Source organism: Marinobacter sp. ES-1 (assembly GCF_000475255.1).
In the GTDB taxonomy this organism is placed as follows: Bacteria; Pseudomonadota; Gammaproteobacteria; order Pseudomonadales; family Oleiphilaceae; genus Marinobacter; species Marinobacter vinifirmus.
The window spans coordinates 1-57,352 of record NZ_AXBV01000040.1 but is presented as its reverse complement, the minus strand read 5'-3'; the positions used below and the strand labels follow the sequence as shown (position 1 = coordinate 57,352).

Here is a 57,352-nt window from a genome sequence, read left to right as displayed (position 1 = left end):
GTTGCCATGGCCTTCACCAGCATTCCGTTTGTGGTGCGCACCGTTCAACCGGTTCTGGAAGAGCTGTCTCCGGCGGATGAAGAGGCCGCTGTCAGCCTTGGTGCCTCCGATGCCCGGGTTTTCCGGAAAGTGATTTTCCCGTCCCTGTGGCCAGCCCTGGTGACCGGCATTGCCTTGTCCTTCACCCGCAGCCTTGGTGAGTTCGGCGCCATTATCTTTATTGCCGGCAACACCCCCTATGTCAGCGAAGTGACCAGCCTGATGATCTTCGTGCGCCTGCAGGAATACGACTACGCCGCCGCCAGTGCCATCGCCTCTATGGTCTTGCTGGTCTCCCTGGTGCTGCTGTTTGCCATCAATCTGTGGCAAGGCCGGTATCTGCGCCGGCTGGAGGGTCGATAGATGTCGGCGGAACAGCACAGAGTCGGTGACCAGCCCTGGGTTCGCCGCAGCCTGATCGGCCTGGCGGTGAGCCTGACCGTGATCCTGCTGGTCATTCCGGTGGTGGTGATCTTTACCGAAGCGCTGAGTGCCGGCTGGAGCACCTTCAGCGATAACATTCTGGACGAATACAGCCTGCACGCCATCGGGCTGACGCTGCTGGTGGCCCTGCTGACGGTGCCGCTGAACCTGGTGTTCGGTACGGCACTGGCCTGGGCCGTTACCCGGTTCCGCTTTCCCGGCCGCAAACTGCTGATCACCCTGATTGATATTCCGTTTGCCGTGTCTCCGGTGGTGGCCGGTTTGCTTTACCTGCTGCTGTATGGACGCAATGGCTGGCTGGGTGGCTGGCTGAGCAGCCACGATGTTCAGCTGATGTTTGCCTGGCCCGGCATTGTCATGGTTACGGTGTTTGTAACCTGCCCCTTCGTGGCCCGGGAACTGATTCCTCTGATGCAGCAACAAGGCAGTGAAGAGGAAGAAGCCGGCGTGGTTCTGGGCGCATCCGGCTGGCGGATTTTCCGCAAGATCACCCTGCCCAACATCAAATGGGCACTGATTTACGGCGTGGTGCTCACCAACGCCCGGGCCGTGGGCGAGTTCGGTGCGGTGTCTGTGGTGTCCGGCAATGTTCGCGGACAAACCAATACCTTACCGCTGCATGTTGAACTGCTTTATCAGGATTACAACGTGGCCGGCGCGTTTGCCGCGGCCTCGCTGCTGGCGGCTATCGCCATACTGACACTGATCGCCAAGGCCATTGTGGAATGGCGACAGTCCCGACTTGAACACCCGGCGCCGAAAACAGGAGGTGCATGATATGAGCATCACAATCGACCGCATCAAGAAATCTTTCGGCAAGTTCCAGGCCCTGAACGATGTCTCTCTGGATATACCGGAAGGCAAGCTGACCGCCCTGCTCGGGCCATCCGGTTCCGGCAAGACCACGTTGCTGCGGATTATTGCCGGGCTGGAATCGTCGGATTCCGGCCGGGTGCTGTTTGGTGGCGACGATGTCAGTAACCTGCACGTTCGGGACAGAAACATCGGTTTCGTTTTCCAGCACTACGCCCTGTTCAAGCACCTTACGGTCGCCCAGAACATCGCCTTCGGCCTGGAATCCCTGCCCCGCAGGAGCCGGCCCTCGAAGCAGGAAATCAACGAACGGGTAGCGAAACTGCTGGAAATGATTCAGCTGCCACAGCTGGCAGACCGCTATCCGGCCCAGTTGTCCGGTGGCCAGAAGCAGCGTGTCGCGCTGGCGCGGGCCCTAGCTACCAAGCCACGCATCCTGCTGCTGGACGAACCGTTCGGCGCACTGGACGCCAAGGTGCGTAAGGATCTACGCCGCTGGCTGCGTGCCTTGCACGATGAATTCCACTTCACCAGTATCTTTGTAACCCACGATCAGGAAGAAGCACTGGAACTGTCTGACCAGGTGGTCGTAATGAGCCAGGGCAAGGTTGAGCAGGTGAATAGCCCGACTGGTCTGTATGCCCGCCCGGAAAGCCGCTTTGTGTTCGACTTCCTGGGCCATGTAAACGTGCTGTCCGGTGTGGTGAAGGGCCAGAGCCTGGTGCAGGGCAACGCGCGGGTAGCCCTGCCCGGTGTGATGAATAACCAGGAAGCCCAGTTGTACCTTCGCCCCCACGAAGTGCAGCTGGCCAAGGCTCCGGCCGCCCACGCCCGCCTGCCGCTGCGGATCGAAGCCATCAGCCTGATTGGTTCGGAGGTGCGCATCGAGCTGGCTCCTGAAGGCTGGGAAAGCAATGAAATCTGGGAAGTGGGCATGAGCCATGGCGAGTTTGCCCGCCATAACCCCACCCGGGGCGAATTATGGTACGCCATCCCTGCGGTGGGTCACCTGTTTGCCGGAGACAGCGCCCAGCCGGAAACCGTCGACTGGCACAATACTGCCCACGCCAGCGCTGCCAATATGTGAGCGTCCCGGCCATCGGATCTGATTGAAACAGTCTTTTGGTTCCGGCGTCAGCCGGTTATAGTCGTGTCATATAAAAACAAACGTCCAGGAAGCAGTCTCCATGACACGACGCCGGAAACAGCAGCACAAATCCCCTTCGGTTATTATCATCGGCACCGGTTTTGGTGGCATTGGCATGGCCATCCAGCTGCAGAAAGCGGGTATCCGCGACATTACCCTGCTGGAAAAAGCGGGGGCCGTGGGCGGAACCTGGCGGGACAACACCTACCCCGGTGCCGCCTGCGACGTGCAATCGCACCTGTATTCCTACTCGTTTGAGCCCAAGCACGACTGGACCCGGAAATTCGGCACCCAGCCGGAGATTCTGGATTACATCGAATCCTGCGTTCGCAAACACAACCTTGAGCCTTTGATCCGATTCAACCAAGCAGTGGAATCCGCCGAGTTTGATGAACAGACCAACCAATGGCAGATAACCACTGGCGCCGGCGACACCTTCCGGGCCGATGTACTGATTACCGCAACCGGTCAGCTTAATCGCCCTGCCATGCCGGATATTCCCGGCCTGGAGGATTTCGGCGGTGAGAGTTTCCATTCTGCCCGCTGGAACCACGACATCAACCTGGAGGGCAAACGGGTTGCCGTCATCGGCACCGGCGCCAGTGCCATCCAGTTTGTGCCGGAAATTACTGCGAAGGCGGCCCACCTGGACCTTTACCAGCGCTCTGCCGCATGGGTGCTGCCCAAACCGGACAAAACCTTCACCCCGCTGGAACAAACACTGTTCGCAAAGCTGCCCCTGTGGGACCGGCTGTATCGCGGGATGATTTACCTGAAGAACGAAGTGCGCGCCCTGGCGTTCACCCGTTTCTCGGGATTACTCGAGTTCTTTGCCAATCGCGCCCGCAACGAAGCGCGCCGCTGGGTAACCGACCCGGACAAGCTCGCCGAATTGATTCCGGAATACCGGATTGGCTGCAAGCGCATCCTGATTTCCAACGACTGGTACCGCGCTGTAAACGAGCCCCACGTGAACCTGACTACCGGTGGCATCACCCGGTTTGACGAAACGGGCGTGGTGTCGGAAACCGGTGAACACCGGCCTGCGGATGTGATCATTCTCGGCACCGGCTTCCGGGCCACCGAATTCCTGTCGCCCATCCACATTACCGGCCGCAACGGCGTGTCCCTGAACGAGGCCTGGGCCAATGGCAGCAAGGCATTCAAAGGCATCACCGTAAGCGGATTTCCGAACCTGTTCATGTTGTATGGCCCCAATACTAACCTGGCCCATAACTCTATTCTGTACATGCTGGAATCCCAGTTCCGCTACGTGCTGAGCGCGCTCAGGGCACTGTCCCGCTATCCGGGGCAGGTAATGGATGTGCGGGAAGACCGCCAGAGCCGTTACAGCCAGGTAGTACAAAGGGGGCTGGATGGCAGCGTGTGGGAGGCCGGCTGTACCTCATGGTATCTGGACGAGCACGGTCGCAACACTGTGAACTGGCCAGGCTTTACCTTCAGTTACCGCTTTGCCACACGGTTTGTCGATACAGCCGACTATCAGTTCCTGAAACCCCACTCCGAAAACGCCTGACTCCCGTTCAAGCCGCTGCCCTGCACGGCTTGAACTTATCGCTAATTCATAGGATGATTGGTTCATCATATCGAGGGATGATCCACAATGCTCAAACCGATCCGAAAAGGCTCCCTGGTGGAAACGGCCATTGAAAGCCTTCGTCAGAATATTGAAAGCGGTGAATGGCCAGTAGGTACTCGCTTACCTGTAGAAGCAGAGCTTTCGGAGGCTCTGGGTATCAGCCGTAACACCATCCGGGAAGCGGTCCGGGTACTTGTTCACGTTGGCATGCTGGAAACCCGTCAGGGCGACGGTACCTACGTAAGGGCCAATCGGGATGCCGGAGAGACTCTCCGGCGCATTGCCCGCAGCAAACTGGCGGAGCAGATAGAGGTTAGGATCATGCTGGAAACCGAAGCGGCCAGGCTCGCCGCCGGGCGGAGAACCGAGCAGGATCTGAAGGCCATGACCAGTGCCCTGGATGCACGGGCTGCCGCCGGAGAGCGGGTTTCCGAGCGCATACAGCACGACGAGCACTTTCACCACGCGCTGGTACGGGCGTCCGGCAATTCGGCACTGATCGAGCTCTACGACTACTTTTCCCACGCAGTCAGTCAGACTATTGAACAGACAGAAACCGACTCTGACCTTCCGGAACCCTCCCAGGAAGACCATGAACTGCTGCTGGCGGCTATCCGACGTAAAGATGCAGCCAAGGCCGAAGCGCTGTCCCGCGCCCTGCTCACTCCAAGCCTGAAAGCCCTGACCGGGGAGGGTTAAGCGGTGAAGTTCCGGATAGACACCTTCACATTGTTGTTGCTGGGCGCCATTGTCCTGGCATCTTTCCTGCCGGTAACGGGAAGTGCGGCCGATGCCCTGGCCACCACTGGCACCATGGCGGTTGCGCTGCTGTTCTTTTTTCACGGTGCGGCACTCTCACGGCAACAGATTATTGATGGCGCCACCCACTGGCGGCTGCACATCCTGATCACTTCCCTCACCTTCGTGTTCTTTCCGCTGGCAGTACTTCCGGTCAACGCACTTAGCGGCATAGCACCGGACTGGATGCCGAAAGACCTGGGGCTGGGATTCCTCTATCTGGGGGTACTGCCTTCAGCGGTGTCCTCTTCCATTGCCTACACCGCCATGGCCCGGGGCAATGTGCCGGCAGCCATCTGCAGTGCGGCCGCCTCCAATGTGTTTGGCATGATGCTGACACCGTTTCTGTTGCTGTTGCTGGTTTCCACGTCTGGCACCGGCGAATTTGCGGTGCTTGAAGCACTCAAGGACATTATCCTTCAGTTGCTCTTGCCGTTTGCGGTGGGCCACGCCCTGCGGCCATGGCTGGGCGGGTTCCTGGGCAGGAACGAGAAGCTGATGGCACGCTACGATCAGTGCGTTATCTGGATTATCGTCTATTCCGCCTTCTCCCACTCTGTGGTCAGCGGGCTCTGGCAGAACCTGCCGGTTCAGGCCATTGTGCTGGCGATTGTCCTCTGCTTCGGGTTGCTGGCGCTGTTTATGCTGATTGCACGGCTGATGGTGAGAAAACTGGGCTTCAGCCTGGAAGACGAAGCCGCGGTGGTGTTCTGTGGCTCCAAGAAGAGCCTGGCGTCAGGACTGCCGATGGCCAAGGTGCTGTTCTCCGGCCACCCCGGGTTTGGCATGATCGTGCTGCCCATTATGTGCTACAACCAGATTCAGGTGATTGTAGGGGCCATCCTGGCCCAGAGGTACCGGGTAAAGATCGAGCAGGCCTCAGCTGCCGCCCATACCACCGAATAATGCTGCCAGAATAGCCAGCCCGACAATCCAGCCGATCACCGCCGGCCAGAAATTCATCATCTGCGGCGGCTGTTCGGCCTGGTTATCAAAACCCTGGTCATCGGCCATTCCGGATTCCGGATAGTTTCTCTCATCCGGTTCCGGATTGGCCTCCTGCACGCTGAACCATTCAAACCAGTCCCCCAGAAAGCGGGCAACCGGTGCCGGGAAACTGCCGTTCTCGGCCATGGGCCGCACCTGGTGCTCCAGCTGGCTGGCAATCTCCCGCCGTAACGGCATCTGATCTGCTGGCGGTTCACACAGAATCGCCTTCCAGATATTTACATCCTGCTGTCGATAGTTGTCGTTCAGCAGTGCACGAACCTGGATAATCACCTCACGGACGATCTGGGCGTCGTTGCCATCCATTGGGGCCGTCGATTCCGGGGCATCTGCGGCAGCAACCCGAGGCTCAGGCCGTGGTTCAGGCCGTGATTCAGGCTCAGACGGTGCCTTTGCCGCCGACGGGGCATGGCCCGTTGCTTCCTGGTAGGCCTGCCTGAGGGCTTCGGCTTCGTGGTCAGAGGCGAACTTCATCTGTTGTTCGTAAGCCTGCCGTATCCGCTCCCGGTTATCGGTTGGCTCGATACCCAGAATGTCCCAACAATTCATAAATTCGCAACTCCGGTCATGGAAGATTTGTAATGTTTCTCGAGACAAATCGCCCGATCTACCCTACGATTAGGCAATAAACGCAACTAATCTGCCTGCTCGGCAAATTATAGAACGACACCCATGCCCATTACGAATTACCTGGCAGCAACCCTGCCCCGAAAACCGGCACTTTCAGCCCGATTTAAGCTCGGCTTGTTAGCTGTTTCCATAACCGCTGCTGTTGCGCCAAAGGCCCTTGCCCAAAGCGAGCAGGAATTCAGCAATGGTTTCTATGCCGGTTTCAATGAAGACATCCCGGAAGTGCTTACCACTACCCGGTTGCGCCAGCCCAAAACCCGGGTTCCCGGCAGCACCACCGTGATCGATGGCGACCTGATTCGCAACCTGGGCATTGTTAACCTGTACGAAGTGTTCCGCCTGGTGCCCGGCATGGTGGTCAATTTTGTTGGCAGCCACACACCGGTAACCACCTACCACGGTACCGTTCACTACGAGCAGCGCCGTATGCAGGTTCTGGTGGATGGCCGCACGGCGCACCGGGCCACCCTGTCGGATATGGACTGGGAAACCATGCCGGTGCCGCTGGAGATGATTGAGCGTATCGAAGTAGCCAGGGGCCCAAACTCGGCAGCCTACGGCATTAATGCGTTTCTCGGCACCATCAACATCATTACCCGGGACCCGGCTGACACCGGTGGCGCCGAGTTCAAGGTTACCAGGGGCTCGCGGGGGCACCTGAGAACCTTCGGGTCTGTCGGTCATACGGGGTCTGACTATGACTGGCGCCTGACTTACGAAAAGCGCAAGTTTGACGGCTTCGACTATCAGATCGAAGGGGGCGAAAAGGAACCGTTTGACGACGGCCACGACATCAACTCGTTTACCTACGACTCCCGCCTGCAATTGAACAGCCAGGCAAACCTGGAGCTTCGCGGTGGTGTGGTCGATGGCACCAATTACCAGGATCGCTTCAAAAGCGGCGATCTGGAGCCGCTGGAAAACCCGGATATCGAGGTCAGCGATTTCTACCTGCAAACCCGGTTTAACTATGCCACGTCAGACCGGCACTTTTTCCACATCCAGGCAGCCGTCGAGAATTTTGATCGCCGGCAGGCCTACGCCGTTTCCTTCCCCGACAATACTGCCCAGTGCCTGCGCGACGGAACTCCGCTTTACCAATATACCTACTTCGACAATGGAGATGACCGTGAACGACTGTGCTTTACCAGCAGCGGCGAAGAAATGGCCTTCGCTACGGTAAACGCCAACTCCGAAGACACCCGCCTGGAATTTGAGTTTCAGGACACCCTGCTGTTCAGCGACAACCTGAAGCTTGTTTCTGGCGCTGGCTTCCGCAAAGACACCTATCGCTCGGAAACCTACTTCAACGGCCGTGGCAACAGCTATCAGTCCCGCTACTTCGGTAACCTGGAATACACGCCGATCTCCTTTATGACCCTGAACGCCGGCGGCAACTGGGAACACACCAGCACCACCGACGAAGGTTATTTCTCACCTCGCGTTGCCGCCAACTTCACGCTGAGCAACCGCCATGCGCTGCGACTGGTCTATTCCGAAGCCGTGCGTACACCGGATGAATTCGAACAGAACCCCGACTGGGGTTACACGCTCTCGAATGTGCGGCCGGCGATCTATTCAGACCTCGAGGGTTTTCGGGTTGATACCTATGCAGCTGCGGAAGACGTAGATGTTTTAACTCTTGACAAAGACTTGCAGGAAGAGCGCATAACCTCCCGTGAAATAAGTTATTTTGGCCAGTTCCCGATGGATTCCGCATTGTTTTCACTTGAGGTCCGCGGCTTTAAGGACGAGCTCAGGGATATGATCAGCGGAGTCATTCAGCTCAAAGAATGGACCATCGACAACAACGTGGCGGTCGACCAAAAGGGCTTCGAGGTAGAGGCGTCCCTGGACTTCCCGGGCACCACCCTCCGGGCCAGCTACGGCTACCTGGACCAGGACACATGGTACTCGGGCACTCCGATCATCGGGGCGGACGGCAATGTCGACACCGATACCCAGGACAAGGCAGCCGCCCTGCTCACCCGCATGTCTGTGCGCCATTCAGGCAGCCTTGCCGCCATCCAGGATTTGCCACTGGGGTTCCGGTTTGCCTCGGCGTTTTACTGGGCAGACGAGTTCAATACCCAGTTTGAACGTATAGACACCCGGGTCAGCAAGAGCTTTTTCGGCCCGCGATACAGCGCCGAACTGGCATTCACCGTGCAGCACTACCTGAACCGGGATCCGGAGCTAAGCTCCGACAATAATATCGAAGACCATAACCAGTTCTTTGTCGAAGCCGGTCTCCGGTTCTGATGGAAACAGAACGCACCCATGATGTATGTCGACACCAGCCAGGAAGGTATGACAATAACCGTGCATAAATCTTTGCGACATTCACTTGGCATGGCCTTCTGGCTATTGCTTTGTTTTTTATGGATGGCCTCGAAAGTTCAGGCGGCCGCAATCACACACCCGGTGGCCTACATTGAAGGCTCAGGCAATGCCGCGCTGGATCAGCATATGACCAACCTGGTCAGCAAGGAGCTGGATGGCCGGGTTGACCTGGTGCCCCTTGAAGCAAAGCATTTGCCCGTAGCCTCGGGCAGACCGGTTATAGCCATAGGGCCCGCAGCCTTTTCGGGGCTCCTGGATAAGGAAATCACGGCACCGATTATCGCCTTACTGGTGGAAAAGCGGGCGATATCGAATTACCTGGACAAGACCGGGGAGCAGCTGACCGCGGTGTTCTACGACGTCCCGCTACTGCGCCAGGCGCTGACAGGCAAGGCGATCCTGCCCCAGGCTACCCGCGTCAGTGTTCTGGCCACGCTTGATTCAGCAGACATGTATGAGCCTTTGATCGAACAGTTGCCGGCTTACGGGCTGGAAGGCCGAATGTTTATCGTCAGCAGCGACGACCAGCTGATTCCAAGCCTTAACCGCGCCCTGACCTACGGTGATTTTGTACTGGCGGGGCTGGATGACAAGATCTACAACCCCCGTAACATCAAACATATCCTGCTGACCGCCTACCGCCGTAGTCGAATCCTGATCGGCCCCAGCCAGGCCTACGTCAAGGCCGGCGCCCTGGCATCCAGCTACGCACCTTTTACAACCATGGCAAAACAGACCGCGGATTATTTGCTGGCATTCTTTGAAACCGGAAAGCTGCCGGCACCCGCCTATCCGGATGAATATCGCGTAGAGGTCAACCAGCAGGTCGCACGCTCTCTGAACATTCCCCTGCCCGACCGGGAATGGATTGCACAGGCGGTTGACCGATTCATCCAGGAACAGCAGGAGGCCGGAGAATGAGCCGCCCGGAGCAAAAGTCCGGCATGTCGCTGTCCCGCCGGTTATTGATCGGAGTGTTGCCCGCAGCCGTGATGTTTGTGGTGCTGATGGCGTTCTTTACCTCGGCCCGGCTGGAAGATTCACGCCGTGACCTGGCTGAAAGCAGCCAGCTGTTCGCGGACAGCCTGGCACCGGCCCTGGAATACGCCGTGGTTTCCGGTAACCGCGGGGCCCTGGAACAGGTTCTGCGGCAGTCGCTCAGGCGCAGCAAGGCGGAATGGCTCCGGGTAACGGATGTGGTTGGCGAAGAAATCGGATTTGTTGGCAATAGCACCGAATCTGGTGATCGCACTGCGGGCTCCCCGATGATCTATTCCGCAGAGATACTGCAGGAACCGGTCGAGCTTTCCTCAGGAACGGACTGGCTGGCGGGCCAGTGGAACTTCAGCACCGGCTCACTGCGTGTGGGCACCCTTGAGGTGGCTGTCAGCCCCCGGATCCTGGAAGAAAGACAGCAGGAAGTGCTGTGGTCATCGTTGTCGGTGGGCATTGCCATGCTGTTATTCACCATGCTGTTGGTGAATCATTTTCTCAGCGCTATTTTCCGTGCCATCAACCAGTTATCCGGCCGGGTAAACCTGTTGATGCAGGGGGATTACGAAGAACAGCCCATCGAAACTCACGGCGGAGGCCGCGAAATTGCCAGTATTCAGCAGCAGCTGAACCAACTGGCCCTGCATCTGGGGCAAGCCCGGGAATCCCGGGAATCCCGGGAAAAGACCCTCGCCCTCTCGGAAACCGCCAGGGAAAAGGCCGAACACGCCAGCCAGGCCAAGTCGGAGTTCCTGGCCGGCATGAGCCAGGAATTGCGAACACCCCTGAAAGGTGTGCTGGGTATGATTGACCTGGTGCACGAGGAACCGTTGAGCAAACAGCAGATGGATTATCTGGAAACTGCCCGCAAGTCTACCCAGGATTTGATGACGGTTATTTCCGACATGCTGGACTTCGCGCAGATGGAAAACGGTCACTTTGAACTGGCGCACCAGGAGTTCGACCTGCGCAACCTGATCAGTAACTGTGCGGCTTCGTACCGCCTTGCGGCCGAGCAACAAGGGCTGATGCTGGAGCTGCACTTTCAGGGAAGCTGGCCGGAAAAGGCCCTGGTTCTTGGGGATTCTGCCCGGGTTCGTCAGGTTCTGGCGGGCTTGCTTGGGAACTCACTCAAATACACCACAGACGGCTATATCAGCGTCCGGGCCAGCTGGTCATCCGCTGATGCCAAGCAAGCGGTGCTCAACTGCACAGTCAGTGATTCCGGCTCGAACAATGCGGGCCAGAGGCTCGACAACCTGTTGCCGCACTATGAACAGTCGCTGGCAGGAACCGCAACCCGCATGCAGGCCAGCAGCGGGCTGGGTTTATCCATGGTGCAGCGGCTGGTAGAGCTGATGGGAGGCCACGTCCAGGTCGATACCGACCTTGGACAGGGAGCCTATTTCCGCTTTGACCTGCCCTTCCAGCTATCCGGTGAGGATTAAGCCACCGGCTCCCGCATGGTGACAAACTCCTCCGCCGAGGTGGGGTGAATGCCGATGGTGGAATCGAACTGGGCCTTGGTGGCTCCGGCCTTGATGGCCACCGCCAGGCCCTGGGTGATTTCACCGGCATCCGGGCCGACCATGTGGGCGCCCAGCACCTTGTCGGTCTCTTTGTCGACCACGAGCTTCATCAGGCAGCGTTCTTCACGGCCACTCAGGGTGTATTTCATAGGCCGGAATTCTGACCGGAAAACACTCACCTGATGGCCCGCTTCCCTCGCCTCTTCTTCAGTCAGGCCCACGGTACCAATATTCGGCTGGCAGAACACTGCCGTCGGAATAGCGCTGTAATCCATGTCGCCCTGACCATCGCCAAACAAACGGCGTGACAGCACCATGGCCTGTGCCAGGGCTACCGGGGTCAGCTGCGGCGTTCCGATCACATCACCCAGCGCATACACGGACGGTACAGCAGTCTGGAAGTGGTCATCGACCTTCACATGGCCCGACGCCGTCAGCTCCACACCGAGATCGGTCAGACCAAGCCCGTCCACCAGCGCACGACGGCCCGTTGCCGCCATAACCAGTCCGGTTTCAAGGGTGTCGCCATTACTGAGGTTGACCTGGTAGTGGTCGTCCCTGGATTCCACCGAGTTGATGGTTACGCCAAAGCGCAGATCCACGCCTTTCTTGCGCATTTCCGTTTCGGTAAAGCGGCGAACGTCACCATCGAAACCGCGCAGGAACAGGTCACCCCGGTACAGCAAGGTGGTTTCCACACCCAGCCCCGCCAGAATGCCGGCGAATTCAACGGCAATATAGCCGCCACCCCAGATCACCGCGTGACGTGGCAACTGAGGCAGGTAGAACATGTCATTGGAGGTGAGCAGGCATTCCTTGCCGGGGATATCCGGCACTACCGGCCAGCTACCAGTGGCTACGGTAATGTGTTTTGCGCTGTAGGTCTTGTCACCGACGGCAACGGTGTTGGGGCCCTGAAGGCTGGCCGTGCCGTTGATAATTTCAACACCGGCGTTTTCCAGCAGCCGGCCATAAATGCCGTTCAAGCGCTCGATTTCGGCATTCTTGTTGGCCACCAGGGTGGGCCAGTCGAAGCTTACGTCGTCTGTGGGGATGTTCCAGCCATAGCCGGCGGCGTCTTCCAGCTCTTCCCTGACGTGCGCCCCGTAAACAAACAGTTTTTTCGGAACACAACCAATATTCACACAGGTACCGCCCAGCTGGCGGGATTCCACAACCGCTACCCGCGCGCCCCGCTGAGCAGACATTCTTGCCAGCCGCACTCCACCGGAGCCGGCGCCAATCACTATCAGGTCAAAATCGTGGCTGTCAGACACTGTATCTCCCGTTCTACATGATGAATCTGTATCGGATACTATCAGTTACCAGCCAATCATATCGCAAGAGTCAGTCGTACGGACACCGTTCCCGGTTCATTACCACGGTCCATGGAAGCCTGGTCAATAATCACACCATGATTTCCGTTCATTCTCTCGAGCCAGGCAGCGACTTCGGCAAACGGTACGCCTTCCAGCCACACTCGGATTGCACTATCGCCACTGGGCTCAAAGCGCTGAAGCGCCAGCCCTGCCTCACCGGCAGACCGGGTAACCAGGGCCATCAGCTCACGGCCGCTTTCAGGCTTGTCTGCGTTAGCCGAGCCACTCGCCGGTGCCCCGCTGGAGCCCAGCCGTTTGATTGTGGCTTCATTCGCCTGCATCCAGGCCAACAATTCGCCGGCATTCTCACGGCTTGCCTGGGCTTTTTCGTTGAACGCAGACGCCGGAGCCCAAACTGCGAAATACAGCACGGCCAGCAGCAAAGCCACCACTAGCACGACCAGTGCCTGGCGGTCCCGGGAAGGCAGCTGGTCGTACTTTGCAATCAGTTTGCCGACCGCCGGCTGATCCTTGATTCTTGCCCTCATGTTCTTAACCTCCGGAAACAGTCAGCCGGCCACGGGCGCCTGTTGCTTCATTCACCACCGAGCCAATCTGGGCCTGCAGCCCCTGATTGGCCAGGCCGTTACGCAAACGGCTCAGGCGGTCGTAGTTGTCGGCCCGCACATCCACCACCAACTCGCCACGGGTTCGGCTGTAGTTGATGGAGTTAAAGGTGATGGCGCTGGCATTCGGTACACGGCTGTACTGGTCACCGGTAAATTTCATCAGCGTGATGAAATCAACATCCTGGCTACCCGACCCCGCAACCCGCAACTGGCCTTCAATCACCCGGCGCACATTGCCGGCATGGGTTCGACGGTCGCCAGGAAAGGCTTCCCGGTAGACAGCCATGGCCTGGCCCTGCAGCTCCTCAGCCTTTTGCTGGTGATAGAAGCCCATACCCACCTCCAGCGCTACCTGAACCACAAACCAGACGGCGGCAACCGCAATCAGCGGCTTCCAGGGCTTGAGCGGGCTGGCACCGGAAGTCTTTACAGAAAACGCACCCTGGCAAAGGTTGACCGGCTGGGACAGGTGTTGATGGTGAGCCCAGGCCAGCAGTTCCAGCACCGAGAATTCCAATGGCTTGGTTTGTACCTGCAACCGGCCACTGCTGCCGGAAAATTCACTGATTGCGCCCTGCCAGCTGTCCAGGTCGGCTTCAGTGCCAAACACCTGTACCGGAATTTCCGCCACTACCTCGTCTTCCGACGGCGTCGCCATGGTCATGGCAAACAGTGGAAGGTTGTCGGCCTGCATGCGCAGCCATTCGCCACGCTGGCTCAGCAGCATCACAGACTCGCCATCCAGGCACAGGCTCCAGCCTCCCTCGGTGGCTGGCAGCAGTGCCGCATCCGGATAGATGGCATCCAGGCGGACGTGTTGCCAACCGCTGAACAGTTGCTGCCAGCGCGCCATTTGCAGATTGTCGATAGCCGCTACCTGGTAGCCGTCCGGCGTGTGGCGGCCGAGGGCCAGGTGCACCGTTTCGATGTCCTGCGCCACCTGTTCTTCTACCGCAAACGGCAGAGCCTGCTGTATAAAACGGCTCTGCCTGGCGGGGATATCCGCCACACAGAAGGTGGTCTCATCACCGGGAATCAGCCCGATGAGAATGACTTTTTCCAGCGCGTTCTGCGCCAGGGTCTGCTCGATGTGTGCGCGGGTGCTGGCCTCGCCATGGGCCTGGGTATCACCACTGGCATCCTGCAGAACCCAGTCAAACAGCTGGGCGTCCGGATTCTGCTCCGGATCCGCAAACGGCGGCAACGGCCGTGCATACAGGCGGTAAGACATGGTTATCCTTCTGAGAACGTAAAGGGTTCTTTTGTGATCCGGTTTTTCTGTCCGGTATCCCTGTGAACTGTCCGGACTTCACCCTCGGGATTGCGAAACACCGTACTGACCATATTAACGACACGATTATCGTAGGTAATCCGTGATACAACTTCAAAAAACCGCGTTTGCAGCGTAAGGCCAGCGGGCTTCAGGCCGAGGCCGGAAAACTCGGACAGTGCGAGAAAATCCTGGAGATCCTCGAATCGCTCCTCTTCGCGCTGGGCCACGATAGACTGCGCCTGGGCCTCGTTCAGCTCATTATGCAGCGACATCAGCACCGGCACCGTAGCCGAGTTTACATTGATACCAATTCCACTGACCGGAACCGCTGTCACATGGGGCCTTAATGCCACATAGATTTCTTCGGTCATGCCCTCGATCAGCCGCAATTCGGTGATAGAGACAAAGGGCTGGTTTGCGGTTCGGAACGGTTGATCGGCCATCAGGTACTGGCCATCTTCGGCACCGTAGGCGCTCACGGTCTGGTCGTCCGAATCAATCCAGTCAATCAGCGCATCAACGTTCAGCCCGGTAATCCCCAGGGCTACGAACAGCCGGGTCAGGCGGTCTTTGGTGAGTGTATCCACCTGCCCGTTGGTGGTCACCAGGTCGTTCAGGTTTATCCGCCCACCCAGGTCGTCAATCTGTACTTCGGCCACACCGTTTTCATCCAGCGGCAGTATGGCAGCGTTCATGGCCCAGAACTCGTCGGGGCTGTCGACCATCAGGCTGTTTTCCCGGTCTTCCTCGAAATCCCTCACCAGGATCCGGCGGGCGAATTCCTCGGCGCCGAGGGCAATGTTGTAACCTTGCTGCTGGGCCAGGTAGTGGCCGGCCTTGAAGACCCGAAGGCTTTGCTGACGGGTCATACCGGAGGCCAGCATGACCACCAGGGCCATGGCCAGCAGCACCATGATCAGCGCCACGCCTTTCTGGTTCCGGAAAAGCATCAGCTACCCCCTCCGTCTTGGGTAGCGGCCTGTTCTTCCGCTTCTTCTTCATCCGTGTCGGACTCTGCGGCTTCAAGTTGCTGGTTGATCACGCCCTGGGCTTGCTGGGGATCAAAATCCGGCAGGGTAAAAGTTCTCACCAGTTCACCAAAGCGCTCGTGCTCCAGGGTAACTTCCATGCCCCGGGGCAAGGCGATATCGGGCCGGGCACCCGGAGACAAACCCGCCAGGGCTTCGTCATCGGGCCATTGTTCATGGCGGTTACCATTGGCATCGATAAAACGGATTTCGAATTCAGTCACGTTCTCAAGCAGCAGCAGGTCCCGGCTGGAATCCTCCTGGCCTTCATCCACCACCGGCCAGTAACGCCGGCGCAGTTCGCTACCGGTAAACTCCCAGGCCGACCGCTGCAGACCACTGCGCCGCAGCCCCAGGGGATTGCGCCAGCCTTGCCGGGTAATCATCAGGGCAAAGGCGTCGTCCCGGGTGGTCAGTGCGGGTGAAAAGTCGCCGTACACATCCCGTACCGGCCGGTTAACAACCTGGGTGATATCCCGTTCCAGCAGCAACATGGCCTTCTGCAAGCCATCGAACTGCTCGGCAAGCTCGTTCACCCGGTCCCGGGAATTGACTACGCCGTTCACCACCTGCCACACGCCAAGGCCAATGACCGCCGTAATGGTGACGGCAATCAGCACTTCCATCAGGGTGAAGCCCTGCTGGTGCGGCAGCAGCGGTTCTTTAAGCGGCGTCATTTCTCCCCCAGAAAGGCAGAGAGTGTATGCACGGAAAATGGATTGCTCTGGCCATCCGGGTACTTGGCCACGGTCACTTCCACCCGGCGCATGGTCGGCTCGGCGGTACCCAGCACCACGGTAGTTACCCGCCAGCGGTAGTTGCCGTAGTCGGTATCCTCAGAGTTATCCGAGATATCCGGTAGCTGTTCCTGCAGGCGCAGTTCATTCACGCGGTTCTCGGCCAGCCAGCCGGCCAGGGTTTTGTCCCGCACCCGCTCGAAGCTGGAAATATAATTGCTGCCCACCTCCGCTGCGGCCGTGGCAATCAGGCCGAACACCAGCAGTGCCACAAGAACTTCCAGCAAGGTAAAGCCACGATTCCGGTTTACCATTCGTCTTCCCCGGCACCCGGCTGTCGCCATTCCATAGGCGAAATGCCGTCTGAGGCAAGCACGTGCATGCTCTCGGTCTCACGGCCCATGGTAAATTCGATTTCGAACGGCGTGGTTTCGCCACTGGAGAAGAACACAAGGTCTGGCCGGAGTTCATCTTCGGCACTGGTCAGGCGCGGGGCGTCGTTCTCGACGTATTGGGTAACCGTCAGCCATTCCGGCAGGGTTCGTTTGCGGTACATGCGCTCGGCAGGTGGTTTCCATTCCCCGGATTCGTCCTGGAAGGCGACAAAGCGGTAGCCGTCTTCCTCAAACAACATACCCAGCTCCAGGTTGTTCAGAACCGCCTGCTCCGAGGCGGTCTGCATCAACAGGTAAAGGTCCCTTACCTGGCTTTCCAGTTCGCGCTGCTGGGAGCTGCCGGCCATATTGAACACGGCAAGGGCTGCCAGCAGCCCGACAATAATCAGGACAACCAGTATTTCGATCAGCGTAAAGCCGGCTTGGTTCGCCCTGTTGCGCACAATCGCTTACTTCCCGGTGTTCCAGGCGCTGATATCGGCTGCATCGCCCTCACCGCCTTCGTTGCCGTCAGAACCGTAGGAGTACAGATCATAGGGGCCTTCCCGGCCCGGGCTCACGTACTGGTACTGGTTGCCCCAGGGATCTTCCGGCACGCCCTTCAGGTAACCGTCGGCATTCCAGTTTTTCGGTTCCGGGCTGCCACTGGGCTTGCTCACCAGTGCTTCCAGGCCCTGCTGGGTAGACGGGTAATGGCTGTTATCCAGGCGGTACAGGTCGAGTGCGTTGGCAATGTTGCTCAACTGGGTTTCGGCAACGGTTACCTTGGCCTGGTCACTGCGGCCCATGATGTTCGGCGCCACGATGGCCACCAGCAAGCCCAGGATGACCATAACCACCATGATTTCAATCAGGGTGAAGCCCCGGCTGTGTGCAATGTTGGCGTTGTCGATGTTTTTCATAGTTTCACTCATGTCAGACCTGTGTTTTCCCTGTTTTACTTCTGTGCGGTGGGGCTGTCAGCCCACCAGGTTACTCATGTTCAGAATCGGCAGCATGATGGCCAGTACGATAATCAGCACCACCACGCCCATCACCAGCAGCATCAGTGGCTCGAATAAGCCGACAATCGCGGCAATCTTGGACTGCAGCGTGTTCTCCTGCATCCGCGCGGTGCGCTCAAGCATGCTGTCGAGCTCACCACTGGCCTCGCCACTGGCAATCATGTGCAACATCATGGGCGGGAAATAGCCGGTCTGGTCCAGCGAGCGGTGTAACGAGCCACCTTCGCTGACCTTTCGTGCCGCTTCCCGCAGTTCCCGGCGCAGGTAATCGTTGGATAACACCTCGCCGGCGATTTTCATGGCTTCGACCAGGGGCACGCCACTGGTCGTCAGAATGCTGAGTGTGCTGGCATAGCGCGCGGTGTTAACGCCCCGAACCATGCCGGCAAACAGCGGCAAGTGCAGCAGCTGCTTGTGGAATTTCATCCGGAATGCCGGTTTGGTGAGCGCCACCCGGAAACCGATGATGGCAATCACCAGCAGTATCAGAAGATAGACACCGTAAGAGCCCAGAAATTCCGAAACCGACAGCATCGCTACCGTCAGCCCCGGCAGGTCCTGGCCCTGCTTGAGGAATACTTCGATGATATCCGGCACCACGTAGGTGAGCAGAAACACCACAATGGCGATGGCCACCACACTCAGAATGATCGGATAGATGGCTGCCAGCTGGATTTTCTGTCGCGCTTCCTGGCGGCTTTCGGTGTAGTCCGCAAGCCGGTTCAGTACCAGGTCCAGGTGCCCGGCATGTTCACCGGCAGCTACTGTTGAACGGTACAAACGGGGAAAGGCTTTGGGGAACTCCCCGAAACTGTCCGCCAGTGTGTAACCTTCCATGACCTTGGCCCGGATGGCGATGAGCATACTGCGAATGCGAGGCTTGTTGGACTGCTGGGCGGCAGCACTCAAGGCCTGTTCGATGGGGATACCCGACTGAATCAGCGTTGCCAGCTGCCGGGTTACCAGGGCAAGGTCTGCCGCGCTCAGGGAACCACGACTGCTCAGCGGGTTGTTGCGGGCCTGTTTTTCGACCGCCGGCGTTACCGCCAGTGGCGTAAAGCCTTTTTCGCGAAGTTGCTGGCGTACCGCCCGGGGCGCGTCCGCTTCCAATACCCCTTGCTTCTGCTTGCCCCTGGGGTCCAGTGCCTTGTATTCGTACGCTGGCATGGATTACTGGCTCCGGTGGGTTACGCGCAGAACTTCTTCCACGGTGGTTACGCCATTCAGGATTTTCTGAACGCCGTCGGAATGAATGCTGGGGCTGTGCAGCCGGGCTTCCCGCTCCAGGTCGAGCTCCCCTGCCCGTTTGTGGATCAGGCTGCTGATCTCTTCCGTTATTTCCACCACTTCATAGATACCGATACGCCCCCGGTAGCCCAGTTGGTTGCAATGCTCGCAACCCTTGGCGCGGAAAATCGTTGGCGGATTGGCGGGGTCCTGCTGCAGGAACTGGCAATGCTCTTCAGTCGGGATATAGGGCTCCCGGCAGTGGGTACACAGCACTCGCACCAGCCGCTGGGCGACAATGCCCACCAGGCTGGAGGAAATCAGGAACGGCTCGATGCCCATGTCCATCAAACGGGTAATGGCGCCTACAGCGGTGTTGGTGTGCAGGGTGGACAGCACCAGGTGGCCGGTCAAACTCGCCTGCACGGCGATCTCGGCGGTTTCCAGGTCCCGGATTTCACCAATCATCACCACATCCGGATCTTGCCGGAGAATGGCACGCAGGCCACGGGCAAAGGTCATATCAACCTTGGGGTTTACCTGGGTCTGGCCAATGCCCGGCAAATTGTATTCGATGGGGTCTTCAACCGTCAGAATATTGCGGGTGCGGTCGTTAATTTCCTGCAGCGAGGCGTACAGCGTAGTGGATTTACCGGAACCCGTCGGGCCGGTGACCAGCATGATGCCGTAAGGCCGGTGAATCAGCTTGCGCAGAACCTTGAGATCCTGCCCGGCCATGCCGAGGGATTCCAGGCGAATGGTGCCTGCCTGCTTGTCGAGCAGACGCAGCACAACCCGCTCGCCACTGGACGACGGCATGGTAGACACCCGGATATCCACTTCCCGGCCCGCTACCCGAAGGGCAATACGGCCATCCTGGGGCACCCGCTTTTCGGCAATATCCAGCTTCGCCATAACCTTGATTCGAGACACCAGCAACGGAGCCAGGGCCCGCTTGGGCTGCACCACTTCCCGTAACACGCCATCGATACGGAACCGCACAACCAGCTGCTTTTCGTAGGTTTCAATGTGCACGTCCGAGGCATTGGTTTTCACCGCCTCGGTGAGGATGGCGTTGATCAGCCGGATAATCGGCGCGTCGTCTTCCTGCTCCAGCAGGTCTTCGGTTTCCGGCACGGAATCGGCCAGCGAGGCCAGGTCCATATCATCGCCGATACCTTCGACCATCTGCATGGCTTCGGCGGAATCGTTCTGGTAGGCAGCGTTCAGCGCCTGGTCAAAGCGGTCGGCTTCAATGGTGGTAAAACGGGCCCGGCCACCACTGATCCGGTTGGCCTCGGCCAGCGCAGTGTGGGACGCCCCAGGTTTTACCAGAATGACCGCCTCGCCATCGTCGTTGCGGGTAAGGATCACCCCGTTGCGCTTGGCAAAGGTAAAGGGAAGTCGGCCCAGCGGAGCATCCTGCGGCTGAATTTCGGTCTCGGTGGTCAAGCTCTTCCTCGTTTAAATCCGTCAGGTCACGATTGTTGTTATAGGCCAGGTTCCTGGCGCTGGCAGCAATGCCCGAAAAGGTACCACAGGAATGGGAACCACTGAACAACTCTGTACACTATACTGCCACTAATTCATTGCAGTCTGATAACCTGTGGGCTTTTTAGGATTTTCGACTTTTATCGCAATCAGGAACGCCGATGTTTGCACTTGACCGAAGGATTCCACTGTTACTTGCGCTGGCAGCCGCACTGGCCATGGTCGCCCTCACCGGCTGGCAAGGCTACCGGTTCTGGCAGTCTGAAACCAGCCAGGCTGCGCCGGTAGCAACGGCTGCAAATGGCCCCGAAAGCAGTGGTCCGGAAGTGCCAGCCGTTGACCTGGCAAACCTTTCGCTGTTTGGCACCCGCACCAGTGGCGATGGCCCGGCGGTAACCGATACTGAAAACCTGCCGGAAACCAACCTGCGGCTGTCTCTGCGCGGTGTGCTGGCCGCAGACGGTGATTTCCCGGGCAGCGCCCTGATCGAAGACGACAAAAACGACACCGAAGCCTACCTGGTGGGTGACGAATTACCCGGCAACGCCAAGCTCCGTACCGTATTCGCCAACCGGGTTGTTATCGAAAGGGCCGGCAAGCTGGAAAACCTCTACTTCCCGGAAAACGAAGACCGCACCCGCTTTGAAGTCGCCAGTTCCAACCAACCGGAGCCCGCCATGGAGACCCAGCCGGTTCGCCAGGCAGCTCCCCGCCCCGCCGCCAATAACAGCAGCTCCGCCAGTGACCAGCAGCGCCGTGAGGAAATCCGTCAGCGGCTGGAGCAATTACGACAACGCCTGCAGAACAACAACTGAGGCCGGCCATGGCAGCGGTAATCGTTCAACGTGTTCGCCGCTCCTTTCTGGCCCCATTACTGTTGCCGGTGATTCTCGGCATTTCCCTCGCAAGCGCCATTAATCTGAGCGATCGCTTGATGGACTACGTGCTTCAGGAATTTGGCCTGGAAGCGCAGCAACGGTTACAAAACTGGCAACGGCTGCATGGCCTGGCTATCAACGCCCCCATCGATCGCAAGCTGCACCTGGTCAACTCCTTTTTCAACCGGGCGGAGTTTGTCAGTGACCAAAGCCACTGGGGCGAGGAAGACTACTGGGCGACCCCGGTGGAACTGCTGACCACCAACGGCGGCGACTGCGAGGATTTCTCCATCGCCAAGTACCTGACCCTGCGTGCCATGGGGGTGCCCGACGAACAGCTGCGCATTGTCTATGTTAAAGCCCTGGAACTTAACCAGGCCCACATGGTGCTGGCCTGGTACAAGACGCCTGATGCCGAGCCGCTGGTTCTCGACAACCTGATTAATCACATTAAGCCTGCGTCGCAACGCCCTGACCTGGAACCGGTTTACAGTTTTAACGGTGAAGGCTTATGGCTGAACCAGCAGTCCGGGGTGCGCAAACGGGTCGGTGATGCGGAAAAGCTTGAACACTGGCGCAAACTGAACGAAAGGCTCGAGCAGCAACTCAGGCCTTAGGGCCGGATGCCTCAGGCTCCCAACCGCCACCCAGCGCCTTGTACAGATCCACTGCGGCAATCAGCCGGTTCAGCCGAACCTGGCTCAGTTGCTGGCGGGCATCGAATACGCTGCGCTGGCTCTCGAGCAGGGTGAGCAAGTCATCCGCTCCTTCCCGGTAGCGGATTTCCGTTAACCGCAACGTTTCTTCCGCCTGCTCCAGAATGCTTTGCAGCCGGGTTTCCTGCCCTTTGTACAGTGCTTCCCGATCCAGGGCATCGCCCACTTCCTGGAAAGCCGTCAATAAACTGGCCCGGTAGGTTTCCAGCAAGGCAACCCGGCGGGATTCGGAAATCTCCACGGTATTGCGGCGCTGTCCGCCATCAAACAGGGTCTGGCTTAACCCCAGCACGGCGCTTGCCGTTCCCAGCGGGTCCGACAGGCTGAAAAAGCTGTCGGTAGACGCACGCACCGCACCACTCAGGGATAGTGAGGGTAGCAGTGCGGCCCTGGCCTGCTCGATGTTGGCACTGGCGGCGGCTAAACGCGCTTCCCCGGCAGCCAGGTCCGGCCGGCGGGTAACGATGCTGGCGGGGGTTTGAGGGTCGATCGCCGGCACAGACACATTCAGAAGTGCGGCCCGGGGCTCAGCCTCGGTGAATGGATAGTCACCGGTCAACAAGCGGAGTGCCGCCAGGCGCTGCCGGGCCTGGTATTCCAGCGGAGGCACGGCATTTTTGAGGTTCAGCACGGCCGTTTGCTGCCGTGACAGCTCGGAACGGTCCGCCACACCGTTTCGGTAGCGTGCCTCAACCAGTTTCAGCGTCCGCTCGCCCAGTTCCAGGTTCTTCCGGGCTACCTCAACCCGCTGCTGTAACTCCTGCCATTCGAACCAGGTGCTGGCCACAGACGCGGCGAGGGTTATCCTGGCGGCATCGTAGTCGTAACGGGTAGCCTCAAAATCGGCCAGGGCCGCGGATTCTGCGGCCGACAAGCGGCCCCAAAGATCCACCTCATAATCTACAGACACACCCAGGCTGGTTGAGCCCCCGGTTACCCTGTCCTGCCCCGACACCTGACTGGCCTGCTTACCGGCGCTGCCGGATGCGCCGACTGTTGGCAACAGTGCTGCCCCGGCATTACGCAGCTGAAGGTCGGCCTGGATAACGGCCTGTGCCGTTGCGGCAAGGCCCGGATTGTTGGCATAGGCACGGTTGACCAACCGGTTCAGCTGTTCGTCACCAAAGGCCTGCCACCAGTCAGCATTCACCGTTTCTCCCGCATTTGTTTCCTGGTGCCATTGAGCGGGTGGCGTTAACGGCTGCTCAACAGGTTGGGGCTGGAAACCGGCGCAGCCTGCCAGCAATAAAACGGACCACAAAGGGCTAGTACGAAAGATCATGGCATTACTCCGAAGCCAGCGCATGAACAGGGTCGAGCCGCGCAGCCTTTCTGGCCGGCAGAAAACCGAAAATCAGGCCGGTGGCGAAGGCACAACTGAACGCCAGCACCATGGGCAGAACCGTCATATGCACCGGCGTACCAAATGAGCCGATCAGCTGGGTAGCGGCAATGCCTAGCCCCACGCCGATCAGCCCGCCAATGGCTGAAACCAGCCAGGCTTCCGTCAGAAACTGTTGCAGGATGTTCCAGGCCCGGGCACCGGTGGCCATGCGGATCCCGATTTCCCGGGTGCGTTCGGTCACGCTTACCAGCATGATGTTCATCACGCCAATGCCGCCCACCAGCAACGAGATAGCGGCAATGGAGCCCAGCAGCCAGGTCAGCGTATTCTGGGTTTCGGAAATGGTGTCAATCAGCGACGCCATGTTGCGGATGGTGAAGTCTTCAACACCGCCATGGCGGGCCAGCAAGGTATCGTGGATGATGGCCTCAATCTCCGCCATGCGGTCGATATCCGCCACCGCTACGGTAATATTCCGGAGATGGGTTTGCCCGAAAATCCGCAAGCTCCCGGTGGTATAGGGCACAAACACCACTTCGTCCTGGTCCTGGCCCATGGGGGATGCTCCTTTCTCCTCCATCACGCCAATCACCTGGAACAACACGTTGTTCACCATCAGGTGCTTGCCCAACGGACTTTCATCCGGAAACAACACCTGTGCGGTGGAGGTCCCCAGCACCGCAACGGCTGCATAGTTGGCTTCATCCTGTGCGCTGAAGAAGGTGCCTTCCGCCACCGGCCACTGCCGTGCCACCGGGAACTGGAACGAGGTGGCGTTGATTTCCGCCTGGTGATCCCGGTTTGAGTAGCGTAAGGTCTGGCCGCCCGTCAGTTCAGGTATTGCAGCAAGAACACCCTCTATCTCGTTGATTGCACGATAGTCGTCCGCTACCAGTGTGGTAACAGACCAGCGCCCTCCCCGCTGGTCCGGGCCGCCAGGGCGAACCAGTAACAGATCGCTGCCCATGGTACTGATTCGATCGACCACATCTTTCTTCGCGCCTTCACCGATGGCCAGCATGGTGATGACCGACGCCACGCCGATGACAATACCAAGCAAAGTAAGCGCAGTACGGAACAGGTTGCTGCGAAGCGACCGCAGGGCGCTTTTCAGGGCTTCCTGCCAATCGCTCAGCACGGCGCCATTACGAATATCGGCTGCCTTAACCGGCGCCGTTCTGGCCGTGGTTTCCACGCCGGTATCCCGCACCACCTCGCCGTCGGCAATGTGGATCTGGCGCCGGGCCACATCCGCTACGTCCTGGTCATGGGTAATCAGGATAACCGTGTGGCCCTGGGCGGACAGGTCAGTCAGCAACCGGATCACTTCCTGGCTGCTTTTGCTGTCCAGGGCGCCGGTGGGCTCATCGGCAAAGATAATCTGGCCGCCGTTCATCAACGCCCGGGCAATAGATACCCGCTGTTGCTGGCCCCCGGACAACTCAGACGGCCGATGGGTCAGCCGTTCACCCAGCCCCAACCCGGTCAGCAGCTCATCCGCCCGCTGGTGGCGCCTGGCGGGAGCCATGCCCGCGTAGATGGCCGGAATTTCCGCGTTTTCCCGGGCCGTTATACCCGGCAACAGGTTGTAACTCTGGAACACAAAGCCAAAGGCTTCCCGTCGCAGCAACGCCAGTTCATCCCGGCTGAGGGCCGAAACATCCCGGCCGTCAAACCAGTATTCACCAGAACTGGGCTGATCCAGGCATCCGAGAATGTTCATCAGGGTCGACTTGCCGGAACCGGACGGGCCCATGATGGCCACGAATTCGCCCGGCCAGATCTTCAGGTCGATCCCCTTCAGCACAGGGACCGCCAGGTCCCCTTGCCCGAACGAGCGGGTGATGCCTTTCAGTTCAATCAGCGGGGTATTGCCGGTCATCTCAGCATGCCCCGGAAAGACGGGCTACCGCTGGCACCGCTGCGGGGGTCGCGGGATACCAGGACCACTTCCTGACCCTCTTCCAGCCCGCTCAGAATTTCAGTCTGCACCCGGTTAGAGATGCCGGTGGTGACTGTCTGTGCTTGCGGATTGCCGGCAGCATCAAGAACCTGCACCGTGTTGCCCTGCACCGCACTGGCAGGCACCCGCAATACATTCAGGGCTTCTTTCTGGATAAAGAACACCTGGGCGGTCATGTTGGGCAATAACTTACCCTGCGGGTTCTCTGCCTCAAACAGGGCGTTGTAAAGCACCACGTTATTGGTGACTTCCGGTGTCGGTTCGATGTAGTCGAGTTCGCCGTATAACCTGGAATCCGGATCCCCCAGGGTGGTGAAGTACACCCGCATGCCCGTCTCCAGTTTGCTGATATCCGCTTCCGAAACCTGGGCCCGCACACGCATGGTGGCCAGGTTGGCGATGCGCATGAGCACGGGTGCGGTCTGGCTGGCATTGAGGGTCTGGCCCTGGCGGGCTTCGATGGATACCACGGTGCCGTCCATGGGGGCATAGATTCGGGCGTAGCCAAGATTGGCTTCTTCGGCACGCAGGGTTGAGGAGGTCTGTTCAATCTGGGCTTCCAGCATTGCCAGCTGGGCCTTTGCAGAGGCCAGGGTTGCCTCGGCGGTTTGCAGGGATTCCCGGGTAGTTGCTTCCTCCCGGTAGAGGTTCTGCTGGCGCTGGAACTGGATTTCGGCAAGCCGTAACTGGGCCTTGCGGTCGGCAATCTGGGCCTGCTGATTCTTCAGCTGTGCCCGGGTGGCGTCTACCTTGGCGGTGTAGACCGTAGGGTCAATCTCCGCCAGCAAGTCCCCTTCCTTGACGTTCTGGCCGACACGAACATGGATGGTTTCCAGCTGGCCCGACACCTGTGCACCCACATCCACATAGTTACTGGGCTCCAGCACCCCGGTGGCGCTGACCAGCAGCTGGATGTCACCGCGGGTGACTTCAACCGTATTCAGGGGCTCGGGGGCTTTACGGGCATCGCCGGTAAACCACCAGGCAGCAAACCCGGCAGCGGCAACCACCAGCAATACTGCAAACCATTTGACTCCGCGCTTAGGGGAACCAGACGCCATTGACCTTCTCCATGGATGAACAACCAGAGGCAACCATAGAGAAGCCGCGCATCGAAAAAAAGAGCGAAGTCAGGCTTTTGCCAAACCTTTACATTGCCGGCCAGCTGAAATTCCGGGCCCACTCCAACGCGTTGTCAAAAGGCATAGGCTCGGCATAGAAATAGCCCTGCCCGAGATCGCAGCCGAGCCGCACCAGCCGTTCGTGGACTTCGCGGGATTCCACCCCTTCAGCAATCACCCGGCGGCCAAAGCTTTTCGACAGGCCAAGAATGGCTTTAACCACCATTTCGTCGTCCCGATCGCTCACCATATCGCCAACAAAGGTGCGGTCTATCTTGATTTCCTGCACCGGCAGCCGGCGGAAATAGTCCAGCGACGAGTATCCGGTGCCAAAATCGTCCATAGAGACCTCAACGCCCATGCCCTGGCAGACTTTCAGGATATCGATCACTTTGCGGGTATCATCCAGCGCCGTAGTTTCCAGCACTTCCAGTATGAGCCGGTGCCGGATGCCATCCGGCAATTGCCCCAGCCCCGCTTTCAGGTCAGGCAGGAAGGCTTGCCCCAGAAAATAGGACGGGCTCAGGTTCACGCTGATCGAATACGGCAAACCCTGTTCGTCAAAGTACAATAACCGCTTGATGGCCTCTCCGAGCACAAACCGACCAACCTGGCTGGCATACTCTGTGTACTCGATGTGGTCCAGAAAGCGACATGGCAACAGCAGGCCGTCGTCCGGATGGTTCCAGCGAATCAGTGCCTCGAATCCCTCAACCGTGCAGCGATTGAAGTCCACCTTGGGCTGGAAATAGAGCTCCAGCTCATCCCGGGCCAGCGCCGGCCCGATCTGTTCGAGCACTCTCACCCGCTCCTTGCGGGTAAAGTGTGACTCAAGGTCAAACATCTTGAAGGCGTTCTTGCCGGCCTCCTTGGCAGCATACATAGCCTGGTCTGCGTGGCGAAGCAGCATGTCCGGCTCCACGTCGTCATCCGGGTATACGGTGATGCCCATACTGCAGGACAACTGCAGTACGTAATGGCGGTAATTCACCGGCTGGCGGATGGCTTCGAGAATCCGGGAATAGATGCGGCTGTCACTCACATCCCGCAAAATGGCCACAAACTCGTCGCCACCGAGGCGCGCAATCACATCGTGGCTGCGAACAATCGTTTTAAGGCGTTCGGCTACCGCCCGCAGCACCGCATCGCCCACAGAGTGGCCGTGCTCGTCGTTGATTTCCTTGAACCCGTCCAGGTCCAGGAAACAGACCGACACCGTGCCATTACGCTGGTCGGCCTCGTACAGCTCCTGGGTGAACAGCTCTGTCAGCCTGCGGCGGTTCGGTAGCCCGGTCAGGGCGTCATAATTGGCGGCTTTCTCAAGGCTGGTCTGATGTTCCTGGCGCTCGCGGTACAGGCGCTTGCGTTCCAGCAAGGTGCCAACCGTTTGCAGCAAAGGGGCCATGCGGTCAGCCATTTCCTCTTCATAGCCCGTATCGCGGTTGGCCAGGCCCACCAGGCCGATCATTTCATTTTTGGAATACACCGGCATGGCAATGTAGCAACGGATCGGGGGATGCCCCGGAGGCAGGCCGCCTTTGCGCGGGTCGCTGCTGTAATCGTTAGCCACCACTACGGCACCGGACACCATGGGCGCACCCAACAGGTTGTCGAGCCGCTCAAACAACATGCCCCTGCGCTCCACCTGCTGGAATAGCCCCTGGGTTTCCGGGCTCCAGGCAATATTGGTGATGGCTTCAACCTTCAGGTAGGGCGTGTCGTCTTCCTTTCGCAACACCTCACCAATAAAGCCGAACTGGCTGCCGGTGATGGCCAGCAAATCCGACAGCATCAATTCAAAGGCAGCCCGGTCGCTGTCATTGGTCAGGAAGGCATTCTGCGCCCGCTGGATAGCCCGGGTAATGTGGGTAAAACGCACCTCGTCGTCACCACTAACTGCCGCATAGGCCCGTTCCAGTTCGTCTTCAATCAGGCTGGCCAGTGTTCGAAGCACATCCAGGTCAACTTCCCGGATGTCCCTGGGTTTGTCGTCAATAATGCAGACAGTGCCAAGCTTGTAGCCCCCGGGCTCCCTGACCGGAATACCGGCATAGAAGCGGATTTGCGGCCCGCCGGTTACCAGTGGATTGTTGCGAAAACGAGGATCTTTGCTGGCATCTTCAACAATAAAGGGCTTTTCCTGCCTGATGGCGTGGTCACAAAAGGCAAAAGAACGGTGGGTTTCCCGGGGTTCCAGCCCGTCTTTCGCCTTAAACCACTGGCGCTCCTCGTCCACAATCGAGAACAGGGCAATTTTTACGTTGTATACCTTCCGGGCAATACGCACCAGGCGGTCAAACCGCTCCTCGGGTGGCGTATCCAGGATGCCCAGCCTGGTCAGGGCGGCAAGGCGGCGTTCTTCGTTTGGGTCCATCGGCATCAGCGTTGGGCTCCGGATTGAAAGGCTTACAGTATTGTACGTGTTCCTGGCCTTGGCGATGAGTACAATTCCCGAAACCGTTACTTTTTCTAATGAGTGCTATTGCTTATAAAAAATAGCTTTGCATTCCGGGCTGGCAAGAGTAAAGTGGCGGTCGTTGGAAAGATTTAGCAAAGCATTCATCAATAAGACGTACCGCTGTTGTAGCAAGTAGTTCTCGTCCTGTTTTTGATCACGCCAGTTTTTTGTTTCCGCACACCGCTGATCCCGCCTCACAACGATGTTGGACAGCACATAAAATGATTGAATTCAGGATAGTTAAATATGTCTACTGTTACCGGTACTGTTAAGTTCTTCAACGAAGCTAAAGGTTTTGGTTTTATCACTCGTGAAGGCGGCCCGGACGTTTTTGTTCACTACAGCTCCATTCAGGGCGGCGGCTTCAAGACTCTGGCAGAAGGCCAGCAGGTTGAATTTACCGTATCTCAGGGCCAGAAAGGTCCTCAGGCGGAAAACGTAGTTGGTCTGTAAATAACAGCCCAATACGATATGAAAAAGGCAGCTTCGGCTGCCTTTTTTGCGTTCTGGCCCCTACTCACAAAGCATTCAGGCAGGCTATGATTACCGGTTGCATCGACAACCAATAGCAGGAACCTGAATGCCCTCACCGCGCCTTCTATCCAGGATACCGGCCACTGGTTGGGTTATTCTGGTTATCACGCTCGCCGCCACGACTCTCAGCGGGCTCTGGATGCGGGATTTCCTGATCCAGCGCGACCAGCAACAGCTGGAATTTGCCGCCTCCCAGCTCACCGAAAAAATCAATGAACGGCTGAAAGCCTATGCCCTGGTGCTGCGTGCCGGTGCAGGCCTGTTCGCCGGCACAAACCGAGTTAACCGGGAAGACTGGTACAGCTTTGTCGACAAACTGGGTGTTGCCGAGTCAATAACCGGTGTACGCGGATTTGGCTTCGCTATTGTTGTTTCACCAGAGTCACGCCGACAGCATGAACAACGCCTTAGAGAAGAAGGCTTTCCTGATTACCGGATCTATCCTTCCGGCCCCCGCGACCTCTATACCGGCATTGTTTTCCTTGAGCCCATGGATCCACAGAACCGATTGGTACTGGGCTACGATATGTTTTCCGAACCGACCAGGCAGGCCGCTATGGTACAGGCCAGGGATAGCGGACAGGCCGCGCTCACCGGAAAACTGATCCTGGTTCAGGAAACCGGAAATCAGGGCGTCCCCGGCATTATTGTCTATGTGCCGGTATACAAGAATGATATGCACATTGATTCCGTGGAGCAGCGACGCGAGGCGATTGCAGGCTGGGTTTACGGAGCATTCCGGGTAACCGAGCTGCTTGAAGGCATCCTGGAAGACTGGGCAACGCCGGCCGGCGTACGGCGAGCCATCGGCGTGAGCATCTACGACGAACAGAGCAGCCCGGACAACCTGCTGTTCAGCAACCTCCCAGCCGCGATTGAAACCAACAAATCCTTACAACACGAGATCAGATTCAACGACAGAACTTGGGTTTTGCAGTTTGCGCCGATCGATTACCTGGCTGCACCCTACCTTCTGACCGTCATACTCGTAGCTTTGGGCGTACTTGCCCTGGGCCTTCTGGTGTTCTTCCTGTATCTCAGCCTGGTTCGTACCCAGCATAAAGCCAACACTATTGCCGAACGGCTGACCAAAGACCTCCGGGAGCTGGCAAACCAGTTCGATACCATTGCCGGCCGGGTGCCGGGGATGGTGTACACCTATCAGCTGTTTCCGGATGGCCGCTCCTGCTTCCCCTACGCCAGCCGCGCCATGCAGGACGTTTACGGGCTGGATCCGGCAACAGTCAAGCACGATGGTGAGCCGGTTTTAAGAACCCTGCACCCGGACGATGCAGAAAGAGTGCGTGACAGCATCATGGAGTCGGCAACCAATCTGACCGTATGGCAAGACGAATACCGGGTTATCCACCCCGATGGATCCGTGCACTGGGTACTGGGTAACGCCCTGCCTCATAAAGCCGAGGACGGCTCGGTGATCTGGTACGGCAGCCTGACCCGCATCACTGAAAGAAAGGAAGCCGAGCTGAGGCTCAGGCAGGCGCTCACTGAAGCCAGCCGCTTCCGGGATGCGCTGGACCGGATGGACACCCTTGTGTTCATGAAGGATATGGACCTTCGCTACACCTACGCCAACAGCGCAACTTTAACGCGCTTCGGGTTGTCCCGTAACGAGCTTTTGGGCACCCACGGCGAGCCAGTGTTCGACAACATGAGCATCGAACGCATCAGGGCACTCGATGAAAGGGTGTTAAGAGGCGCCAAGGTTACCGAAGAAGTTGAAATCAACATCCGGGGAGAGCGCGCTGTACTCCTGCAGATCAAAACCCCGATCTACGAAGACGGCGGCAGCGAACACATTATCGGCCTGATTGGCACCAGCACCGATATCACCAAGGCCAAGCAGCAGGCGCAGGAAATCGAACGCCTTGCCCATTACGATGCGCTGACCGGGTTGCCCAACCGCACCCTGCTGGCCGACCGGCTAAACCAGGCTATGGCCATGGTGGATAGACGGCAAAGCTCCCTAGCAGTGGTGTACCTCGACCTGGACGGCTTCAAGGCCGTGAATGACAGCCATGGCCACTCCGCCGGCGACCAGGTGCTGATCACCGTGGCCAGCCGGATGCGTCACGAACTCCGGGAGGAAGACACTCTGTCACGGCTCGGTGGCGACGAGTTCGTGGCCGTGTTGATGGACATGTCTTCGGAATCGGATTTCGAAACCCACCTGGAACGACTCCTGAAAGCCGTTTCCAGGCCAATCCTGCTTAAAGACAAGGCGGTTACGGTCGGCGCCAGCCTGGGGGTCACGTTCTATCCCCAACCCGATATCTCCGGTGGCGACCAGCTGATCCGCCAGGCTGACCTGGCCATGTACCAGGCCAAGTTGTCCGGCAAAAGCCGGTTCCACCTGTTCGATACCGAGCAGGACCGGAGCCTGCGCAGCCAGCACGAAACCATCGAGCGCATGCACCAGGCCCTCAAAAACAATGAGCTATGCCTGTATTACCAGCCCAAGGTAAACATGCGTACCAGCGAAGTGATTGGTGCTGAAGCACTGCTTCGCTGGCAACATCCGGAGCGCGGGTTACTGGCACCGGGAGCCTTTATCGGGCTGGTCGAAAACACCCCGCTGATGCTCGACATCGGCCGCTGGGTAATGGACAGCGCCCTGGCGAAAATGAACGAATGGCTTGAGCAAGGGGTGCGGGTACCCCTGAGCATTAACATCAGCGCCATCGAACTGCGTGACCCGAACTTCCCGGAGCACCTCGCTGCTGCGCTGAAATCATGGCCGGACCTGGACCCGGCCATGCTGGAGCTGGAGGTTCTGGAAACGGCAGCACTGGGTGACCTGGGCCAGATTGCCCGGGTTCTGGACAGCTGCCGCCAACTGGGTGTGAGTATCGCCATCGATGATTTCGGCACCGGCTACTCTTCCCTGACCTACTTCAAACGCTTGCCCGCCAAAGTGGTCAAGATCGACCAGAGCTTTGTCATGGGCATACTGCGCGACCCTGCAGACCTGGCCATTCTGGACGGCATCGTGCGCCTGGCCGACGCCCTGGACCGCCAGTTGATTGCCGAAGGCGTGGAAACCTTCGAACACGCAGAGATGCTGCTTCGCATAGGCTGTGACCTGGCCCAGGGTTACGGCGTGGCCCGCCCGATGCCTGCAGATGACTTCCTGCCCTGGCGCGCGCGATGGCGTGCACCAGCCAACTGGCGTAACCTGCGCACGGTTTCACGCCGGGCCTTGCCGAGCCTGTATGCCGGGGTCGACCATCGGGCCTGGGTCGAGCGTTTCCGCAGCTATCTTGAAGGCAACGACAAAAGTGTGGAGCTCGATCATAATCATTGCGGCTTTGCTGGCTGGCTGGACAAGCAGTCCGCCGAACTTCCCGGGCTGGAGGGCATCCGGAAACTGCATAAGGAAGTTCACGAGATTGCCGTGGAAATCGACAAACTGCACCGGACCAACCAGCGCGACCAGATCCCTACCCTGATGAACGCACTGGATTTACTGAGCGACCAGCTGTCCCATGAAATGGAAACACTGATGGAGCACATTGCCTGACGCCGATTCCCGGGGTTCGTGCCCTCGGTTCCTGCGTAGTACCATGGTCGGGCTACCGGTCTGGCCATGCGAGGCATAGAATGGCCGCGGATTGTACTATCGGCCAGATTCCCCCGGCTGCTGCAAATCAGAAAAGGCAAAGCATGTTTTCAGAACAGTTCTTTTCCGTCCAGGACGGACGCATCGTTATTACCGCACCCCAGGCCAGTTTCTTTGCCAAGGAAGTGGCCGGCGACTTCAACCCCATCCACGATCCGGATGCCCGGCGTTTCTGTGTGCCCGGAGACCTCCTGTTCGCGCTTGTGGTGTCCCGCTTCGGGCTGTCTGAAAACATGACCTTCCGGTTTCGCAACCTCCTGGGCGCCGAGGTTCCACTGGAATTCCGCGAGAGCGACAACGGCGGCACCATCGAAGTGGTCGATGAGGGTGGCAAGGTGTACCTGGAGGTAACCCGCAGCGGCGACATTACCCGCGATGAACGGGTCATCGAGGAATTTACCCGCTGCTACGTGGCGGCTTCCGGCAAAAACTTTCCTCACACCCTCAAGCCGTTGATGGAATCCCACGGGGTGATGTTTAACCCGGATCGCCCGATGGTGATGTACGAAAGCATGAGCCTGGCCCTGAACCAGCTGGAACTCCAGCAACCGGACCTGGAATTAAGCAAGGCCGACCTGGAAGTGGCGGGCAAACGGGGCAACGTAACCCTGGACTATCAGCTGATATCATCCGGCAAAACCGCCGGCGAAGTATCCAAGCGCCTGATGCTGGGCGGCCTGCGGGAATACTGCCCGGAAGCCATGGCCGGCATTGTTGAAGAGTTTTACCGGCTGAAAGCCCGTGGCACCCGCATCGGAATGGACGGCGCCGATCAGCCTGCCGGGGCGTAACGCTCGAAGGTTTGCAGGCACACATCGACCGTCAGGGAGATGCTGTCCAGTTGTGCCGCCCGCGCCCTGCCCTCGGCACTGGCGCGGTACAGGTGGGGAGTCATGGCCAGCAGGTCAGCAATCGGCTCCGCACCTTCCAGATGAAGGGTGAAGCGCAAATCCTGCGTTTCCACTCGACGGAAACCTTCCGGCACCTCATCCACCTTTTTCGACTCTGCACGCACCTGCGGATAAATTATCTCCCGCAGCTCCCGCAAATGATCCTGCCCGGCATCCACCTGAATCAGCTTGCCGCCCGGTTTCAGCACCCGCGCAAACTCGGAATACACCGGAAAGCCGAACGTGCAAAGCACCCGGTCCAGGGACGCAGGCTGCACCGGCAGATTGGCATTGCTGCCAACCACCCAGCTCGGCGCCCGATCCTTCCTGGCTGCAGCGAGAACCGCCCACTTGGAAATATCCAGCCCAAGCACCGCCAGTGACACCCGGCCACCCGCTGCAGACGCCAGCTGGCGCAGGTAATAACCTTCACCGCAGCCAGCATCCAGGCAATCAAGGTGACTGCCTTCCGATACATCCTTCAAAACCGCTGCTGAAACCGCCTCGGCTATCGGCTGGTAATAACCGGCCCCAAGAAAACGCTGGCGGGCCGCAACCATCTCCTTGCTGTCACCGGGGTCTTTCGAGCGCTTCTTCTGTACCGGTAACAAATGCACATACCCCTGCCGTGCCACATCAAAGTTATGGCCATTGGCGCAACGCCAGGAAGAAGATTCTCGATATAGCGGCTCGCCGTCTAACGGGCAGGCCAGGGCTTCGAAGGCTTTGGTTGTCATGGGGTTACACTCTGATGATGCGGTTCCGGTGGCGCCAATACTAACAGTTAGAGGCCTGGATTGCCTTGTTGGAACCTGCCTCTCTATCCTGATTACAAATCGATATATCCCTTTTGCAAGTTTTCACAAGAACGACACACGACACCTATTGATGAAAACCATGATCGTCTACAGAATGTGAGTCACATCACACCCCGAGCTTGTGGTGGCGACACTGCCCTTTCTAGTTCCCAGAGTAACCCTCGGTATGCAGTCTCACGATTTTTCTCTGCTGGAAATGCAGCAAAACATCCATGAATTGATCGCTCAGCAGCACCCGCTTGAGGAAACACTTGCAGCGATCACAGACTGGGTCTCGCTGATGATGCCCGGCGCCCTGGTTTCTATTATGCGGTGTGACCCCGACACGCAAACCCTGAGCATGGTGCCGAGTAATCAGTTCTCTCCGGACTACGTGGATCAAATGCAGAACATCCCAATTGGGCCAGATCAGGGAACCTGTGGTTCGGCGGCTTATTTACGGGATCCCGTGGTTACGGATAATATCCAGAATGATCCGAAATGGGATGGGTACCACCATCTTGCAGAAGCTGAAGGGCTCCGCGCCTGCTGGTCCGTGCCCATTCTGACTGCCGACGGCGCGCTGTTGGGCACCTTTGCATCCTACTATCGCTCGGAGGTCTCCCCCACTAACGGTGCACAAAGGAACCTGAGCCGTGGTGCAGCACTGGCAGCGCTGACCATTCTCCGGCACCGGGATCTCACGGCTCGCAAAGCACAAGAAGCAGAACTGCACCAGTTGCAGCGAGGCATTGAAGCCAGTCCCCACGGGATTTTGATGGCGGATGCCCAACAACCAGATCATCCCGTGGTTTACGTGAACCCAGCGTTCTGTGAGATCACCGGTTACCCCCGAGAAGAGGTTTTAGGCCAGAACTCCCGTTTTCTTCAAGGCTCAGACACGGATCCGAAGGCCATCAAGGCTGTTCGTCTCGGCCTGGAGCAGAAGACGGATGTTGATGTCACCCTGCTCAACTATCGGAAAGATGGAACTCCATTCTGGAACCACCTGATCATCCGGCCTGTCCTGGATACGACTGGAGAATGCACACATTTTATAGGCATCCAGCAGGACATCTCGCAGCAAAAAGAGCAGGAAGCCAAGATACGGTTCCAGGCCACCCACGACCTCTTGACCGGCCTGCCCAATCAGGCGGCTTTTACCGAAACCCTTGAAGAACTTCTCGGGCATACATCCGGGACAGACATGCTCGCTATGTTCTATCTGGACCTGGATGGATTCAAACCAATCAATGAGGGGCTGGGACACCGGATCGGCAACCGGATTTTGCAGGCTGTAGCCCAACGCCTTAAGGCCGTGATGCCCGAACGGGCCACGATTGCCCGATTGGTTGGGGACGAATTTGGTATTGTTCTTCCTGACTGCCCTGGCCGCAACGCTATCATTCAACTGGCAGAGAAGGTTTTGCAATCCCTTGGTGAACCTATTGAAGTGGATCAGCAAATGATTCACATCAGTGCCAGTATCGGCATTGCAAGCAACAGTGATAAGGCCGTACAGCCCCACCAACTGCTGCAGTTTGCCGACCTGGCACTGGACCGGGCCAAGCGACAGGGCCGCAATACCTGGCAATGGTATGGCGCGGATAAAGCCGAACACTCCCGACACAGTGTCACACTGCGCCATGAACTGCACACAGCTCTGAAGGAAAACCAGTTCGAGCTGTATTACCAACCTTTGGTCGATGCTGTGACCGGGCGCATGCGAAGTGTGGAAGCCTTGGTGCGCTGGCGCCATCCAGTCCGGGGCATGGTGTCGCCTGCCGAATTTATCCCGCTGGCAGAGCAGACCGGGCAGATTGTACCGCTAGGGCTCTGGGTTCTTCGGCAAGCCTGTCAGGAAATGGCCGAGTTCAATGGGCGGCGGGAGCGCAGCCTGCGTGTGGCCGTCAACATTTCATCGTTGCAGTTTATTCGCGATGGATTTCTGGACGACGTCTTCCGGATTCTGGAAGAGACCGGCCTTTCGCCCCAGTTACTGGAACTGGAAGTCACTGAAAGTGTATTGATCGACGGTGTCGAGCACGTCATCAAGTTGATGGAAGCTCTTAAAGACCGGGGCATCCGCGTGGCTTTGGATGACTTCGGAACCGGGTTTTCCAGCCTGAGCTATTTGCGGGACCTGCCGACACACAAAGTGAAACTGGATCGAAGCTTCGTACAGAATACGGCTACAGACCGACGCATTGCTGCGATTGTTCAAGGGGTGATCACTATGGCTCACCACATGGATATGATGGTTGTGGCTGAAGGCATCGAAACGCGGGAGCAGCAAGAAGACCTGGCCCGACGGCACTGTGACATTCTGCAGGGTTGCCTGTTTGCCCGACCAATGCCCCTTGCCGAATTATGCTTACTACCTGAAATTTTGCCGGCCAACTCCAACGAATGAGGATACCTAGGTCCCTCACCCACCGCCTTGTAATAGCAAGTGTTCTAGCCATTGTGCTGGTCACCCTTGTGCTCATCCCGATTACCTGGTCGAACACCACAACCCGGTTTGAGAGCTCGCGCCTCACGGCTAAGACACTGCTTGAAGCCGAATACGATGCCTTGCTTCAAGGCATGAATGAAAGCCTCAACCATGCCCTTGCGATTGCAGAGTTCCCCAGTGTCCGGCAGCACCTCGATCGGATACGGCAGACACAGAACCCTTATCAGGATGTTTGGTCTGACCAGAACGAAGACCAGATACGGGGCATGCTCAGTACCCTGCTGACTCACTTTGGCCGCTACACCCGTCTGGTGGTCATTGATACGGACGGGCACCAACGGCTGTCTACCGAAATAACCTCCCGAAGCTCCAACGGCTCCAGCCACCGCTGCGGAATCACACCGGTGCCGTGCATGGCGCCAAGAATGTTTCCGGTAATGGCTCCGGTAGAATCTGAATCCCCATCGTGATTCACCGCCAGCACAATGCCCTGCTCGAAACTTTCAGCCACCAGGGCGCAATAAACAGAAATCGCCAGTGCTTCCTCTGCGACCCAGCCTTCGCCGAGTTCCTGAATAGCGATATGGTGCTGGTTGCCAGACTGGCTCAGTTCAACCGCCTTATCCAGGGCCGCCAATGTCTCTTCGTGACCGCGCTCTGCAACCAGTAATGTCTTGGCGGCACCCAGAGCATCCAGAAGAGTTTTGTCGTTCAATAACTCAAAGATCAAAACGGCCAGTACGCCACCGGTCAGATAACCGCTGGGATGGCCGTGGGTGAGGCCGGCGCACATACACCCATCTTCAAATACCCTTTCCAAGCCGGAGTTACCGTTGAAGGTGCGCCAGTAAAGCCCTACCGGAGCAACCCGCATTACCCCGCCACACCCCTTACTGTCATTGCCGGCGGTCTCTGGAACACCCGGGTAATCCCGCAGCGCACTCAAGCACGTCATGCCCGGTGCTCGCTGGCTGTGCAACTCTGGCTGCTGAAACAACCAGCCGTCTTTCTCTGCGGTTACCGCACGACACTCGTAGCCCTGTGTTGCAAGCCAACGCAGATAGGCATTGGCAACTGTGTGGTCGAACCCGGCAATGCCTTTACTGACTCCCCGCATTCGCCCCCGCAACAGGCCTTCTGCGGTGAACAGGGTCATTTGGGTGTCATCGGTTATCTTGCCTTTGCCACCGTAGGCCGGGGCGTAGTCGGTTATGCCGGCAGGGCCGAAGCGGCTCAGGATTTCAGCGCGGGACATGAACTCCACGGCGGCACCGAGGGCATCGCCTATGGCTCCGCCGAGGAGGCAGGCGGTGTATCGCTCCTGGATATCGTTTTCCGGCCGAGACTCATGTGGTTGATCCATTATCATTTCCCTATGCTAGTTTTTAGAAAGATCCGTAGTAACTCGGCGGAACCCGACTACCGTCCACTTGCCTCTGAGAGTTCGACTGCTTCCAGACATTGTTCAAAAGGCAGCCAAAGAGCTAAAGCGTCACCCTCGACGCCATCAATAGCAACAAACCCAAACCTTTCGTAGAATCTTTTTGAGTCGTCGTCTTTGGCATCTACCGCACAGCCGATACCGCCAACTGAAATCGACGCATCAACAACCCGCCTCAGGCACTCGATCAGCAGGTACGCTCCTAATCCATACCCTTTCAGAGAGTTATCAACCGCAAGCCGTGCCAGCCGGTAAACCGGCGGATCCGACGGAAACCGCTTTTGTAGGGGATGTCCCTGGGGGAAGACAATGGTGCTGGGAAGAAGAGTGTAATAACCGAGGATCTCCGTCGGGTCGACCTCATCTTCAACCAGTACATAAGTCCGTGTCGCCATCTTCTGGCTGCTTTGCCGGGCAATTTTCTTCAAGAACTCGTTGAGCGCAGGCTTACCGCAGTCAAATTTTCGCCGATTGTGTTTTTTACTGATTTCTTCGGTTCTTAAAGTCACCAGCCAACTTCCTGTGGTTGAGTGCAGCTTCCCGAAGCTTTGGATTAATCGGCTCAGGGTTATCCAGCAACTCCAGCATACGGTCAGCACTCTGCCGGGAAACCTGGATTTGTAGCGCCTGACGCTCGGCCTCTTGTGCTTCTTTCTTTGCAGCGTAGATCAGGAACTGACTCAAGCTGCGGCCCGTTAACTCTGCTGCATGAGCAATAAGTCTCTGCGTTTCTTCATCGACACGGGCCACCAGGCGAGTGTCTTTACCTTGTGTGTTCATAATATTCTTCACCGATGGCGGGATAAGCTCGACTGAAACCTGAGAAAACCCTCTTCCTTGATAGAAAGTGATTCATGGGCTCAATCTATGTATGCCATGCTGGCACACATAATGACCCCAATCAACTTAGTGTGCCAATTTGGCACATGTGATTTATAAGACTCCCAGCTGCACAAGGTCGCAAAGCGGTCATTCGGATAGGACGATTAGCACTGGTATAGTGGCGCCCACGTACCGCAGCGAAATGGGCATCAGGGCGCAGGACCGGACGCCCGGAACGAACTACAACAGTTGGTTATGTGGCGCGAGGCGCAAACATGATGATCGCCATTCCCACCAACGCAACAGCTAAACCAACTAAATCCCAAACTGTTGGTCGAACCCCATCGACCGCCCAAAGCCACACAATTGCCATAAAAATATACACACCACCATACGCAGCATAGACCCTGCCAGCAGCGGTGGGGTGCAGTGAAAGCAACCACGCAAAGGCTGCGAGACTCAACGCACCTGGCACCAGGAGCCAGATGGTTTTACCCTCTCGAAGCCAGAGATAAGGCAAATAACAACCCACGATCTCTGCCAAAGCGGTGACGATAAAAAGACCAACCGTTTTCAATTCAGGCAATGAAATTGACCTCTTGGCAGTTACCTGACTTTGCGGCGTGCCAGCGCCAGCGTAGATGCGTCCAACAACAGCCCCTTGTTCTACGATATTTAAAGCCCCACGCCATAGTACCGAAGGACAACCACCATTACCCAGTAGCAGATTGCTGTAATGCCGATTGAAGCTGTCAGGCTAAGGTAGAAATTGAGCCCCTGTGCCAACAGAACCGGTAACGCAATAAACAAAGAAAGTGATGGCAAAACCAGCCAAAACACACTACTTGCAAGTTCGCTAACCTTTTCTGCATCCCCGGTATCCAAATAAAGCCAAAGCATTGCCAAGACTGACGTCAGCGGCACCGACGCAAGCACAGCGCCTATGAACGAGCTGCGCTTCGACACTTCCGATATGAGGACAACCAGAATAGCGGTCACTGCGACTTTGACAATGTAATAAGTCAACTGGATCTACCTCCTGGCGGCAACCGTATCACGGCTTATTAGTTTGCATTCTTATTAAACCCCAACGCCATCTCCCCCGTCCAAATCTGATTCCAAGCCCTGATAACAATGATTTTTCATGGTTTTATCTGTAGTTCCGCAGCCGCCATTACGCTGCCGGCTCTGTGAAAAGTTTACACTCAAATTATCAGTGCACGCTTGTACCAGTTAAATCCAGAGAACGGGGAATGTCCGCTTTTGTTTAGGGTTTCGCGTGGGCTGTGGAACGGTCACCCGCTGGCTATACTCACCGTTATTAACCTGCCCTAGCACACGCCGGATGTGTTTCAGTCGCCGGACCAGGTAATAACCGGCAGCAATTGAGAACAGAGCTGCTGCCAATACTTCCAGAGCGGCAATCATCAGGCTTCTGCGCTTGACCTGCTCAATGCTCCGCAGCTGTTCCCTCAGGTCCAGGCCTATTTCCACCGTGCCGTAATTCAGTCCTGCCTTCCCTTTCTTCCGCCCGCCAGAACTTTGTTTACACTAATTTCACTTTATTTACACTTATGTTGATCATACTAAGATTTTTTACAGACAAGGATGGAGCCCCCTTTTATCCGGCCTTAGCCTGTTCCCGGTAAAGCGCAGCGCCCAGAGCGGCAAAGTAGCGCTGGTATGCGTCATTGATCCGCTGGCGATGATCGCCCTGCGGATACAGACCCGCCTTGGCTTCATCAGAGTGAACGGTTCCGTTTACCAGAAATCGGTTACGCGGCTGGCTGTCTTCAATGAAGGCTTCAAAGGCGCGAGCGCACAGCTCCTCCGGTTTGGCGTAATAAACCGTTTTCAAGTGCTGATCAGCCACCTGGGAGGCCCGGAACAAAGTGCTGGGTGCTGTGCCGTCCTCCGTCAGCATGATGGCCTGGAAGCAAGCGCCTAGCCGTTCATTCAGTGGATGCGGTTTACTGCTTACTCTGTTCAGCCAGGCACTTGAAGCGAAGCCGCACGGTCCGGCATTCCGGTAAGCTTTGCCTCCCATGTAGTGATCAAAGGCGTGAAACCATTCATGCGCCAGGCTACCCGCACCAGCGTTCTTGGCCAGCGCCAGTTGCCGGGTGGCGGGAATGTAGTGCGCGGCCACGCCCAGCCGGCCGCCGATGCCATACTGCAGGCCCAGCGTGCTCCTCAGGGAGATCAATGGCTCCGGTCCTCGCAGGATCGTCATCAAATCACACAGCGCCTGATCGAACCGGCCGGCTGCCCGGTCCCGCTCCTGGGGCGTCACCCAGCGTCCGACTTCAATGCTGCGAAAATCAAACCGTCGTCTCACCGTTACAAAGGATGCTGCAGATTCAGACGTCACTCCCAGCCTCCCATCTCCAGAAACATCAGGATGCTCAGGCTTGAGACGGATTCGTAGTTACCAAGCAGAATGCAGGACATGCTTTACACCTAGTACTGTTTGCATATACAGTATTTTGACGAGGCTACACGGGTGGGTCAACCACAGTCAGGCACAATGTCCTATACTCGGACCAATGCAGTTGCCAGGAAGGCAGGAGGAGTCTGTATGAAAAGCGTGGTACTGATGTTTGTTGGTGGACTGGTAGGCGGCTTCATCGGGCCGGTTTCAGCACTGGTCGGCGTGGCAGCAGGGTATGTAGTTGGCCGCATGCTAACGCAGTCAGACGTACCTGAGCGAAAGGCAGTCAGCCAATAAAGCTCGGATAAACCGATGATTTTCGTAAGGAAAAAATGGAGGCGCGGGTCGGAATCGAACCGGCGTACACGGAGTTGCAGTCCGCTGCATAACCACTCTGCCACCGCGCCGGGTAAGCCTGGAATCTGGCTTTTGCTCTCAGGGGGCGTGAGAGACTTGGAAAATGGAGCGGGAAACGAGATTCGAACTCGCGACCCCAACCTTGGCAAGGTTGTGCTCTACCAACTGAGCTATTCCCGCTCTTCGTTCAGAGGCGTTGCCTCCTCAACGGCTGCGTATTCTACGGATTACGCTTCGCGCGTCAACACCTTTTTTCAAGTTTCTGTTTTTATTGCTAATGTGCACAAAATTTAGCCAAACCGGTCAGGACCGGCTGGCGTCATCCGCGTTCGCCTGAAGGGAACCGGCAAGCTGGTTGCCGCTGTCGCAGTTCAGGTAGCTGGAAGCCTGCAGCCATTCTTCATCCGGGTAGTATTTGAAAACCAGCTGGCCGCCTTTCAGGTTGTCTACTACCTTTGCGATCACATCGCGGTCTACCGCCGGGCAGCCGTGGCTGCGGCCAATGCGACCGTATTTGTTCACCCAGCTCTTCTCTACGTAGTCTGCCCCGTGAATGACAATGGCGCGCTGGCGGGCCAGGTCATTGAAGCCCGGCTCCAGTCCGTCCAGCCGCAAGGAGTAGCCGTGGGCACCGCTGTAGGATTCCGCCGCCTTGAACAGTCCGATGCTGGACTGGTGGCTGCCCTCAATGTTGGAGAAAGCACTGGCTTCGCGGTCGCCGGAGTTTTTACCATGGGCAACCAGCTCCCTAAGAACCAGGCTGCCATCGGCCAGGTCAAACAGCCAGAGGCGTTCTTCGCTGGATGGCAGGGAAAAATCAATAACAGCAAGCCTCTCCGGCATCGCTGTTCCATTGCTGATGGCGCACTGGGTTGCCTTGAAAGCCGCCTCAAGAACCGATGGATTCAGTTTAGGGGCTGCACTGGAAAGGCGATCAAAAAGCTGGTTATTCAGGGACTGGGCCTGGGTGCTGGTGGCGAAAAGCACTGAAAAAAGAAGGCCGGACATTGCTGTACAAAATTTGAGCAGATTGCGATACTTGGGCATGCACCTTACCTCTATAGGTGAAGAATACGGTCTATCCGATTGAAATTTGCACTATTCTAACAGCAAATAATGAGAACCCCGACACCTTTGTACAGTTTTTAAACAGACCGTAATCAAAGTTACAAATTACAGGCTGCCACGCAGGCGTGTTAGAATCGCCAAGACTCAACGGGGTGCCCGACAGGGCTGAGACCATACCCGCGGAACCTGACCCGGCTAATACCGGCGTAGGGATTGAGCCGCCACTTTTCCAGTGGTTACCGCGGCATGCCCCCCTCCATAGCCAAGGTGTAATCACTATGCGTTTCCGCTTGCCTCTACTCTTCGCTGCCCTGCTCCCGGCTTCGGCTACTGCCGAACCTGCGCAGGTTTTGAACGTTTATACTCACCCGTCGTTTGCGGCGGAATGGGGCCCCGGGCCCGCGGTCAAGCAGGCATTTGAAGAGCAATGTGATTGCACGCTGAACTATACAGTGCTGGAAAGCGGCGGCGATATACTTCAGCGACTGCGCCTGGAGGGCAGTTCAACCACTGCCGATGTGGTGTTGGGGCTGGATACCGCCACCATGGAAGCCGCCCGGCAAACCGGATTACTGGCTCCGCACACGCTGACGCAGAACAACCTGGCGCTGCCTGTCGACTGGCAGGACGACACCTTCGTGCCCTACGACTGGGGCTACTTCGCCTTTGTATACGACACCGAGGTGCTGCCGGAACCTCCTGCAAGCCTGGAAGAGCTGATCAATGCACCGGATGACCTGAAAATCATCATCCAGGACCCCCGCACCAGCACCCCCGGCCTCGGCCTGCTGCTCTGGATGCACGCGGTTTATGGCGATGACGCCCACGCTAAATGGCAGCAACTCAGTGGCAAGGTACTGGCGACGACCCAGAGCTGGAGTGACGGGTATTTTTCACTGTTCATGAACGGCGAAGCCCCGATGATTCTTTCCTACAGTACCTCTCCGGCCTATCACATGGCGGTCGATAACACAGACCGTTACCAGGCAGCCCGTTTTGAAGAAGGCCATTACCTGCAGGTCGAGGTTGCCGCACTGGTGAATAGCTCGAAGAATCAGGCCCTCGGCCGGGAATTCATGGAGTTCATGTTGTCGCCGGCCTTCCAGCGCCATATTCCGTTGAAGAATGTGATGTATCCGGCTATCGACCTTGGTGACGAGTTGCCGGAGGTATTTGACCGGCTGATCCGCCCGTCCAAAGCTCTCTATCTGGAACCGGCAGAGGTCGCCCGTGAGCGCCGCTCACTGGTGAATGCCTGGCTGGACGCCATGACCCGCTGAACCCAATGGCCGCCAACCAACCACAACCCCTGCGCCCTGCTCCATTCAGCGCCCCTGCGTGGCAACTGGCTCCGGGCCTGATCATTGCGCTGGCCTTGATCGGGCTGGTGCTGCTGGGGCTGGGGGCACTGCTTCACACAGCTGGCACGCTGGAATTCGAAGAGCTGTGGCAAAGCCGCTATTTAAGAGGTGTTGTCTGGTTTACGGTTTGGCAGGCTGTGTTATCGGTCATTCTAAGCCTGCTCATTGCGCTGCCGGTGGCCATGACACTGGCCCGGCTCAGCCATTTTCCCGGCCGTAGCCTGCTGCTACGGTTAATGGAGCTGAGTCTGGTGCTTCCCACCATAGTGGCGGTTTCAGGCATCATCGGGGTGTACGGTCGCCAGGGCTGGCTGACCGGTCTTCTGAACGATTGGCTGCCTGATCACGGCTGGAGCCTTTACGGCCTGAATGGGATCTTACTGGCCCATGTGTTTTTTAATGCACCGCTGGCCGCACGAATTCTTCTGCAAGCACTGGAATCAGTTCCGGCACCGAGGTTGCGGGTTGCTTCCCAGCTCGGGTTGAGTGGCTGGTGGCTCTGGCGTACCGTTCGATGGCCCGCATTACGGCCGGTCGTGCCCGGGGTGTCAGCATTGGTATTTACCCTGTGCTTTACCAGCTTCGCCATCATCATGACCCTGGGTGGCGGGCCTCGCGCCACAACCCTTGAAGTGGCTATTTACCAGGCGTTGCGGTTCGAATTCGATTTTGGCCAGGCTGCCATCCTGGCCACTATTCAGCTGGTTATTTGCGGCAGCCTGTGGTGGCTGGTGTTCCGGAACCGGCTGGAGTCCTCACTGCTTCCGGATCGGCGGTTTGCTGAACCTGTCTCTTTAAAAGACAGCCCCGGGCAGGGTCTGGGGCGCGTGTTGCTGCTGGGCATCTTTTCCGCTTTCCTGACGCTTCCCCTGCTGGCCATCGCGTTACGCGGTTTGCCGGCACTCTGGCCGGCCTCACCCATGCCATCTATCTACGGACAACTGCTCCCCGCTACAGGGCGAAGTTTGTTGATTGCTGTTCCTGCCGGGCTGGGGGCGGTTGTCGCCAGCCTGTTCACACTGGCGGCCGCCAACAAACCCGGAAACCGGATACTGGCAGCCATTCCGGTTACCACGGGCTACCTGCCGCTGATTGTACCGCCCCTGGTGCTAGGTACCGGCCTGTTCCTGTTATTGCGGCCCCAGCTCGGGAATAGCGCCCAAGGCTGGGTACTGGTGTCTTTGATTAACGGATTGATGGCCATTCCATTTGTGCTGCAGGTTCTGCGTGGGCCACTGAATGCCATCGACAAGAACACCCTGAACCAGGCGGACCAGCTGGGCATCCTGGGCTGGTATCGCTGGCGCTGGCTGTACTGGCCACGGCTGCGCCGGCCAATCGCCCTGGGGCTGGCCTATGGCATTGCCCTGTCGCTGGGAGATTTCGGGGTAATTGCCCTGTTCGGTAGCCCCGGGCAGCCCACTTTGCCGGTTCTGCTTTACCAGCAACTGGGCAGTTACCGAATCAGCGAAGCGGCTGGCACCGGGCTGTGGTTGCTTGTATTACTGGTGACCCTCTTCGCCCTGCTGTCCCGGGTTGCCCGGCCGGCCCCGGGCACAAACACAGAGCCTGCCCCCGCCGCCGCTCCGGAGCCTCATCATGCTTGAGCTAAGAAACCTGTGTTTCCAGTACCCGGATCAGTCGGAGGAGTGGCGCTTCCACTTCTCGGTCGCCGCCGGGCATTGCCTCGCAGTACGCGGTGCCAGTGGAACCGGTAAATCCACCTTGCTGAACCTGGTTGCCGGTTTTCTCGCACCCAAAAGCGGAGAAATTCTCTGGAACAACCAAGCTATCCATAACCTGCCTGCCTGGGAGCGACCGGTAACAAGCGTGTTCCAGGAGCACAACCTGTTCGAGCACCTGGATGTCTTCACCAATATCGGTCTCGGCCTGCACCCGGGCATGAAGCTGTCCCCCGAACAGCAATCGGCCATTGAGCAGGGTCTTGAACAAACCGGGCTCGGCGGTTTTGGTGCGCGCCTGCCCGGCGAACTATCCGGTGGCCAGCGGCAACGAGTTGCCCTGCTGCGCGCCATTCTGCGGCGCAAACCGGTACTGCTGCTGGACGAGCCCATGACCGGGCTGGACCCAGACGCCAGGGCCATCATCCGGGACTTGTTACTGCAGGAAAAGGCCAGCGGCATTACCCTGATCCTGGCCAGCCATGATGAAGAAGACCGAAAGATACTGGCAGACAGCAACTGGAATCTTTAAGCTTGCTAAGACTTCTGGCAGGGATTTTTTCATTCTGTGGCGATAACTTCAGGCCTTACTACAGCCAAAGCCGGCGAGCCTGCCGGCTCCCTTGAGTTGTCCGGCAATACGGTGACCTTTGCCGGAGACTGGACCCTTGCCCATTACCCGGCCCTGAACCGGCAGGTATCGCAATTCAAGGCAGAGAACGCTTCACTGAAGCCGGAATTTACCCGCCTTGGCCGGCTGGATACCGCGGGCGCGTCCCTGATGGTGAAAATGCTGGGTGCGGAACCGGTGCTTACCGCCCTGGAGCAGCCGTCCCTGCCCGAAGCCCAGCAAGCACTCCTTAAAGCCGTAGCGGAATCCATGTGTGAATCCGCACCCGCGCCAGCCACGGTTAATCCACTGCTGAACATGCTGGCAATCACCGGAGAGAAGGTCACCCGGCTAACCCGCCTGTTATGGCTGCTGTCCGGTTTTATTGGCCAGACCTTGTCCACCCTGTTCTACATACTCCCACGGCCAAAACGCTGGCGCTTTACGCCGTTCGTGGCCGCTGTGCACGACACCGGCCTGAATGCCCTTCCAATTGTTGCCCTGCTCACGTTTCTTGTGGGGGCTGTGGTCGCATTTCTGGGGGCTACGGTGCTGGAGGACTTTGGCGCGACCATTTATACCGTAGACCTGGTCGCCTTCTCTTTCCTGCGGGAATTCGGCGTTTTGTTAGCCGCGATTTTGCTGGCCGGCCGGACCGCCAGTGCCTTCACAGCCCAGATCGGGGCCATGAAGGTCAACGAAGAACTGGATGCCATCCGTACCCTCGGCCTCAACCCCGTGGAGCTGCTTGTAGTCCCCAGGGTACTGGCCATGATGGTGAGCCTGCCGGTGCTGACCTTTGTCGGCATGATGGCGGGCATGGTTGGTGGTGCCGTGGTGTGTGCACTGGCACTGGATATTCCGCCCAGCCAGTTTATGGCCATCGTGGAGCGGGATATTGCCCTGAAACATTTCCTGGTGGGTATCGGTAAAGCACCCGTGTTTGCCTTCCTGATTGCCGTGATCGGCTGCCTGGAAGGTTTCAAGGTGTCGGGCAGCGCACAGTCCGTGGGTGAGCACACCACCTCCAGCGTGGTGCAATCTATCTTTATGGTCATACTGCTCGATTCCGTAGCCGCGCTATTCTTTATGGAAATGGGTTGGTAAGGCATGGCCATGGGCACGCGGGATAACCACACGCGCCAAAAGCCGATCATTCAGGTTCGGGGCCTGAACAATCGTTTTGGCAGTCATTCTGTGCATGAAGACCTGGACCTCGACCTCTACCCGGGTGAAATCCTCGGCGTGGTTGGCGGATCCGGCACGGGTAAATCCGTGCTGCTTCGCAGCATTGTCGGGTTGAACACACCTACGGCGGGCCACATCACGGTATTCGGGCAGGATCTAACAGAGCTGTCAGCACCGGAACGTTCGCTGTATGAACAGCGGTTTGGTGTGCTGTTTCAGGGCGGAGCTCTGTTTACCTCCCTGAACCTGGAACAGAATATTGCCCTGCCCCTGATCGAGCACGCGGGGCTGAAGCGGGCCGAAGCGGAAGAGCTGGCCCGCATGAAGCTGGCCCTGACCGGCTTGCAGCCCGAGGCGGCGCGCAAATACCCGGCGGAGTTATCCGGCGGCATGGTGAAACGTGCAGCGCTGGCCCGGGCGCTGGCCCTGGACCCTGAGATATTGTTTCTGGACGAGCCCACAGCGGGGCTGGACCCGATCGGCGCTGCCGCGTTTGACGAACTGATTGTCACCCTGCGCAATGCCCTGGGGTTAACGGTATTCCTGGTCACCCACGACCTGGATACCCTGTACACCACCTGCGACCGGGTGGCAGTGTTGTCCCAGCGCAAGGTGCTGGTGGCAGATACCCTGGATAACGTATCCCGCACAGATGACAGCTGGATACAGGACTACTTCCACGGCCCCCGCGGGCGGGCCGCGATTGATGCACACAACAGGCTGACCGAACAGGAGCCCGGTTAATGGAGCCAAAAGCCCATCACGTCATTATCGGATTATTTACGCTGCTGGCTGTTACCGCCGCCTTGCTGTTCGCCCTGTGGTTAGGCAAGTCCTCGGCAGACCAGGAGTGGAGTTATTACCAGATCGGTTTCGACCACCCGGTAGGCGGCCTGTCCAAGGGTAATGCGGTGCTATACAGCGGCGTGCCGGTGGGTGACGTGCTGGAGCTGACCCTGGCACCCGACAACCCGGCCCATGTTCGTGTGCTGGTTCGGGTTCGCAGTGACATTCCCGTGCGTGAAAACACCCGTGCCGAACTGGTGCTGGCCAATATCACCGGCAGTATGAGCGTGCAGTTTACCGGCGGCAGCCCGGACAGTCCGGTGCTTGAAGGCGGCCGTGAGAATCCACCGCTGATCAGTGCCGAGCCCTCTGCATTTTCCAACCTGCTCAATAACGGCGAAGCGATGTTGTCGAAGGCCGAGCGCCTGCTTACCAGCATGAACCAGCTGTTGAATGAGGAAAACCTGGGCAACGTAGCCACCATTCTGGACAACACCCGACTGGCAACCGAATCGCTGCTGGCAAGCCGGGATGACATGATGGCACTGATGGAGCAGTTCGATGCAGCAGCGATTCGGGCAGAAGAAGCGGCCGTAAAGGTATCCGCCACCTCTGACCATGCGCGCGTGGTGTTAGGCGAGCAGATTACGCCGGTACTGGAGTCTATGGATAAGGCCATCTCAACCCTGCAGCCCACCCTGGACCGGCTGAACCGTGTGACCGGTAATAACGAAGGTGCACTGGACTCCGGGCTTCAGGGCCTGGGCGAGCTCACACCGGCCTTACGGGAGCTGCGCAGCACCCTCCGCAACCTGAACTCGTTTACCCGCAGGCTTGAGCAAGACCCGAGAGGCACCATCTGGGGCGGCGGCCGAATCCAGGAGTACAGCAATGACTAAGCCACGCAGAGGCATTTTCGCACTGGCCGGGGCCCTTGGCCTGTCTGCCTGCACCGTGTTCCCGATTCCTGAAGCACCGCGCCTGATGGAACTGGCACCCCCCGCTGAACGGGAAGTGTTCGATACTCCCCGGCCTGCTGCGCTCCGGGTGGACACTCCGCTGGCATCCGATCCGCTGGACAGTACCCGGGTTCTGGTAAAACCCACACCCTACGAGTTCCAGGCACTGCCCGGCGCCCGCTGGCGCGACAGTATTCCCGTGGTTTTGAGGGATTACCTGATTCAGGAATTTCGCCAGAGCGGCGGCTTCACCAGCGTGATGACTGACACCAGTCCGGCTACGGCAGGGTTAACACTGGTCACCGAACTGACCGGCTTTCACGCCGAGACCCACGCAGACGGCACCACGGTGGTCATACACCTGCACACCGAACTGATGGAAAACCTCTCCCGGAAAAGCCTGTGCGTATTGGATCAGCGCGAGGAGGCACTGGCTGCCAGCGCAAAACTGGACGACCTGATGTCTGCCTTCTCTCGCGCAGCATCCGCGCTTTCGACAGACATAACCCGATGGAGCCGGGATTGCCTGGCAGACGCCTGAGCCTGTTATTTTGAAGGGAACAAATCCGGCCAGGCCGCTTTCAGGTACAGGAACATAGACCAGAGTGTGAGCCCGGCTGCGATGTAAAGCAGGCCGATCGCAACGTACGACAGCATTTGACCGGGAGGAAACGCCAGCAAACCGACAATGGCCGCCATCTGGGCGGTGGTCTTGACCTTGCCGATGTACGACACCGCGACACTGGCGCGACTACCCACCTCTGCCATCCATTCCCGCAAGGCGGAAATCACAATTTCCCGGCCGATAATAACCGTGGCCGGAATTGTCAGCAGCACTGCCGAGTATTCTTCAATCAGCACCGCCAGGGCCACGGCCACCATCAGTTTGTCCGCCACCGGGTCCAGGAACGCACCGAAAGGCGTACTCTGGTTCAGTTTGCGGGCCAGGTAGCCGTCCAGCCAGTCGGTCACACCGGCCAGGGCAAAGATGATGGCGCTGACCAGGTAACTCCACTGCACCGGCAGGTAGAAAATCACCACAAACACCGGGATCATCACGATGCGGGACATGGTCAGCAGATTCGGTAAATTCATGGTATTCCTATTCGTCGTGCAATGCTGCGTATATGGATTCTGCCAGTGACTTGCTGATGCCCTGAACCTTGGCCATCTCGTCCACACTGGCTTTACGTAATTCCTGTATACCGCCGAAGTAGCGGATCAGCTCCCGGCGGCGCTTCGGCCCCACCCCTTCGATGCCTTCCAGGGTAGATTGCCGGCGTTTCTTGTCCCTGCGCGCCCGGTGGCCGGTAATAGCAAACCGGTGGGATTCGTCCCGGATATGCTGGATCAGGTGCAGCGCCGGAGAATCGGCCGGTACCCGGAATACCGCGTCTGTCATGGCGTCGATCAGCTGCTCCATGCCGGCGCGGCGGGTAACGCCCTTGGCCACGCCAATCAGTGGGATATCGGAAATCCCAAGCTCTTCAAAGACTTCCCGGGCAATGTTCAACTGGCCTTTACCACCGTCGATGAAAACGAGGTCTGGCCGCTTGCCGTCGCCACTCACCAGCCGGCGGTAGCGGCGGGTCAGCACCTGGCGCATGGCGGCGTAGTCGTCACCGGCCTTCACGCCCTCAATGTTATATAGCCGGTAATCGCTTTTCAGTGGCCCATTCTCGTCGAAAACCACACAGGATGCGACGGTATTTTCCCCATGGCTGTGGCTGATGTCGAAACATTCCATCCGGGACGGGGTTTCAGCCAGCTCCAGCAGGTCACGCAGCGCCAGCAAACGGCGATACACGGTTTCCTTGCTGGCGAGGTGGGTAAGCAATGTTTGCCGGGCGTTGGTCATGGCCAGTTCCAGCCAGCGCTTGCGTTCGCCCCGCACATTGCCCCGAATACGGGTTTCCCGGTTGGCGGCCTCGCTGAGGGCCTCGGCCAGCAGTTCCTGCCCTTCCACGGCCACCGGCACGAGGATGTCCCGAGGAATTTCCCGGCGGGTATCACCGCCAAAGTAGTACTGGCCCAGAAACGCCGAGAGCAGTTCCCCTTCTGACTGCTCGAGTGAAAACCTCGGGAAGTAGTCCTTGGTGCCCAGCACCCGGCCACCACGAACGATGATCACCACAATACACACCACGCCGGCATCCTGGGCAATGGCGATCACATCTGCATCGCCGCCCTCGCCTTCAATGGATTGCTGCTCCTGAACATGGCGAAGATGGTTGACCTGGTCCCGGTAGGTAGCCGCTTTCTCAAACTCCAGGTTCCTGGCCGCCTGCTCCATGGCATTCATCAGGTCGTGGATAATGGCCGGGTTCTTGCCTTCCAGGAACATGGTGGCGTGGCGGATATCCTGCTGGTACTCCTCCGGTGTTACGTAACCCACGCAAGGAGCCGTGCACCGGTTAATCTGATACTGCAGGCAAGGCCGGTTACGGTTCCTGAAATAGCTTTCACTACAAGACCTTATACGGAAAACCTTCTGCAGGATATTAAGGCTTTCCTTGACGGCACCGGAGCTTGGAAACGGCCCGAACCAGGTACCGCCACCCTTTTTGGTGCGGCCACGGCGGAAGGTCAGCGAGGGATAGTCGCTGTGAGACGACAGGTAGATATAGGGGTAGGATTTGTCATCCCGCAGCAGGATATTGTACGGCGGCCGCAGCGACTTGATCAGGTTCTGTTCCAGCAGCAAGGCTTCGGTTTCGCTGCCGGTAATCGTCACCTCGATGGACTCAATCTTGCCCACCAGCGCTTCGGTTTTCGGGGCCAGGCCGGTCTTGCGGAAATAACTGCTCACCCGCTTTTTCAGGTTGCGGGCTTTTCCCACGTACAGAATATTCCCGGCGCCATCGTACATACGATACACGCCGGGGCGTTCAGTAAGCTGTTTCAGGAAGTCTTTACTGTCGAACTCCCCGGATCCTTGCTGGGGGTCAGACCTTGTCGGCATCCAGCAATCCAAGCCGTACGGCCATCAGCGCCAGCTCTACATCACTGGAAATCTCCAGCTTCTCGAAAATCCGGTAGCGGTAGCTGTTCACGGTTTTGGGGCTGAGGAAGAGTTTATCGGAGATATCCTGAACCTTCTGGCAATCCACCACCATCATGGCAATCTGCATTTCCCGTTCAGACAAACGATCGAACTTTGCCAGTTCGCCATCGTCGTCCTTTTCACCCGCCAGCTGCTTCAGCGCCATCTTCTGGGCAATTTCCGGGCTGATGTAGCGCTGGCCGGAATGGGCCTTGCGAATGGCACGCACCATTTCCTGGATGTCCGCGCCCTTGGTGATGTACGCCTGGGCGCCACTTTGCATCACTCGGGAGGGGTAAGGATCATCCGCGCAGGCGGTTACCACAATCACTCGAATAGAGTCGTCCAGGCGCAGGATACGACGGGTGGCTTCCAGGCCACCGATTCCTGGCATGCGAATGTCCATCAGAACGATATCCGGTCGGTTCTCTCGCACAAACTCGATGGCCTCCTCTCCGGATGAAGCCTGGCCAATCACGTCGAGATCGGGATTGTCGGCTAACATGCGGCTTATGCCGGAGCGCACCAGCTCGTGGTCATCTACAACCAGTACCCTGATCAAAGCTCACCTCGCAGTCAGGTAGACGAAAAAACACGGTGATTGTACCGTTTACACCGGCCTTCGGGTAGGTAGTGCCCCTTACACCTTGGCATTAGTGGCCTGAAAAATCAGGAAATCACGCAGGAGCACCCAGCCCCGCTGTATTTTCCACCGGGTCAAACCACACGACCAGCTCTCCCCGTTTTACAGCAGCAAGTACCCGGCTTCGTTCCGCCAGCGGGTTCTCGGTGTCGTTCAGGCCGTGGTAACGGGTGCAATATTCTTCCGCCAGCCCTTCCAGCTGGTCCTGGGTAAGCAGGTCTGCGTCTACTACGAACTTTTCCTGGCGCGGATCTTCATCGGGCACATAAGCGGTATCGTCGGTCATAAATCCTCCAGTCCGGGGCGTATGGTACGGGGTTTTCGGTTTTTGCGCTCTTCAAAACCCTGTGCGCTTTGACTATCATCGCCGCTTTCGTAACGTTTGGATGCTAATGAACCAGAACGTCTTTCGCCTGACACTGCCGATTCTGTTCGGCTACATTCCACTGGGTATGGCCTTCGGGGTGCTGTTCACCACCCAGCTGGACTATGCCTGGTGGGTCGCGCCGCTCATGGGCCTGGTGATCTATGCCGGTTCCGGGCAGATCCTTGCTGTCAGCCTGCTGGCCGCCAACGCAGGGCTGCTTGAGGTGGCAGTTGCCATGTTTGTGTTGAACGCCCGGCACCTGTTTTACGGGTTGTCCCTGCTGGGTCGGTTCCGGGGTGCTGGCTGGCGTAAAGGCTATCTGATTTTCGGCCTGACAGACGAGACGTATTCCCTGCTTACCAGTCGTTCGCTGTCCTCAGACAAACACCACGAGCAGGAAGTGGACTTCCGCATTACCGCGTTCAACCAGACTTACTGGATTGCTGGTTGCGGTATTGGCGCACTGCTGGGAGAGATGGTGGCGTTCGACAGCACCGGCATTGAATTCGCGCTGGTCGCGCTGTTTATTGTTTTGACGATTGAACAGATCAAAGCACTGGGCGACAGCTTCCCGCTTTGGGCCGGAGCCTTTGCCGCCGGAATCTCAATGGTGCTGGTCGGGCCATCTCATCAGCTGATCCTCGCGATCGCAATTGTCACCGGCATTCTCCTGATCCAGTATCGCCAGCTCAAGAACCGTCTGCCGGCAGCGGAGGCCAGCCATGACTGACACTTATTACCTGGCCGCGTTCATTGCCATTTCAGCGGCGGCAACCTTTGCCACCCGGGTGGTTCCCTTCCTGTTTTTTGAACGCCACACAGAACACCCGTTGCTACAGCATATTGGCCGGTTTCTGCCGGCCGCGGTTATGGCCCTGCTAGCCATCGTATTCCTGCAGCGCTCCGCGAACTGGAGCGCAAGCCTGCCGGGGCTGGACGCCATACTGCCGGGATTGCTGGTGGTAGCTGTACACCTGTGGCGGCGTAATGCCCTGCTCTCTATTGCGGTGGGTACCGTTGCCTATATGGCGATCCAGCAATCCGGCTGGCTGGCCTGATCAGGGCGCGCCTTCAACATTGGCCACCAACCTGGAGTCTTCCAGCGCTGCGGTACGGTGCTTCACCACACCTTTATATTCAGGGCTTTCGATCATCGCCAGGAAGGCGTTGATGGAGGGGTAACGTACCAGCAATACCTGGTCCCAGGATTCATCGGGCGGCGCAATCAGCGAACCCACACTGCGGCCGGACCAGATTACCTCTGCGCCAACCGAGCGCACGCATTCTGCCGCTTCGTCCATATACCGCTTATAGGCATCCCGCCCCGAGCAGTTTTCTGTGTCGTCTTTGTAGGCCGCCTGGTCACGAAACCGAAGCAGATTCAGCATTACTACCGGCTGATCTTTTGGCGTCTCTTGCAAAACTTTCCTAAGCTCTTCCTGAGAAGGGTTGACGGTCGCCATAAGTCTCCCTGCTTTTCGTTATAAAGATGTTTGCTGACTTCCGGTTTGCATCTCAGACAGTAAACGAAATTCCCGACGCATGCATCCTCGTATTAGCCTTTCGGATAAGTCCGCTTGCATTGTTGACCTTCGTCAAGCGAGAATTGCACGCTTTGTGCAAGCTATATCGAAATAACTTTTAGTACTAAGTGCACATATATAAGAATAGAGAGGCTACCGACCGTGAGAAAAATTCCGATTACGCTGGCTGCATTCGGGCTGGCTGCCTATGCGGGCTTTGCGCTGGCTGCAACCGAAGGTGATGCTGAACGTGGCAAAGAAGTTGCCAACCTGTGTATTGCCTGCCACCAGGCCGACGGCAGCGGCATGCACATTGAAGGTGGAGAATCCTGGCCACGGCTGGCCGGTCTGAATGCCACCTACTTCGCCAAGCAGATTCACGACATCAAGAAAGGCACTCGGGTAAACGCGACCATGACCCCGTTCGTGAACATGCTGGACGACCAGAAAATTGCCGATGTTGCTGCCTATTACAGCCAACTGGAACCCACGGCTGGCCAGGGTGGTGCAAATGCCGATGAGGCTACGCTGAAGCGCGGTCAGCAGCTGGCCGAACGCGGCGACTGGTCCCAGTACATTGTTTCCTGCAAAAGCTGCCATGGCCCTGGCAACCGCGGTGCCGGTGATGTATTCCCGGGCATTGCCGGCCAGCATACCGGTTATATCGAAACCCAGCTGAAAGCCTGGAAAGAAGGCACCCGCAAGAACGATCCGCAGGATCTGATGGGTTCCATCGCCCGACGCATGAGCGATGAAGACATTCACGCGGTAGCCGTATGGCTTGCCAACCAGAGCGCCGGCAGCAAATAAGGGGACACCTATCATGATGCGCAAACTGCTTACTGTCGCCCTGTCTGGAGCCTTTGCGTTCTCGGCAAACCTGGCGGCCAATGAAGACACAAACCAGGCTTACATCGATCAGTTGACCTCTATGGGCTTTCCGGCCCCGAAGGAAAACCAGCTGGTGCACATTCCGCCTACCATGGCAGACCTGGAAGAAGCGGACATCCACCCGGAACTGAAAAAGGTCATCCGCAAGGGCTACGATCTGTTCACCAACACCCAGCAACTGCGTGGCGAGAACGTGTTCAACAACATGAACTGCTCCAGCTGCCACCTGGGTGAAGGCCGCATGCCGTTCAGCGCGCCAATCTGGCCAGCAGCCGTTACCCTGCCCGGTTACCGTGGCAAGAATGGCCATGTAAACAACCTGGAAGAACGTATTGCCGGTTGTTTTACTTACTCCATGAATGGCAAGCCGCTGGAATACGGCAGTGACAACATGCTGGCACTGTCTGCCTACCATCAATGGCTGGCCACCGGCGTGGAAATGTACCCGAAGCAGCCCATTTACGGCCGCGGCTTCCCGGCACCAGAGCGCCCGGCGGAACTCAGCTACGCTAACGGTGAAAAGCTGTACGAGGAAAACTGTGCCGTTTGCCACCAGGAAGATGGCTCTGGCCTGCGCGTAGATGGCCACACCGTATTCCCGGCACCCTGGGGCGATATGTCCAACAACTGGGGTGCAGGCATTGTGCGCCTGTTCACCGCAGCCGGCTTTATCAAGAACAACATGCCTCTGGGCCAGCCCAACTCCCTGAGTGACCAGGAAGCCTGGGACATCGCCTTCTACATGGACAGCCAGGAGCGCCCGCAAGACCCGCGCTACACCGGCGATGTAAAAGAAACCCTGGAGCAATTCGGGCCTACCTTCCACAAGCACTCCATGTACGGCCAGGTTCGCGAGCACGACGGCAAGGTGCTGGCTGACCACGACAATACCGGCGAAAAGCCTTTCCTGAAGCCTGATTGCGTATTCCGGCGAACGTG

55 protein-coding genes, 2 tRNA genes and 1 riboswitch (1 of these 58 cut by a window edge) are annotated in these 57,352 nt (G+C 58.0%); of the genes, 27 read left to right on the top strand and 30 right to left on the bottom strand.

The window, feature by feature from the left end:
• The 6 genes from cysT to Q668_RS07565 all read left to right on the top strand — a co-directional run.
• Positions 1-402: the final stretch of a sulfate ABC transporter permease subunit CysT gene (gene cysT / locus Q668_RS07590; protein WP_036219422.1), read on the top strand. It extends 471 nt beyond the left edge of the window; only the last 402 of its 873 coding nucleotides appear in the window; its start codon lies beyond the left edge, outside the window; its stop codon occupies positions 400-402.
• Complete coding sequence (gene cysW, locus Q668_RS07585; protein WP_022989005.1) at positions 403-1,260, top strand: sulfate ABC transporter permease subunit CysW; 858 nt, start codon at positions 403-405, stop codon at positions 1,258-1,260.
• Between the two features lies 1 nt (position 1,261).
• Positions 1,262-2,383, top strand: a complete 1,122-nt coding sequence (locus tag Q668_RS17605; protein ID WP_022989004.1) for a sulfate/molybdate ABC transporter ATP-binding protein — start codon at positions 1,262-1,264, stop codon at positions 2,381-2,383.
• 100 nt (positions 2,384-2,483) lie between these two features.
• Entirely contained in the window at positions 2,484-3,980 is a 1,497-nt protein-coding gene (locus Q668_RS07575; RefSeq protein ID WP_022989003.1) for a flavin-containing monooxygenase, read from the top strand.
• Positions 3,981-4,067: 87 nt separating this feature from the next.
• Positions 4,068-4,742, top strand: coding sequence for a FadR/GntR family transcriptional regulator (locus Q668_RS07570; protein ID WP_022989002.1), 675 nt, complete (start codon positions 4,068-4,070; stop codon positions 4,740-4,742).
• A gap of 3 nt (positions 4,743-4,745) precedes the next feature.
• On the top strand, positions 4,746-5,747 hold the full coding sequence (locus tag Q668_RS07565) for a bile acid:sodium symporter family protein (RefSeq protein WP_022989001.1): 1,002 nt from the start codon (positions 4,746-4,748) through the stop codon (positions 5,745-5,747).
• Here Q668_RS07565 and Q668_RS07560 read toward each other — a convergent pair.
• Positions 5,721-6,398 carry a J domain-containing protein gene (locus tag Q668_RS07560; protein WP_022989000.1) on the bottom strand — a complete coding sequence of 226 codons (678 nt, stop codon included), beginning with the start codon at positions 6,396-6,398 and terminating at the stop codon, positions 5,721-5,723. The two genes, Q668_RS07565 and Q668_RS07560, sit on opposite strands and share 27 nt — an antisense overlap.
• Positions 6,399-6,521: 123 nt before the next feature.
• Here Q668_RS07560 and Q668_RS07555 point away from each other — a divergent pair, with 123 nt between their 5' ends.
• From Q668_RS07555 to Q668_RS07545, 3 genes are read left to right on the top strand one after another with little or no spacing between them, the layout of a single operon-like run.
• Entirely contained in the window at positions 6,522-8,741 is a 2,220-nt protein-coding gene (locus tag Q668_RS07555) for a TonB-dependent receptor plug domain-containing protein (protein ID WP_022988999.1), read from the top strand.
• Between the two features lie 18 nt (positions 8,742-8,759).
• Positions 8,760-9,743, top strand: coding sequence for an ABC transporter substrate-binding protein (locus tag Q668_RS07550; RefSeq protein WP_227498316.1), 984 nt, complete (start codon positions 8,760-8,762; stop codon positions 9,741-9,743).
• The gene (locus Q668_RS07545; protein ID WP_022988997.1) at positions 9,740-11,263 is read left to right on the top strand and encodes a sensor histidine kinase; all 1,524 of its coding nucleotides are present in this window, start codon (positions 9,740-9,742) and stop codon (positions 11,261-11,263) included. The genes Q668_RS07550 and Q668_RS07545 overlap by 4 nt, the downstream gene beginning before the upstream one ends.
• Here Q668_RS07545 and gorA read toward each other — a convergent pair.
• From gorA to gspE, 10 genes are read right to left on the bottom strand one after another with little or no spacing between them, the layout of a single operon-like run.
• Positions 11,260-12,621, bottom strand: coding sequence for a glutathione-disulfide reductase (gorA, locus tag Q668_RS07540; protein WP_022988996.1), 1,362 nt, complete (start codon positions 12,619-12,621; stop codon positions 11,260-11,262). The two genes, Q668_RS07545 and gorA, sit on opposite strands and share 4 nt — an antisense overlap.
• Positions 12,622-12,677: 56 nt before the next feature.
• Entirely contained in the window at positions 12,678-13,211 is a 534-nt protein-coding gene (gspM, locus tag Q668_RS07535; protein WP_022988995.1) for a type II secretion system protein GspM, read from the bottom strand.
• Between the two features lie 4 nt (positions 13,212-13,215).
• Positions 13,216-14,523, bottom strand: a complete 1,308-nt coding sequence (gene gspL / locus Q668_RS07530; RefSeq protein ID WP_022988994.1) for a type II secretion system protein GspL — start codon at positions 14,521-14,523, stop codon at positions 13,216-13,218.
• Positions 14,524-14,525: 2 nt separating this feature from the next.
• Positions 14,526-15,515 (bottom strand): type II secretion system minor pseudopilin GspK, encoded by a 990-nt coding sequence (gene gspK, locus Q668_RS07525; RefSeq protein WP_022988993.1) that lies wholly within the window; start codon positions 15,513-15,515, stop codon positions 14,526-14,528.
• A complete protein-coding gene (gene gspJ, locus Q668_RS07520) occupies positions 15,515-16,270 on the bottom strand; it encodes a type II secretion system minor pseudopilin GspJ (RefSeq protein ID WP_022988992.1) in 756 nt (251 codons plus the stop codon). Before gspJ ends, gspK begins: the two co-directional genes overlap by 1 nt.
• A complete protein-coding gene (gene gspI, locus Q668_RS07515; protein WP_022988991.1) occupies positions 16,267-16,644 on the bottom strand; it encodes a type II secretion system minor pseudopilin GspI in 378 nt (125 codons plus the stop codon). The genes gspJ and gspI overlap by 4 nt, the downstream gene beginning before the upstream one ends.
• A complete protein-coding gene (gspH, locus tag Q668_RS07510) occupies positions 16,638-17,168 on the bottom strand; it encodes a type II secretion system minor pseudopilin GspH (RefSeq protein WP_022988990.1) in 531 nt (176 codons plus the stop codon). The genes gspI and gspH overlap by 7 nt, the downstream gene beginning before the upstream one ends.
• A gap of 6 nt (positions 17,169-17,174) precedes the next feature.
• Positions 17,175-17,627 (bottom strand): type II secretion system major pseudopilin GspG, encoded by a 453-nt coding sequence (gene gspG, locus Q668_RS07505; RefSeq protein ID WP_036219431.1) that lies wholly within the window; start codon positions 17,625-17,627, stop codon positions 17,175-17,177.
• A gap of 57 nt (positions 17,628-17,684) precedes the next feature.
• Positions 17,685-18,896, bottom strand: a complete 1,212-nt coding sequence (gene gspF, locus Q668_RS07500; RefSeq protein WP_022988988.1) for a type II secretion system inner membrane protein GspF — start codon at positions 18,894-18,896, stop codon at positions 17,685-17,687.
• A 3-nt stretch (positions 18,897-18,899) separates the two neighbouring features.
• Complete coding sequence (gene gspE, locus Q668_RS07495; protein WP_022988987.1) at positions 18,900-20,408, bottom strand: type II secretion system ATPase GspE; 1,509 nt, start codon at positions 20,406-20,408, stop codon at positions 18,900-18,902.
• 200 nt (positions 20,409-20,608) lie between these two features.
• Between gspE and Q668_RS07490 the strand changes: the two genes are divergently transcribed.
• Together Q668_RS07490 and Q668_RS07485 are read left to right on the top strand one after the other, a co-directional pair.
• Complete coding sequence (locus Q668_RS07490) at positions 20,609-21,262, top strand: type II secretion system protein N (RefSeq protein ID WP_022988986.1); 654 nt, start codon at positions 20,609-20,611, stop codon at positions 21,260-21,262.
• An 8-nt stretch (positions 21,263-21,270) separates the two neighbouring features.
• Positions 21,271-21,942: a transglutaminase-like cysteine peptidase gene (locus Q668_RS07485; RefSeq protein WP_022988985.1), complete on the top strand. Its 672-nt coding sequence runs from the start codon at positions 21,271-21,273 to the stop codon at positions 21,940-21,942.
• Here the strand turns inward: Q668_RS07485 and Q668_RS07480 are convergent.
• The 4 genes from Q668_RS07480 to Q668_RS07465 form a co-directional block, all read right to left on the bottom strand.
• Positions 21,932-23,323 (bottom strand): efflux transporter outer membrane subunit, encoded by a 1,392-nt coding sequence (locus Q668_RS07480; protein WP_036219430.1) that lies wholly within the window; start codon positions 23,321-23,323, stop codon positions 21,932-21,934. The genes Q668_RS07485 and Q668_RS07480 overlap by 11 nt on opposite strands.
• Before the next feature lie 4 nt (positions 23,324-23,327).
• A complete protein-coding gene (locus Q668_RS07475) occupies positions 23,328-25,268 on the bottom strand; it encodes a MacB family efflux pump subunit (RefSeq protein WP_022988983.1) in 1,941 nt (646 codons plus the stop codon).
• Complete coding sequence (locus Q668_RS07470; RefSeq protein ID WP_022988982.1) at positions 25,265-26,410, bottom strand: efflux RND transporter periplasmic adaptor subunit; 1,146 nt, start codon at positions 26,408-26,410, stop codon at positions 25,265-25,267. Before Q668_RS07470 ends, Q668_RS07475 begins: the two co-directional genes overlap by 4 nt.
• Before the next feature lie 88 nt (positions 26,411-26,498).
• The gene (locus Q668_RS07465; protein WP_022988981.1) at positions 26,499-28,850 is read right to left on the bottom strand and encodes an EAL domain-containing protein; all 2,352 of its coding nucleotides are present in this window, start codon (positions 28,848-28,850) and stop codon (positions 26,499-26,501) included.
• Between the two features lie 324 nt (positions 28,851-29,174).
• Between Q668_RS07465 and Q668_RS07460 the strand changes: the two genes are divergently transcribed.
• The 3 genes from Q668_RS07460 (at position 29,175) to Q668_RS07450 (ending at position 33,890) form a co-directional block, all read left to right on the top strand.
• Positions 29,175-29,381, top strand: coding sequence for a cold-shock protein (locus tag Q668_RS07460; protein ID WP_022988980.1), 207 nt, complete (start codon positions 29,175-29,177; stop codon positions 29,379-29,381).
• Between the two features lie 127 nt (positions 29,382-29,508).
• Positions 29,509-33,000: an EAL domain-containing protein gene (locus Q668_RS07455; protein ID WP_081697566.1), complete on the top strand. Its 3,492-nt coding sequence runs from the start codon at positions 29,509-29,511 to the stop codon at positions 32,998-33,000.
• Between the two features lie 143 nt (positions 33,001-33,143).
• Positions 33,144-33,890 carry a DUF3581 family protein gene (locus Q668_RS07450; protein WP_022988978.1) on the top strand — a complete coding sequence of 249 codons (747 nt, stop codon included), beginning with the start codon at positions 33,144-33,146 and terminating at the stop codon, positions 33,888-33,890.
• Here the strand turns inward: Q668_RS07450 and Q668_RS07445 are convergent.
• On the bottom strand, positions 33,872-34,726 hold the full coding sequence (locus Q668_RS07445) for a putative RNA methyltransferase (protein WP_022988977.1): 855 nt from the start codon (positions 34,724-34,726) through the stop codon (positions 33,872-33,874). The two genes, Q668_RS07450 and Q668_RS07445, sit on opposite strands and share 19 nt — an antisense overlap.
• Before the next feature lie 247 nt (positions 34,727-34,973).
• Between Q668_RS07445 and Q668_RS07440 the strand changes: the two genes are divergently transcribed.
• Entirely contained in the window at positions 34,974-37,199 is a 2,226-nt protein-coding gene (locus tag Q668_RS07440) for a putative bifunctional diguanylate cyclase/phosphodiesterase (RefSeq protein WP_022988976.1), read from the top strand.
• A gap of 340 nt (positions 37,200-37,539) precedes the next feature.
• Here the strand turns inward: Q668_RS07440 and Q668_RS07430 are convergent, their stop codons facing one another.
• The 6 genes from Q668_RS07430 to Q668_RS07400 all read right to left on the bottom strand — a co-directional run bounded on the left by Q668_RS07430 (position 37,540) and on the right by Q668_RS07400 (position 41,875).
• The gene (locus Q668_RS07430; protein WP_022988974.1) at positions 37,540-38,604 is read right to left on the bottom strand and encodes an ADP-ribosylglycohydrolase family protein; all 1,065 of its coding nucleotides are present in this window, start codon (positions 38,602-38,604) and stop codon (positions 37,540-37,542) included.
• Positions 38,605-38,660: 56 nt separating this feature from the next.
• Positions 38,661-39,191: a GNAT family N-acetyltransferase gene (locus Q668_RS07425; protein ID WP_022988973.1), complete on the bottom strand. Its 531-nt coding sequence runs from the start codon at positions 39,189-39,191 to the stop codon at positions 38,661-38,663.
• Positions 39,163-39,462 (bottom strand): DUF1778 domain-containing protein, encoded by a 300-nt coding sequence (locus Q668_RS07420; RefSeq protein WP_022988972.1) that lies wholly within the window; start codon positions 39,460-39,462, stop codon positions 39,163-39,165. Before Q668_RS07420 ends, Q668_RS07425 begins: the two co-directional genes overlap by 29 nt.
• A 295-nt stretch (positions 39,463-39,757) precedes the next feature.
• Positions 39,758-40,090, bottom strand: a complete 333-nt coding sequence (locus Q668_RS07415; RefSeq protein ID WP_036219421.1) for a YnfA family protein — start codon at positions 40,088-40,090, stop codon at positions 39,758-39,760.
• Positions 40,091-40,179: 89 nt separating this feature from the next.
• Positions 40,180-40,530: a DUF3147 family protein gene (locus Q668_RS07410; RefSeq protein ID WP_022988970.1), complete on the bottom strand. Its 351-nt coding sequence runs from the start codon at positions 40,528-40,530 to the stop codon at positions 40,180-40,182.
• A gap of 595 nt (positions 40,531-41,125) precedes the next feature.
• Positions 41,126-41,875 carry a CLCA_X family protein gene (locus Q668_RS07400; RefSeq protein ID WP_036219420.1) on the bottom strand — a complete coding sequence of 250 codons (750 nt, stop codon included), beginning with the start codon at positions 41,873-41,875 and terminating at the stop codon, positions 41,126-41,128.
• 207 nt (positions 41,876-42,082) lie between these two features.
• Between Q668_RS07400 and Q668_RS17200 the strand changes: the two genes are divergently transcribed.
• Positions 42,083-42,232, top strand: coding sequence for a hypothetical protein (locus Q668_RS17200; RefSeq protein ID WP_022988967.1), 150 nt, complete (start codon positions 42,083-42,085; stop codon positions 42,230-42,232).
• Between the two features lie 36 nt (positions 42,233-42,268).
• Here the strand turns inward: Q668_RS17200 and Q668_RS07395 are convergent.
• The 3 genes from Q668_RS07395 to Q668_RS07385 form a co-directional block, all read right to left on the bottom strand.
• Positions 42,269-42,342, bottom strand: a tRNA-Cys gene (locus tag Q668_RS07395).
• A gap of 54 nt (positions 42,343-42,396) precedes the next feature.
• Positions 42,397-42,472 (bottom strand) — tRNA-Gly (locus Q668_RS07390).
• A 123-nt stretch (positions 42,473-42,595) separates the two neighbouring features.
• Complete coding sequence (locus Q668_RS07385) at positions 42,596-43,300, bottom strand: murein L,D-transpeptidase catalytic domain family protein (protein WP_094625143.1); 705 nt, start codon at positions 43,298-43,300, stop codon at positions 42,596-42,598.
• Between the two features lie 198 nt (positions 43,301-43,498).
• A riboswitch (TPP riboswitch) is annotated at positions 43,499-43,590 on the top strand.
• Between the two features lie 48 nt (positions 43,591-43,638).
• Here Q668_RS07385 and thiB point away from each other — a divergent pair.
• The 7 genes from thiB (at position 43,639) to Q668_RS07350 (ending at position 50,487) form a co-directional block, all read left to right on the top strand.
• Positions 43,639-44,640, top strand: a complete 1,002-nt coding sequence (thiB, locus tag Q668_RS07380; protein WP_022988965.1) for a thiamine ABC transporter substrate binding subunit — start codon at positions 43,639-43,641, stop codon at positions 44,638-44,640.
• A 5-nt stretch (positions 44,641-44,645) separates the two neighbouring features.
• Positions 44,646-46,328 carry a thiamine/thiamine pyrophosphate ABC transporter permease gene (gene thiP / locus Q668_RS07375; RefSeq protein ID WP_022988964.1) on the top strand — a complete coding sequence of 561 codons (1,683 nt, stop codon included), beginning with the start codon at positions 44,646-44,648 and terminating at the stop codon, positions 46,326-46,328.
• The gene (locus Q668_RS07370) at positions 46,321-46,935 is read left to right on the top strand and encodes an ATP-binding cassette domain-containing protein (RefSeq protein ID WP_022988963.1); all 615 of its coding nucleotides are present in this window, start codon (positions 46,321-46,323) and stop codon (positions 46,933-46,935) included. Before thiP ends, Q668_RS07370 begins: the two co-directional genes overlap by 8 nt.
• 96 nt (positions 46,936-47,031) lie before the next feature.
• Entirely contained in the window at positions 47,032-48,120 is a 1,089-nt protein-coding gene (locus Q668_RS07365) for an MlaE family ABC transporter permease (RefSeq protein WP_036219425.1), read from the top strand.
• A gap of 3 nt (positions 48,121-48,123) precedes the next feature.
• Complete coding sequence (locus Q668_RS07360; RefSeq protein ID WP_022988961.1) at positions 48,124-48,945, top strand: ABC transporter ATP-binding protein; 822 nt, start codon at positions 48,124-48,126, stop codon at positions 48,943-48,945.
• On the top strand, positions 48,945-49,886 hold the full coding sequence (locus Q668_RS07355) for an MlaD family protein (protein WP_022988960.1): 942 nt from the start codon (positions 48,945-48,947) through the stop codon (positions 49,884-49,886). The genes Q668_RS07360 and Q668_RS07355 overlap by 1 nt, the downstream gene beginning before the upstream one ends.
• The gene (locus Q668_RS07350) at positions 49,879-50,487 is read left to right on the top strand and encodes an ABC-type transport auxiliary lipoprotein family protein (protein WP_022988959.1); all 609 of its coding nucleotides are present in this window, start codon (positions 49,879-49,881) and stop codon (positions 50,485-50,487) included. The genes Q668_RS07355 and Q668_RS07350 overlap by 8 nt, the downstream gene beginning before the upstream one ends.
• Positions 50,488-50,492: 5 nt before the next feature.
• On the opposite strand, the gene pgsA is transcribed toward Q668_RS07350, so the two are convergent.
• The 4 genes from pgsA to Q668_RS07330 form a co-directional block, all read right to left on the bottom strand.
• On the bottom strand, positions 50,493-51,041 hold the full coding sequence (gene pgsA, locus Q668_RS07345; RefSeq protein WP_022988958.1) for a CDP-diacylglycerol--glycerol-3-phosphate 3-phosphatidyltransferase: 549 nt from the start codon (positions 51,039-51,041) through the stop codon (positions 50,493-50,495).
• 7 nt (positions 51,042-51,048) lie between these two features.
• Positions 51,049-52,908 carry an excinuclease ABC subunit UvrC gene (gene uvrC / locus Q668_RS07340; protein WP_036219419.1) on the bottom strand — a complete coding sequence of 620 codons (1,860 nt, stop codon included), beginning with the start codon at positions 52,906-52,908 and terminating at the stop codon, positions 51,049-51,051.
• Complete coding sequence (gene uvrY, locus Q668_RS07335; RefSeq protein ID WP_022988956.1) at positions 52,892-53,551, bottom strand: UvrY/SirA/GacA family response regulator transcription factor; 660 nt, start codon at positions 53,549-53,551, stop codon at positions 52,892-52,894. The genes uvrC and uvrY overlap by 17 nt, the downstream gene beginning before the upstream one ends.
• Positions 53,552-53,666: 115 nt before the next feature.
• Positions 53,667-53,918 (bottom strand): hypothetical protein, encoded by a 252-nt coding sequence (locus Q668_RS07330; protein ID WP_022988955.1) that lies wholly within the window; start codon positions 53,916-53,918, stop codon positions 53,667-53,669.
• A 106-nt stretch (positions 53,919-54,024) separates the two neighbouring features.
• On the opposite strand from Q668_RS07330, the gene Q668_RS07325 reads away from it, so the two are divergent.
• Complete coding sequence (locus tag Q668_RS07325; protein ID WP_022988954.1) at positions 54,025-54,729, top strand: AzlC family ABC transporter permease; 705 nt, start codon at positions 54,025-54,027, stop codon at positions 54,727-54,729.
• Positions 54,722-55,057 carry a branched-chain amino acid transporter permease gene (locus tag Q668_RS07320; protein ID WP_022988953.1) on the top strand — a complete coding sequence of 112 codons (336 nt, stop codon included), beginning with the start codon at positions 54,722-54,724 and terminating at the stop codon, positions 55,055-55,057. Before Q668_RS07325 ends, Q668_RS07320 begins: the two co-directional genes overlap by 8 nt.
• Here Q668_RS07320 and Q668_RS07315 read toward each other — a convergent pair whose 3' ends face one another.
• The gene (locus Q668_RS07315; protein ID WP_036219418.1) at positions 55,058-55,462 is read right to left on the bottom strand and encodes a DUF1330 domain-containing protein; all 405 of its coding nucleotides are present in this window, start codon (positions 55,460-55,462) and stop codon (positions 55,058-55,060) included.
• Positions 55,463-55,684: 222 nt separating this feature from the next.
• Between Q668_RS07315 and Q668_RS07310 the strand changes: the two genes are divergently transcribed.
• Together Q668_RS07310 and Q668_RS07305 are read left to right on the top strand one after the other, a co-directional pair.
• Entirely contained in the window at positions 55,685-56,332 is a 648-nt protein-coding gene (locus tag Q668_RS07310; RefSeq protein WP_022988951.1) for a c-type cytochrome, read from the top strand.
• 13 nt (positions 56,333-56,345) lie between these two features.
• On the top strand, positions 56,346-57,352 hold a 1,007-nt coding region (locus tag Q668_RS07305), incomplete at its 3' end, for a c-type cytochrome (RefSeq protein WP_022988950.1).

Excerpts from the sequence above, each read along its gene's own strand:
- cysW (WP_022989005.1), top strand. The coding sequence starts at position 403 with ATGTCGGCGGAACAGCACAGAGTCGGTGACCAGCCCTGGGTTCGCCGC.
- Q668_RS17605 (WP_022989004.1), top strand. The coding sequence starts at position 1,262 with ATGAGCATCACAATCGACCGCATCAAGAAATCTTTCGGCAAGTTCCAG.
- Q668_RS07575 (WP_022989003.1), top strand. The coding sequence starts at position 2,484 with ATGACACGACGCCGGAAACAGCAGCACAAATCCCCTTCGGTTATTATC.
- Q668_RS07570 (WP_022989002.1), top strand. The coding sequence starts at position 4,068 with ATGCTCAAACCGATCCGAAAAGGCTCCCTGGTGGAAACGGCCATTGAA.
- Q668_RS07560 (WP_022989000.1), bottom strand. The coding sequence starts at position 6,398 with ATGAATTGTTGGGACATTCTGGGTATCGAGCCAACCGATAACCGGGAG.
- Q668_RS07555 (WP_022988999.1), top strand. The coding sequence starts at position 6,522 with ATGCCCATTACGAATTACCTGGCAGCAACCCTGCCCCGAAAACCGGCA.
- Q668_RS07550 (WP_227498316.1), top strand. The coding sequence starts at position 8,760 with ATGATGTATGTCGACACCAGCCAGGAAGGTATGACAATAACCGTGCAT.
- Q668_RS07545 (WP_022988997.1), top strand. The coding sequence starts at position 9,740 with ATGAGCCGCCCGGAGCAAAAGTCCGGCATGTCGCTGTCCCGCCGGTTA.
- gspM (WP_022988995.1), bottom strand. The coding sequence starts at position 13,211 with ATGAGGGCAAGAATCAAGGATCAGCCGGCGGTCGGCAAACTGATTGCA.
- gspL (WP_022988994.1), bottom strand. The coding sequence starts at position 14,523 with ATGTCTTACCGCCTGTATGCACGGCCGTTGCCGCCGTTTGCGGATCCG.
- gspK (WP_022988993.1), bottom strand. The coding sequence starts at position 15,515 with ATGCTTTTCCGGAACCAGAAAGGCGTGGCGCTGATCATGGTGCTGCTG.
- gspJ (WP_022988992.1), bottom strand. The coding sequence starts at position 16,270 with ATGACGCCGCTTAAAGAACCGCTGCTGCCGCACCAGCAGGGCTTCACC.
- gspI (WP_022988991.1), bottom strand. The coding sequence starts at position 16,644 with ATGGTAAACCGGAATCGTGGCTTTACCTTGCTGGAAGTTCTTGTGGCA.
- gspG (WP_036219431.1), bottom strand. The coding sequence starts at position 17,627 with ATGAAAAACATCGACAACGCCAACATTGCACACAGCCGGGGCTTCACC.
- gspF (WP_022988988.1), bottom strand. The coding sequence starts at position 18,896 with ATGCCAGCGTACGAATACAAGGCACTGGACCCCAGGGGCAAGCAGAAG.
- Q668_RS07490 (WP_022988986.1), top strand. The coding sequence starts at position 20,609 with ATGTTTGCACTTGACCGAAGGATTCCACTGTTACTTGCGCTGGCAGCC.
- Q668_RS07485 (WP_022988985.1), top strand. The coding sequence starts at position 21,271 with ATGGCAGCGGTAATCGTTCAACGTGTTCGCCGCTCCTTTCTGGCCCCA.
- Q668_RS07480 (WP_036219430.1), bottom strand. The coding sequence starts at position 23,323 with ATGATCTTTCGTACTAGCCCTTTGTGGTCCGTTTTATTGCTGGCAGGC.
- Q668_RS07475 (WP_022988983.1), bottom strand. The coding sequence starts at position 25,268 with ATGACCGGCAATACCCCGCTGATTGAACTGAAAGGCATCACCCGCTCG.
- Q668_RS07470 (WP_022988982.1), bottom strand. The coding sequence starts at position 26,410 with ATGGCGTCTGGTTCCCCTAAGCGCGGAGTCAAATGGTTTGCAGTATTG.
- Q668_RS07465 (WP_022988981.1), bottom strand. The coding sequence starts at position 28,850 with ATGCCGATGGACCCAAACGAAGAACGCCGCCTTGCCGCCCTGACCAGG.
- Q668_RS07460 (WP_022988980.1), top strand. The coding sequence starts at position 29,175 with ATGTCTACTGTTACCGGTACTGTTAAGTTCTTCAACGAAGCTAAAGGT.
- Q668_RS07455 (WP_081697566.1), top strand. The coding sequence starts at position 29,509 with ATGCCCTCACCGCGCCTTCTATCCAGGATACCGGCCACTGGTTGGGTT.
- Q668_RS07450 (WP_022988978.1), top strand. The coding sequence starts at position 33,144 with ATGTTTTCAGAACAGTTCTTTTCCGTCCAGGACGGACGCATCGTTATT.
- Q668_RS07445 (WP_022988977.1), bottom strand. The coding sequence starts at position 34,726 with ATGACAACCAAAGCCTTCGAAGCCCTGGCCTGCCCGTTAGACGGCGAG.
- Q668_RS07440 (WP_022988976.1), top strand. The coding sequence starts at position 34,974 with ATGCAGTCTCACGATTTTTCTCTGCTGGAAATGCAGCAAAACATCCAT.
- Q668_RS07430 (WP_022988974.1), bottom strand. The coding sequence starts at position 38,604 with ATGGATCAACCACATGAGTCTCGGCCGGAAAACGATATCCAGGAGCGA.
- Q668_RS07420 (WP_022988972.1), bottom strand. The coding sequence starts at position 39,462 with ATGAACACACAAGGTAAAGACACTCGCCTGGTGGCCCGTGTCGATGAA.
- Q668_RS17200 (WP_022988967.1), top strand. The coding sequence starts at position 42,083 with ATGAAAAGCGTGGTACTGATGTTTGTTGGTGGACTGGTAGGCGGCTTC.
- Q668_RS07385 (WP_094625143.1), bottom strand. The coding sequence starts at position 43,300 with ATGTCCGGCCTTCTTTTTTCAGTGCTTTTCGCCACCAGCACCCAGGCC.
- thiB (WP_022988965.1), top strand. The coding sequence starts at position 43,639 with ATGCGTTTCCGCTTGCCTCTACTCTTCGCTGCCCTGCTCCCGGCTTCG.
- thiP (WP_022988964.1), top strand. The coding sequence starts at position 44,646 with ATGGCCGCCAACCAACCACAACCCCTGCGCCCTGCTCCATTCAGCGCC.
- Q668_RS07370 (WP_022988963.1), top strand. The coding sequence starts at position 46,321 with ATGCTTGAGCTAAGAAACCTGTGTTTCCAGTACCCGGATCAGTCGGAG.
- Q668_RS07360 (WP_022988961.1), top strand. The coding sequence starts at position 48,124 with ATGGCCATGGGCACGCGGGATAACCACACGCGCCAAAAGCCGATCATT.
- Q668_RS07355 (WP_022988960.1), top strand. The coding sequence starts at position 48,945 with ATGGAGCCAAAAGCCCATCACGTCATTATCGGATTATTTACGCTGCTG.
- Q668_RS07350 (WP_022988959.1), top strand. The coding sequence starts at position 49,879 with ATGACTAAGCCACGCAGAGGCATTTTCGCACTGGCCGGGGCCCTTGGC.
- pgsA (WP_022988958.1), bottom strand. The coding sequence starts at position 51,041 with ATGAATTTACCGAATCTGCTGACCATGTCCCGCATCGTGATGATCCCG.
- uvrC (WP_036219419.1), bottom strand. The coding sequence starts at position 52,908 with ATGCCGACAAGGTCTGACCCCCAGCAAGGATCCGGGGAGTTCGACAGT.
- Q668_RS07330 (WP_022988955.1), bottom strand. The coding sequence starts at position 53,918 with ATGACCGACGATACCGCTTATGTGCCCGATGAAGATCCGCGCCAGGAA.
- Q668_RS07325 (WP_022988954.1), top strand. The coding sequence starts at position 54,025 with ATGAACCAGAACGTCTTTCGCCTGACACTGCCGATTCTGTTCGGCTAC.
- Q668_RS07320 (WP_022988953.1), top strand. The coding sequence starts at position 54,722 with ATGACTGACACTTATTACCTGGCCGCGTTCATTGCCATTTCAGCGGCG.
- Q668_RS07315 (WP_036219418.1), bottom strand. The coding sequence starts at position 55,462 with ATGGCGACCGTCAACCCTTCTCAGGAAGAGCTTAGGAAAGTTTTGCAA.